The 49,312-nt window shown below is 52.5% G+C and carries 46 protein-coding genes, 1 rRNA gene, 1 riboswitch and 2 other annotated features (1 of these 50 only partly in view); of the genes, 5 read left to right on the top strand and 42 right to left on the bottom strand.

Annotated features, from left to right (window positions below; all coding sequences use genetic code 11):
* The 30 genes from AC0LWN_RS19650 to AC0LWN_RS19505 all read right to left on the bottom strand — a co-directional run.
* Positions 1-82: ribosomal RNA gene (locus AC0LWN_RS19650) — 16S ribosomal RNA — on the bottom strand; the annotation flags it as partial.
* Positions 83-580: 498 nt separating this feature from the next.
* Positions 581-2,233, bottom strand: a complete 1,653-nt coding sequence (locus AC0LWN_RS19645; RefSeq protein WP_474668233.1) for a LysM peptidoglycan-binding domain-containing protein — start codon at positions 2,231-2,233, stop codon at positions 581-583.
* A gap of 214 nt (positions 2,234-2,447) precedes the next feature.
* Positions 2,448-3,329, bottom strand: coding sequence for a branched-chain-amino-acid transaminase (gene ilvE, locus AC0LWN_RS19640; protein WP_474668231.1), 882 nt, complete (start codon positions 3,327-3,329; stop codon positions 2,448-2,450).
* A 4-nt stretch (positions 3,330-3,333) separates the two neighbouring features.
* Positions 3,334-4,221 (bottom strand): prephenate dehydratase, encoded by an 888-nt coding sequence (gene pheA / locus AC0LWN_RS19635; RefSeq protein ID WP_474668229.1) that lies wholly within the window; start codon positions 4,219-4,221, stop codon positions 3,334-3,336.
* Positions 4,218-5,198, bottom strand: coding sequence for a homoserine kinase (gene thrB / locus AC0LWN_RS19630; RefSeq protein WP_474668227.1), 981 nt, complete (start codon positions 5,196-5,198; stop codon positions 4,218-4,220). Before thrB ends, pheA begins: the two co-directional genes overlap by 4 nt.
* Positions 5,199-5,260: 62 nt before the next feature.
* Positions 5,261-6,547, bottom strand: a complete 1,287-nt coding sequence (locus AC0LWN_RS19625; RefSeq protein WP_474668225.1) for a homoserine dehydrogenase — start codon at positions 6,545-6,547, stop codon at positions 5,261-5,263.
* A 70-nt stretch (positions 6,548-6,617) separates the two neighbouring features.
* The gene (locus AC0LWN_RS19620; RefSeq protein ID WP_458966868.1) at positions 6,618-7,055 is read right to left on the bottom strand and encodes an ACT domain-containing protein; all 438 of its coding nucleotides are present in this window, start codon (positions 7,053-7,055) and stop codon (positions 6,618-6,620) included.
* Between the two features lie 189 nt (positions 7,056-7,244).
* Entirely contained in the window at positions 7,245-8,555 is a 1,311-nt protein-coding gene (gene obgE, locus AC0LWN_RS19615; RefSeq protein WP_474668223.1) for a GTPase ObgE, read from the bottom strand.
* Positions 8,556-8,570: 15 nt separating this feature from the next.
* The gene (locus AC0LWN_RS19610; protein ID WP_458966870.1) at positions 8,571-9,311 is read right to left on the bottom strand and encodes a Spo0B domain-containing protein; all 741 of its coding nucleotides are present in this window, start codon (positions 9,309-9,311) and stop codon (positions 8,571-8,573) included.
* A 204-nt stretch (positions 9,312-9,515) separates the two neighbouring features.
* Positions 9,516-9,827, bottom strand: a complete 312-nt coding sequence (rpmA, locus tag AC0LWN_RS19605) for a 50S ribosomal protein L27 (RefSeq protein ID WP_019908993.1) — start codon at positions 9,825-9,827, stop codon at positions 9,516-9,518.
* 18 nt (positions 9,828-9,845) lie between these two features.
* A complete protein-coding gene (locus tag AC0LWN_RS19600) occupies positions 9,846-10,181 on the bottom strand; it encodes a ribosomal-processing cysteine protease Prp (RefSeq protein WP_474668220.1) in 336 nt (111 codons plus the stop codon).
* Between the two features lie 12 nt (positions 10,182-10,193).
* Positions 10,194-10,505 carry a 50S ribosomal protein L21 gene (rplU, locus tag AC0LWN_RS19595; protein ID WP_019908991.1) on the bottom strand — a complete coding sequence of 104 codons (312 nt, stop codon included), beginning with the start codon at positions 10,503-10,505 and terminating at the stop codon, positions 10,194-10,196.
* A gap of 14 nt (positions 10,506-10,519) precedes the next feature.
* Positions 10,520-10,605: a sequence feature (ribosomal protein L21 leader region), on the bottom strand.
* Between the two features lie 101 nt (positions 10,606-10,706).
* The gene (locus AC0LWN_RS19590; protein ID WP_474668217.1) at positions 10,707-11,948 is read right to left on the bottom strand and encodes an Rne/Rng family ribonuclease; all 1,242 of its coding nucleotides are present in this window, start codon (positions 11,946-11,948) and stop codon (positions 10,707-10,709) included.
* A gap of 59 nt (positions 11,949-12,007) precedes the next feature.
* Positions 12,008-12,850, bottom strand: a complete 843-nt coding sequence (locus AC0LWN_RS19585; RefSeq protein WP_458966872.1) for a M50 family metallopeptidase — start codon at positions 12,848-12,850, stop codon at positions 12,008-12,010.
* Positions 12,843-13,706, bottom strand: coding sequence for a peptidoglycan DD-metalloendopeptidase family protein (locus AC0LWN_RS19580; protein ID WP_474668215.1), 864 nt, complete (start codon positions 13,704-13,706; stop codon positions 12,843-12,845). Before AC0LWN_RS19580 ends, AC0LWN_RS19585 begins: the two co-directional genes overlap by 8 nt.
* 227 nt (positions 13,707-13,933) lie before the next feature.
* On the bottom strand, positions 13,934-14,728 hold the full coding sequence (gene minD / locus AC0LWN_RS19575; protein WP_458966874.1) for a septum site-determining protein MinD: 795 nt from the start codon (positions 14,726-14,728) through the stop codon (positions 13,934-13,936).
* A gap of 5 nt (positions 14,729-14,733) precedes the next feature.
* Entirely contained in the window at positions 14,734-15,393 is a 660-nt protein-coding gene (gene minC / locus AC0LWN_RS19570; RefSeq protein ID WP_474668212.1) for a septum site-determining protein MinC, read from the bottom strand.
* Between the two features lie 80 nt (positions 15,394-15,473).
* Positions 15,474-16,004 (bottom strand): rod shape-determining protein MreD, encoded by a 531-nt coding sequence (gene mreD / locus AC0LWN_RS19565; RefSeq protein ID WP_474668210.1) that lies wholly within the window; start codon positions 16,002-16,004, stop codon positions 15,474-15,476.
* Complete coding sequence (gene mreC, locus AC0LWN_RS19560; RefSeq protein WP_474668208.1) at positions 16,004-16,882, bottom strand: rod shape-determining protein MreC; 879 nt, start codon at positions 16,880-16,882, stop codon at positions 16,004-16,006. The genes mreD and mreC overlap by 1 nt, the downstream gene beginning before the upstream one ends.
* 59 nt (positions 16,883-16,941) lie before the next feature.
* Entirely contained in the window at positions 16,942-17,976 is a 1,035-nt protein-coding gene (locus AC0LWN_RS19555; RefSeq protein ID WP_474668206.1) for a rod shape-determining protein, read from the bottom strand.
* Positions 17,977-18,016: 40 nt separating this feature from the next.
* Positions 18,017-18,706 (bottom strand): RadC family protein, encoded by a 690-nt coding sequence (gene radC / locus AC0LWN_RS19550; RefSeq protein ID WP_474668204.1) that lies wholly within the window; start codon positions 18,704-18,706, stop codon positions 18,017-18,019.
* 15 nt (positions 18,707-18,721) lie between these two features.
* The gene (locus tag AC0LWN_RS19545; protein ID WP_474668202.1) at positions 18,722-19,333 is read right to left on the bottom strand and encodes a Maf family protein; all 612 of its coding nucleotides are present in this window, start codon (positions 19,331-19,333) and stop codon (positions 18,722-18,724) included.
* 35 nt (positions 19,334-19,368) lie between these two features.
* Positions 19,369-19,614, bottom strand: coding sequence for a DUF4321 domain-containing protein (locus AC0LWN_RS19540; RefSeq protein ID WP_458966881.1), 246 nt, complete (start codon positions 19,612-19,614; stop codon positions 19,369-19,371).
* Positions 19,615-19,785: 171 nt separating this feature from the next.
* Positions 19,786-21,102 (bottom strand): SPOR domain-containing protein, encoded by a 1,317-nt coding sequence (locus AC0LWN_RS19535; protein ID WP_474668200.1) that lies wholly within the window; start codon positions 21,100-21,102, stop codon positions 19,786-19,788.
* Positions 21,103-21,179: 77 nt separating this feature from the next.
* The gene (locus AC0LWN_RS19530) at positions 21,180-22,361 is read right to left on the bottom strand and encodes a glycosyltransferase family 4 protein (protein ID WP_474668198.1); all 1,182 of its coding nucleotides are present in this window, start codon (positions 22,359-22,361) and stop codon (positions 21,180-21,182) included.
* A gap of 184 nt (positions 22,362-22,545) precedes the next feature.
* Positions 22,546-23,727 carry a glycosyltransferase family 4 protein gene (locus tag AC0LWN_RS19525; RefSeq protein WP_474668196.1) on the bottom strand — a complete coding sequence of 394 codons (1,182 nt, stop codon included), beginning with the start codon at positions 23,725-23,727 and terminating at the stop codon, positions 22,546-22,548.
* 203 nt (positions 23,728-23,930) lie between these two features.
* On the bottom strand, positions 23,931-25,307 hold the full coding sequence (gene murC, locus AC0LWN_RS19520) for a UDP-N-acetylmuramate--L-alanine ligase (protein ID WP_474668194.1): 1,377 nt from the start codon (positions 25,305-25,307) through the stop codon (positions 23,931-23,933).
* A 7-nt stretch (positions 25,308-25,314) separates the two neighbouring features.
* Positions 25,315-26,691: a bifunctional folylpolyglutamate synthase/dihydrofolate synthase gene (locus tag AC0LWN_RS19515; protein ID WP_474668192.1), complete on the bottom strand. Its 1,377-nt coding sequence runs from the start codon at positions 26,689-26,691 to the stop codon at positions 25,315-25,317.
* A 6-nt stretch (positions 26,692-26,697) separates the two neighbouring features.
* A complete protein-coding gene (locus AC0LWN_RS19510; RefSeq protein ID WP_474668256.1) occupies positions 26,698-29,334 on the bottom strand; it encodes a valine--tRNA ligase in 2,637 nt (878 codons plus the stop codon).
* Positions 29,335-29,473: 139 nt separating this feature from the next.
* Positions 29,474-29,751: a binding site (T-box leader), on the bottom strand.
* 265 nt (positions 29,752-30,016) lie between these two features.
* Complete coding sequence (locus tag AC0LWN_RS19505; RefSeq protein ID WP_474668190.1) at positions 30,017-31,351, bottom strand: LysM peptidoglycan-binding domain-containing protein; 1,335 nt, start codon at positions 31,349-31,351, stop codon at positions 30,017-30,019.
* Between the two features lie 206 nt (positions 31,352-31,557).
* Here AC0LWN_RS19505 and AC0LWN_RS19500 point away from each other — a divergent pair, with 206 nt between their 5' ends.
* A complete protein-coding gene (locus AC0LWN_RS19500) occupies positions 31,558-32,808 on the top strand; it encodes a GGDEF domain-containing protein (RefSeq protein WP_474668188.1) in 1,251 nt (416 codons plus the stop codon).
* An 89-nt stretch (positions 32,809-32,897) separates the two neighbouring features.
* The gene (locus tag AC0LWN_RS19495) at positions 32,898-33,098 is read left to right on the top strand and encodes a hypothetical protein (RefSeq protein ID WP_474668186.1); all 201 of its coding nucleotides are present in this window, start codon (positions 32,898-32,900) and stop codon (positions 33,096-33,098) included.
* Positions 33,099-33,184: 86 nt separating this feature from the next.
* On the opposite strand, the gene AC0LWN_RS19490 is transcribed toward AC0LWN_RS19495, so the two are convergent.
* The 10 genes from AC0LWN_RS19490 to AC0LWN_RS19445 all read right to left on the bottom strand — a co-directional run bounded on the left by AC0LWN_RS19490 (position 33,185) and on the right by AC0LWN_RS19445 (position 45,112).
* On the bottom strand, positions 33,185-34,144 hold the full coding sequence (locus AC0LWN_RS19490; protein ID WP_474668254.1) for an RluA family pseudouridine synthase: 960 nt from the start codon (positions 34,142-34,144) through the stop codon (positions 33,185-33,187).
* A gap of 29 nt (positions 34,145-34,173) precedes the next feature.
* Positions 34,174-35,475: a glutamate-1-semialdehyde 2,1-aminomutase gene (gene hemL, locus AC0LWN_RS19485; protein WP_474668184.1), complete on the bottom strand. Its 1,302-nt coding sequence runs from the start codon at positions 35,473-35,475 to the stop codon at positions 34,174-34,176.
* A 48-nt stretch (positions 35,476-35,523) separates the two neighbouring features.
* A complete protein-coding gene (hemB, locus tag AC0LWN_RS19480) occupies positions 35,524-36,522 on the bottom strand; it encodes a porphobilinogen synthase (protein ID WP_474668182.1) in 999 nt (332 codons plus the stop codon).
* Between the two features lie 304 nt (positions 36,523-36,826).
* Positions 36,827-38,374, bottom strand: coding sequence for a uroporphyrinogen-III C-methyltransferase (gene cobA, locus AC0LWN_RS19475; protein ID WP_474668180.1), 1,548 nt, complete (start codon positions 38,372-38,374; stop codon positions 36,827-36,829).
* Positions 38,375-38,379: 5 nt separating this feature from the next.
* Positions 38,380-39,552, bottom strand: a complete 1,173-nt coding sequence (hemC, locus tag AC0LWN_RS19470; RefSeq protein WP_474668252.1) for a hydroxymethylbilane synthase — start codon at positions 39,550-39,552, stop codon at positions 38,380-38,382.
* 1,080 nt (positions 39,553-40,632) lie between these two features.
* Positions 40,633-41,280 carry a precorrin-2 dehydrogenase/sirohydrochlorin ferrochelatase family protein gene (locus tag AC0LWN_RS19465; RefSeq protein WP_474668178.1) on the bottom strand — a complete coding sequence of 216 codons (648 nt, stop codon included), beginning with the start codon at positions 41,278-41,280 and terminating at the stop codon, positions 40,633-40,635.
* Between the two features lie 230 nt (positions 41,281-41,510).
* Entirely contained in the window at positions 41,511-41,636 is a 126-nt protein-coding gene (locus AC0LWN_RS19460; RefSeq protein WP_474668176.1) for a hypothetical protein, read from the bottom strand.
* 109 nt (positions 41,637-41,745) lie between these two features.
* A complete protein-coding gene (gene ccsA / locus AC0LWN_RS19455; RefSeq protein ID WP_474668250.1) occupies positions 41,746-42,570 on the bottom strand; it encodes a cytochrome c biogenesis protein CcsA in 825 nt (274 codons plus the stop codon).
* 5 nt (positions 42,571-42,575) lie between these two features.
* Positions 42,576-43,964, bottom strand: a complete 1,389-nt coding sequence (gene hemA, locus AC0LWN_RS19450) for a glutamyl-tRNA reductase (protein WP_474668174.1) — start codon at positions 43,962-43,964, stop codon at positions 42,576-42,578.
* Between the two features lie 296 nt (positions 43,965-44,260).
* Positions 44,261-45,112, bottom strand: a complete 852-nt coding sequence (locus AC0LWN_RS19445) for a protein phosphatase 2C domain-containing protein (protein WP_474668172.1) — start codon at positions 45,110-45,112, stop codon at positions 44,261-44,263.
* A gap of 217 nt (positions 45,113-45,329) precedes the next feature.
* Positions 45,330-45,432, top strand: a riboswitch (purine riboswitch).
* A gap of 128 nt (positions 45,433-45,560) precedes the next feature.
* On the opposite strand from AC0LWN_RS19445, the gene AC0LWN_RS19440 reads away from it, so the two are divergent.
* The 3 genes from AC0LWN_RS19440 to hpt are packed head-to-tail and all read left to right on the top strand — an operon-like array spanning position 45,561 to position 48,213.
* Positions 45,561-46,121 (top strand): phosphoribosyltransferase, encoded by a 561-nt coding sequence (locus AC0LWN_RS19440; RefSeq protein WP_474668170.1) that lies wholly within the window; start codon positions 45,561-45,563, stop codon positions 46,119-46,121.
* A gap of 33 nt (positions 46,122-46,154) precedes the next feature.
* Complete coding sequence (locus AC0LWN_RS19435) at positions 46,155-47,666, top strand: IMP dehydrogenase (protein WP_474668168.1); 1,512 nt, start codon at positions 46,155-46,157, stop codon at positions 47,664-47,666.
* 16 nt (positions 47,667-47,682) lie between these two features.
* Positions 47,683-48,213, top strand: a complete 531-nt coding sequence (hpt, locus tag AC0LWN_RS19430; protein ID WP_474668166.1) for a hypoxanthine phosphoribosyltransferase — start codon at positions 47,683-47,685, stop codon at positions 48,211-48,213.
* A 78-nt stretch (positions 48,214-48,291) separates the two neighbouring features.
* Here the strand turns inward: hpt and AC0LWN_RS19425 are convergent, their stop codons facing one another.
* Positions 48,292-48,831, bottom strand: coding sequence for a CueP family metal-binding protein (locus AC0LWN_RS19425; RefSeq protein WP_474668164.1), 540 nt, complete (start codon positions 48,829-48,831; stop codon positions 48,292-48,294).
* Positions 48,832-48,959: 128 nt separating this feature from the next.
* On the bottom strand, positions 48,960-49,312 hold the 3' end of the coding sequence (locus AC0LWN_RS19420) for an acyltransferase family protein (protein WP_474668162.1). Its footprint extends 691 nt past the window's final position; 353 of the gene's 1,044 nt are visible here — the last part of the coding sequence; its start codon lies beyond the right edge, outside the window — the gene reads right to left on this strand; it ends in the stop codon at positions 48,960-48,962.

Below are 49,312 nucleotides of genomic sequence, written 5' to 3'. Positions count from 1 at the left end.
CGAAGGATAAGCTCCGCTCGACTTGCATGTATTAGGCACGCCGCCAGCGTTCGTCCTGAGCCAGGATCAAACTCTCCAATAAGGTTATTGAAAAGAGCGATTCGCTCATTTTGAAACATCTGACGAGAATTTGCATTCTCTTAATGAGATTTCAAAAGCGTGAAACACGCTGTGAAATTCATCGATTTGGAATCACCGAAGTGATTTCCGATACTCACTCGTTGTTCAGTTTTCAAAGATCAAGCTCGTTGTTAGCGGCGATTATCTCGTCACCAGCAACTTTTATAATATATCATGTTTATCAATCGAATGCAACACTTTTTTTAAATATGTTAGCACTACCAATCAATTTACCATGATCCAGTACTTCAAACTCAACTTCCCGTTCGTGACTGGATTTATAATATACCATGCTGCATTCACTAAAGACAACCGCTAATATTTTCCAAATAGCTCGCAATATCCAAGCCTCTCTGTTTCATTATATAAATCCATGAATATTAAAGACTAAAAAGCGTGCCATGCGCGTGAAAACGCAGCATAGCACGCATAAGAAGAGCCAGTTCAGTTCATGTAACTATTAGCGCGAAATCCATGGATTTTTGTTTTTCTTTGCTGTGCTTTTACGTGAGCTTTGTTTGGAACGCTGCTTGGCAGATACATTATTGGAACTGATGGTAGCTTGAGCTGATGTTTTCACTTTAGCAGAGGAAGCTTTTGTTTCTCCGCTTTTGCTTTTTGCTGCCGGTTCGGATCTTTCCGCCTCAACAGCCTGCGGTACATCCTGTTGGATAAACTCAGGTTCTTGAATTTCAGGCACCCGGTTATGGGCATAGTTTTCCATTCCCGGGTACATCGGATAGGAGGGAATATTGGAAACCATCGGTCCGGAAAGCGTTCCTATTGGTGCTATATTGGACTTCGGCTCCATGCCTATTTCATAAGGTGAGATCATCCCCGGCTGAGGCTGCATATAGGCTGGATAGTTATTATAGATAGGCTGCTCATACGAATACGGCTGGATTGGTTGAACAGGCATTCCACCGCCACAGCCGCAAGAAGGCCATGGAAGATTCATTGACTGTCCGCCGTATTGAGGCATAGCATATGATAGATTTTCGCTGACCGGACTGATGTTACTGTATTCCGGCGCCATATTTGGATGCCATGCTTCCGGATAATCAGCGGATGGATAAATATTTTCTGGATAGGAATACGGAGTCACACAATCCGGCATATAGGCAGCTGGTTGAATATAATTCGGAGCCGAATTCATGCCCATGACACCCATCGGCTCATAATACGGATATGCTGGCGGACAATCCATAAAATATGGATTCTCATATAGACCTGGATAGCCAGCTGATTTCTCGCATGGCGATACTTTATTTTCATACCAGGAAGTGGGCTGAACCTCCGATTTGGACTTTTCTTTCGGCATCTCAAAGGTCTTTGCTTCCTGAGCAGGAACAGAGATTTGGACAAACAGGCTTTGTTTTTCATGAATCACTTCATGAATAGGAGCTACTTCAGGAGCTTTGTTCACAATCGGAGCCACCTCGGGAGCCTTGTTCACAATTGGTGCTACTTCAGGAGCCTTGTTCACAATCGGAGCTACTTCGGGAGCTTTGTTCACTATGGGAGCTACTTCAGGAGCCTTGTTCACTATAGGAGCTACTTCAGGAGCCTTGTTCACAATCGGAGCTACCTCGGGAGCTTTGTTCACAATCGGAGCTACCTCGGGAGCCTTGTTCACAATCGGAGCTACTTCAGGAGCCTTGTTCACATTAGGGGCAACCGCGGAGGGCTGCTCTTTAGGTCCCGTATATTCTTTTGCACCAAGATTTGGTTTGTTGATGGCTGTGGAGGCTATGGACTGGGGATTGGCGGCAGAATTATTTCCTTTCTTAGGAATATTGACGATTTCACCAACCATGAGAACATTCGGATTCTTCAACTGCGGATTGGCATCAATCATGTCCTTCAGTGTGATTCCCCAAGCTTTGGACAGCTTCCACAAAGTATCGCCTTGTTTGACGGTATGTTTGTAGAAGACCTCATTGTTGTCAGGGACCGGAGTTGCGCCCGCAGGGATTTTGACTTTGTCACCAATGACAAGCACGTCAGGATTGCTGATTTGCGGGTTTGCCTCGATAATTGTTTGCAGCGGCACCCCATACTTTTGCGATAATGCATACAGCGAATCGCCTTGTTTGACAATGTGTATTTTCACGCAGCATTAACCTCCTAAATGTTTTGTGGGCCTTCTGGCCCTGAGAGCGGTCCAAATTGAATGGCTTTACCCCCAGCTTCGTTATAAGCGGTACAGCCGCCTCCTTCGTTACTACATCTTATGCAGCCCATAGGCGATTGACATCTATCACAACAAAAAAAATCCTTCCATGGCTGGCATGAAAGGATTGTTCCTGATATTCGTACTCTTCGGTTTATTCCCAGACCTTGTAGCCGTCTTTGTCTACAACATTGCGGAATTCCTCAAGCAGTTTCAGTGTAATTGGACCCGCTTGGCCTGCGCCGATAACCCGGCCGTCGATTTCCCGGGCTGCGATAACCTCGGCTGCTGTTCCGGTGAAGAAAACCTCATCCGCAATATACACATCATGCATGGTGAACGGCTCTTCCTTGAGCGTCAGCCCCAGCTTCGCGCACAGCTCAATGATGGCTAGTCGAGTAATACCTTCAAGCGCCCCTAGATAGCAAGGCGGGGTATAGACGATTCCTCTTTTGACGATAAAAATGTTGTCGCCTGAGCCCTCGGTTACATACCCTTGGGCATTCATCATAATCGCTTCGTCCGCTTCCGCCAGATTGGACTGGATTTTGACGAGGATGTTATTAAGATAGTTCAGTGATTTGATCTTAGGATTCAGCGCATCCGGAATATTGCGGCGCTGCGATACCGAAACCGCACGAAGACCGTTCAGATATGCCTGCTCCGGATAAATGGCCAGTTGCTCCACGATGATGATTACGCTGGCTTTGGGACAACGGCGGGGATCAAGCCCCAAGTTGCCGACACCGCGGGACACAATCAGTCGGATGTAGCCGTTGCGCATTTCGTTAAGACGAATGGTTTCAGCCATGGCCTCCAGCATCTCATCATAAGTCAGCGGAATATCCAGCATAATGGATTTGGCTGAATCATATAGCCGGTCCAGATGCTCCTTGCATTTAAAAATATTTCCGTTGTATATACGAATACCTTCGAAAATGCCGTCACCATATAGAAATCCGTGATCAAAAACGGATACCTTTGCATTTTCCTTTGTTACGTGTTGTCCATCCAGATAGATCCATTGCTCAGCCATGAACTTACTGCACCTCCGCTTTCTCTTCTTCATAGGTGTATGTGGGATACGAGCCCAGAATCCGTACCTGGCAGCCCAGGGCCTCAATTTCCTCAATCGCCGCAGGCAGCAGGACCGATTCCATCGGTTCCAGCACATCAATATAGAAATAATAAGTACCTAACTTCTTCTTCGTTGGCCGTGACTCAATACGTGATAAATTCAGCCGCCTCCAGGCAAATGCGGACAGCACCTGATGCAGGGCTCCCGGAAAATCCTCCGGCAGGGTCACAAGGATACTTGTTTTGTCCCCGCTGCTTATCCGTGGCAGCTCAAGCTTCTGCTGGCCTACCAGCACAAACCGCGTGTAATTGTTATTATGGTCCGTAACCCGCCGCTCTACAACCTCAAGCCCGTGGGTTGCCGCACCAAGCGCCGTGCCGATTGCAGCCCAGCCCTTGCCGGGGTTGTTCGAAACGATCTCCACTGCCTCGGAAGTGCTTCCTACCGACTCCAGCTCAGCCCAAGGGATATGCTTGCGGATAAACTGCAGGCATTGCGCCATGGCGACAGGATGGGAAAGAATTTTAACCACTTTGGTGAAATCCTTGTTCCCCCCGCCATCCGTAAACTCCCCGGGGTTGCCAATCAGATTCTGCACGGACGGAAAAATCCATTCCGCTTGCATCGGCAGATTCACTTCATTGATGAGCCAATCAATATGCAGGCTGACCGAGCCTTCAATCGTATTCTCAATTGGAATCACGCTGTAATCAGTCACTCCGCCCGCCGTAGCGAGAAAAACATCGGAGATCAGCTTATGATGCTCAATCTTTAGAGGCTCACCACCAAACAAATACAACAGCGCTTCGTGCGATACCGAGCCCTGCGGCAAAACCGCTATTGATTTCATGACTGTTGTTCTCCTTTTATCATATCCAAAAATGATTCGCTTTGCATCCCGTTTCTTGCAAGCAGCTCTGTAGTAACACCCGCTGTGCAAGGAGACAGCCAGCAGGTACGTGCCGGAATACCGTGTTCCTGCATCGTTTCCACAAGGAAAAGCTCCAGCTCCTGCTTGCGGCGCTCCCGCCGGTCAACCATACAGAGTAGTGTAGGCCCTGCTCCGCTAAGCGCGATGCCAAGCGCCCCGTGCTTCGGTGCTTCAGCGAGCAGCTTCTCCATACCGGGCACAAGCGGTGCGCGATATGGCTGATGCAAGCGGTCCTGCATCGCCCGGCCGATCAGATCAAGCCTGCCCGCAGCCAGCGCCGCTGTCAAAAGGGAAGTGCGGCTAATGTTATGGACAGCATCGTTTACCGTAATCTTGTCTGGAAGCACACCACGCGCCTTGGTGGTCGACAACTCAAATTCGGGAATGACGACCAGCACTTCAAGCTCCTGCGGCGGCTCAATCCGTATGTAATCGGCATGCTTACCATCCCAAACGGCTGTAATAACGCCGCCAAACAGCGATGCTCCTACGTTATCGGGATGCTTCTCCAGAGCGGTCGCCATATCAAACAGCTTGGCATTATCCAGCGGTGAACCTATCATAGCATTAGCCGCAGCCATTCCGCCAACAATTGCCGATGCACTGCTGCCAAGGCCCCTTGTGAGCGGTATCTCGGAATACATTGTGATGGAGAGCTCAGGAATTGTAACACCAGCTTCTGCAAATACCATTTGGGCTACCCGGTAGAGCAAATTGCTTTTGTCCCGGGCAACACCTGCCATCTCATCCCCGTAAAGGTGAAATACCGTTTCCGCAGCCTCCTCCATTTCGATCCAGGCATACAGCGACAGGGCCATGCCCAGCGTATCAAATCCCGGACCCAGATTGGCGGTACTGGCGGGTACTTTTACTCTAGACCTTCCGTACATACTCATAGCTGGTAGAATCTCCTTCATTATTATTGCGCGAAGCTAAAATCAGGGATAGAATCCGGTGATCATCCTTCCACACGATAGTGGCTCTTGATGCGGTGAATGACCTTGAGCTGCTCCAAATGCCGCATTACTTTGTTCATGCTCGCTTTGCTGGCATTGTGCGTTACTATAATAATTTCAGCGTCAGGATTATCCGGGTTGGCTTGCTGCACCACGGAATCAAGGCTGACCTCATACTCAGCAAACACCTGCGTAATTTTGGCCAGTACGCCCGCTTTGTCATCCACATGCAGCAGCAGGAAATTTTTATAAAAAATGTCTTCGTCACTTCTCAGCTTCATCTGCTTGTAAGGAACGATCTGCTTCAGTCCATTCACGCCCAGCTTCAGGTTCTTAATGACGGCAACAAGATCGGCTACGATGGAGGTAGCTGTCGGCATTGCGCCTGCCCCGGCTCCATAGAACATTGTTTCTCCCACGGCTTGACCGTAAACATACACCGCGTTGTAAACGCCGTTCACGGAGGCGATAGGATGGCTGGCGCGGATCATTGTGGGCTGCACGCTGATGCTGAATTCGTCCTCCTGGCTCTCGGCGATGCCGATCAGCTTCATCTCATATCCAAGTCTTTTGGCAAAAGCGATATCCTCCTTGCTCACTCCGGAAATGCCCTTTACACTGACATCGCTCAGTTCGACATTCGTACGGAAGCCGAGGGTCCCGAGAATGGCCATTTTGCGCGCAGCGTCCAAGCCTTCCACGTCAGAGGTCGGATCAGATTCGGCATATCCCAGCTCCTGCGCTTCCTTCAGCACATCATGATAGGAGGCGCCTTCCCGGCTCATTTTGCTCAGTATGTAATTGGTGGTTCCGTTCACGATCCCCATAATCTTCATGATTTTATCTGAGGAGAAGCCTTCAATAAGTGTACGGATAATCGGAATCCCGCCAGCCACGCTCGCCTCGTAAAACACATCGCACTGCTTCTCCTGGGCCTTGGCCAGAATCTCCGAGCCGTGCAGCGCCATCAAATCCTTATTGGCTGTCACAATATGCTTGCCGCGCTCCAGCGCTTCCAGAATGTACTCTTTCGTTCCCGTGATTCCGCCCATCACCTCGACGATTACATCAATTTCAGGATCACGGATAACCGCCCAGGGATCATCGGTGATTATCGCAGCATCCACTTCAATATCGCGGGGCTTCTCGGTGTTCTTCACGGCAATACGTTCAATGAGAATCGGCGAGCCGACCTGACTGCTCAGATCCTCCTGATTCCCAACCAAGATACGGACAACTCCCGTACCCACTGTTCCCAGACCCAGCAACCCCACTTTAACCGGCTTCATTTGAATCCTCCTAAAAGTTATGTGCGTCTCAGCTTCACTGAATTACTTCTTCAATATACCGCATAAGTGTCTAGCCCTGCCCAATAATCAAAGCACGCTTCACCCCGGGGATCGCCTTCATGCTATCAAGCATATCACCCAATTCCTGATTCAAATGCGATATCTCTACAGAGATCACCACATTGGCCCGCCCCTGCAGCGGAATACTCTGATTAATCGTCAGCACGTTGGCGCCATGTACAGCAACACAGCCCAGAACCTTGGACAGCATGCCCGATTCATGCTCGAGATCAATGGAGATTGTAACAATCCGCTCGCGCTCCAGCTGATGAATCAGATGAATGCCATCCTTATATTTATAAAATGCGCTGCGGCTAAGCCCCACCTGTTCTACACCCTCATGTACGGTCTTGGCATCTCCCGCTTCAAGCAGCTGCTTGACCTGCATGGTCTTCAGCACGGCGTCAGGCAATATGTCCTCACGGACCAAATAATAGCGCTCTTTCACGAACGTCCTCACCCCAAAGACTTTTGTGTTTTTATAGTGGACATTATACGGGATTTTGCCTGTAAAATGCAACAACTTTTTGGGTACCCAGCCAGCTTGAATTAGGTTTCTTCATGAAAAAAAACGCCGACTGTGTCTCCCTCGTGGAAACACAACCGGCGATTATATGTGGCATAAGCAGCCAGTGACTTAATAGTAGCTGCTGTTCTCAACAAATTCGAATTCAAAATCACCTATACGGACAATCGTGCCTTCTACCGCGCCGCGTTTACGCAGCTCTGCATCCACACCCATATGGCGCAGTGTGCGGGCCAGCTTAAGAATGGCATCATGCGTGCTAAGCTGCATCCGCTTCAGCATCCGCTCGATACGAGGGCTGCTAACCACAAATGCATCATTGTCGCGGGTAATCGTGAAGGAGTTGTCCTCTTCCGCTTCAAGCTTATACACCTTGCGTTCCGAGGTTTCAGCTACCTCCTCAACAACAGGAGCAACCGGTATACTGTCCAGAATATCGGCTGCACGGTAGAGCAGCTCCTGCACCCCTTGACGGGTAAGCGAAGAAATCGGCATGATCTCCAGATCTGGACGGACCTCCGCGACACGTTCACGGAAGGAAACCAGGTTTGCCTCAGATTCGGGCATATCCATCTTATTCGCTGCCACAATTTGCGGGCGGTCAGTCAGATTTGCATTGTATTGTCTCAGCTCATCATTAATTTTGACCCAATCGTCAAAGGGATCACGCCCTTCAGAGCCGGACATATCCACCACATGGATGATAATACGGGTACGTTCAACGTGACGCAGGAATTCGTGGCCAAGGCCAACCCCTTCACTGGCGCCTTCAATTAATCCCGGCAGGTCAGCCATAACAAAGCTTCGGCTATCCCCGACATCGACCACACCCAGGTTCGGGGTTATCGTTGTAAAATGGTATGCGCCAATCTTGGGCTGAGCCGCAGAAACCACCGACAGCAGTGTGGATTTCCCTACGCTCGGGAAGCCCACAAGCCCCACATCGGCCATTACCTTCAGTTCCATGACGATATAACGTTCCTGACCTTCTTCACCGTTCTCCGCCAGCTCTGGCGCTGGATTGGCCGGTGTGGCAAAACGGGTATTTCCCCGTCCGCCCCGTCCGCCCCGCGCAACAACCACCTGTTGTCCATGACGGGTCATGTCGGCAATCACTTCTTGGGTATCATCGTCAATCAGTACGGTTCCCGGAGGGATACGCACGATCATATGCTCGGCGTTCGCTCCATGCTGGCTTTTGTTGCGCCCTTTTACTCCGCGTTCAGCTTTGAAGTGGCGCTGGTAACGGAAATCCATCAGTGTGCGCAGGCCTTCGTCCACACGAAAAATAACGTCGCCGCCACGCCCGCCGTCACCGCCGGCCGGTCCGCCTTCCGGCACATATTTCTCCCGGCGGAACGCCACGAGACCATCGCCGCCGTCGCCGCCCTTTACATAAATCTTGGCTTTATCTACGAACAATTATATTCACCTTCCTTACATCTCCAGCGGCAGCCGCAGCTTCACACAAGCTTCGCCTCGTTTTGCCTGGTCCGCTTTTATGATTTTTCCTTGTACTATATTATAAATTTGCCCCTGCAGCAGCTCAGGATTGCCATGATCATCCTCGCTTTCGAAAGAGATAAGAATGTCTCCTCCATCCTGTGAAAAACCAAGCCGCAGCTTCCGCGTATCGCCCTGTGGAGCAAGTCCGCTGTACTGATAAGCCCTTACCGTCTGCATAATCACCGAAGTCAGCTCATCGCCCGTCTCCGGGCTCAGCTTGTCCTCCAATTGCAACCCTTCCTCCACCTGCACTTCCAGCTCCAGACTGCTTCTGTAGGTGCGGAAAGATTGTAAATAGAACACCAGCGAAGGAATGCCGAGTTTGGAAATGCGGCTGTCCAGCGCGATCCGCTCCTTTATTCTTCCCACACACTCCAAGGATTTATCAGGCTTGCCCAGCTGGATATATCCGTAAAGCACTTGCAGATCGTTCATCCAATCATGACGATGATGATTCAGTGTCCGGTTCGCCGCCTGCTGCAGAGTTTTCTCCTGTAAACGCAGCTCCTCTTCAAAATGACGCCGGTTGTAAACAAAGCTGAAAGCAAGCACCGCTGCCACCCATACGCCGAGCAGCAGACATGTGAAAAGGGAGGTATGCCAATACACGAGACCTAAAGGAAGCAATACGGATAACATGACAGCCCAGACGATACTTTTCCAGGATTTCATTCTTTCTCCCCGTCCCTCAGTTCGCAAAATTCATGCCGATGTAACCGTTTCTTTTTGCTTGATATTTACCATTTTCCAGTATAACACAGGCTTTCTCCGCAGGTCACCAGCATTCAAAGCTTGAATTTTATAACTTCTTGTCTTTTGCAAAAAAGCCCCCGGCACTCATGCCGGAGGCTTCTACTTGCGATTAGTTCCGAAAGCTTACGCTTCCAGTGCCGCTGCTACCGGAGCGACATCAACCGGGTACACGCTCACTTTCTTGCGATCGCGGCCCCAACGTTCGAACTTCACTACACCGTCCACCAAAGCGAACAAGGTATCATCCTTACCGATGCCTACGTTCGTGCCTGGGTGAATTTTGGTTCCGCGTTGACGAACCAGAATGTTGCCGCCGGTTACTGCTTGACCGTCAGCACGCTTCACGCCAAGACGTTTCGAGTGGGAATCACGTCCGTTTTTTGTGGAACCTACACCTTTTTTCGATGCGAAAAACTGAAGATCCAATTTCAACATGTTGGTCAACCTCCTTCTTCAAATAATGACTTGCTGTATCTTAATATACTTCCCGTATGATTCTGCGATATCGCTGAGCATTACGACCATAGACTCCAGCAGCAGCTGAACCTTGGCGGAAACTTCAGGATTGTCCACCGGAACCAGGGTTCCGCTTAGAAATCCATCATCGGTTGAAGTGTCCAGAATCACACCAGTCAGCTTCTCAATCGCGTTCACCGTTCCAAATGTAGCAGTGGAAACACCGGCACACACGATATCCCAGCCCTTCTTAGCGAACTCCGCATGCCCTTTTACAGTAAAACCGACAATCGCACCCTGATCAGACACCCGTGTAATCCGCACGTTAATCATTAACGCACCTTCTTACGCCTGGATCTTCTCGATAGTTACTTTAGTGTACGGTTGACGATGACCTTGCTTCTTGTGGTAGTTCTTCTTAGGTTTGTATTTGTAAACTACAACCTTCTGACCCTTACCATGTTTCTCGACTTTGGCTGTTACAGACGCGCCACTTACCAGCGGAGTTCCTGCAGTCAGACCACCCTCGTTAGAAACAGCCAAGACACGGTCAAACGTTACGCTTGCGCCGTCTTCAGCTTCCAGCTTCTCAATGAACAACACATCGCCTTCTTGGACTCTGTATTGCTTACCGCCAGTTTCGATAATTGCATACATTGTACTTGCACCTCCTCATGTCTCAGACTCGCCTAGTCTAGGTGGCAAATTCCCGTGGGAACCGCGCTTATGTACCCGATCGGAGCGGTTACAGCATGTGCAGGATTAGAATAACCAGACACATACTTAACGATACTATCATACTAATTATAGACAGTCAATAACATACCACGATAAAAACTGATTTTGTGCAGATTCACACTATTCCAGCCATGCGCCAACCTTGCCGGTTCCCCCGCAGCATTGACAGTTTACCGGGGCAAAACCAGCCGAATCATGCCTAGCCTTCTTGCGGGTCATCTCCAGAAGACCAAGATGGGTCCAGCCGAGAATATGCGTCTGAGTGCGGTCACGGCTGATCACACCCTCCAGCCGTTCAGTAACCATCTTCCGGTGCTCTTCCTGTTCCATATCAATAAAGTCGATGATAATGATGCCCCCTGTATCCCGCAGCCGGATAAGCCGGCCGATCTCCTCCGCCGCCAGGAGATTCGTACGCGTCACAGTCTCCTCGAGTGTAGCTCCGCCGGTATATTGAGCCGTATTGACATCAATCACGGTAAGCGCCTCTGTCTCATCCCATATCAGCGTTGCTCCGCCCTCCATCGTGATTTTGCGGGCAAAGCTTCTGTGCAGTTGCTCCTGCACGCCATAGGCGGTGAAGATGGACTCCTGTCCACGGTAGAATCCAATATGCTTGTACCTCCCGGGAGCCATATCATTCAGAAAAGCTTCCGCCTCGCGGACCGCTCTGGCCGAATCAATCATCAGCTCATCCTTCTGCGGATTGAACGCATCCCTGATGAACCGCTGGACAATGCTGAGGTCGCTATGCAGATGAGCCGGAGCCACGGCTTCTTGCGCCCGGCTGCTAATCATCTCCCACTGCGCGCGTAAAAAAGTTAAATCCCCCTCAACGGCCTCCACCGGCTCATCCTCCGAGACAGTTCGCATGATAAGCCCCTCTTCCCGCCGCCGCAGCCGTTCACCGATTCCCTTCAGGCGGGTCCGTTCGGATTCACGGCTGATTTTTTTGGATACACCGACATACTCGGCAAAAGGCATGTATACCACCCAGCGTCCCGGAAGAGTATAGTGCGTCGTTACTCGCGCGCCCTTGCCGCCACGCGGCTCTTTTCTCACCTGAACAACAATTTCCTGTCCGGGCTTAAGCAGCATCTCAATGGAGGGCTTAACCTCCGGCTGCTTCTCCAAGTGGGGAGGAAGAACATCATCTACATATAAAAAGGCGTTCTTCTTCTGTCCGATATCAACAAAAGCAGCCTGCATGCCTGGTAATACATTTACAACCCTGCCCTTATAATAGCTGCCGACCAGTCCTTGCTGCTGATCGCGTTCAGCCGCATATTCCACAAGACTCCCATTCTCCAGAAGAGCCATTCGGGTAATAGACTGCGTGCAGTGAACGATCATTTGTTTCATGGCTTCACCTCTGGTTCAAATCAAGGATATCCGCCTCCGCCCAGCGGGTACGGTCTAACCTACATTCCAAAATAAGAGGAAATCAATTTCTGCTCCGGCACAACGGCCACCACATTCTTCTCCTCATTCATTACATAGATAAAATGGTATTGGTTACGTTTAAATAGACGCAATATATCATCCAAAGGTTTCGCGGAAAAGGCAACTATCGGATGCGCGGCACTTCCCGACTGCTGATATCGCTCGTACGCGGACTCTCTATTCATCAAAAAAGCCACGAAACGGTATGGCAGATTACGCTGGTCTGTAAGATTCGAATACAGCAGGAACAAGCCGATCATCAGCAGGTTCAGCCGGAGTCCGCCGCCGCTGCCCAGCGGCAGCAGCGCATAGACCAGAGCAAACGCACTGGCCACGATGCTTACTCTGCCGCTCCATAGCAACGTGAAGTAATACGGCAGCAGCAGGCTGAGGGCCGCTTGAAAGATTTTGCCCCCATCGAGGGGCAGGACCGGCAGAAGATTAAAAAGTGCGATAATGGCATTCGCCTGTATAAAATAAGCAAGAAACGCACTGCTGCCATACCCGATATGCTGGAGCCCAAGCGCCATAAGGATCATTACACCGTTCTGCAGCGGGCCGGCAAGCGCGATGCCGATCTCCCGGGCCGCAGTAAGGCGGCCGTGATCCTCCATAACAGCCACTCCCCCGAAAGGAAGCAATTGTACAGATTTCACCGTCACCCCGCTAAGCAAGGCAGCGCAGACATGTCCCATTTCATGGATCAATACAATCGTGAATAAAGTGAGCAGCTCCAGGAACTGCCCGGTGAGGACCGAAAAGAACATAATCAATACGAACAGGGGGTGCAGTGACAGCTCAATGCCCCGGATCCTAATCAAACGATACCACTTCGGAGGGATCAATATAAGTCTTGTCTTTCATAACCGCAAAAAAAAGCAGCGGAGCTGAAGCATTCTCCGTTTCCTGCAGCCATCCGATGCTGTCCCCGCTTTGCACCCAGTCATCAACCGCCAGCCTTGTCCCGCTCAAATGGCCGTATTCCGCCGTTATGTCTCCTGTATGGCGGACAGTTATCCGAATTCCGCCCTGCGCCTCTTTAGATACGGACAACACGCGTCCGGTATCTACACTTTTCACTGTGAGCGCGCCGCTTGAATTTTCTTTGGGCATGATCTCCACACCTTTTAGTGCTGCCTCAAAAGGAAGTACGATGCTTCCCTCAATCGGGGCATTAAGCTCCGATTTGGCCGTTACCTTCTCAGCCGGCTCCTCTTTATCGCCAAACATCGGGATAAATGCCGGTGCTCCGCTAAAATGCTCCTCATACCAGACCTGGGCGGCGGCAAAATCCATATCTCTGCTGAGCGCGTCGGTGATAAAGGCCTGCGCTTTCAGCGCCCAAGGCTCTTTAATGGCAAAAATACCCCACACGGCGCCAAACACAATGATGCTTGCAATGAATCTCCGCATAAAACCGGAAACAAACCTCGGCTTGTCCCCGCCTCCCTCATCCATCCAGCCCCCGCGCCGCTGCTTCCATAGGGCCTCGGGGTCAGGTTCAGAGGGAGCCGAAGTATTATGCCTGGCTCCCGCTCCCCACTCCTTGAAGGTAGATGTCTGATCAGGCAGGGCAAACATCGGCGGCACTGCCGATGCTTGCGGGACATCCTCAAGCTCGAGCAGGCTGCGAATGCGATCCTTGCGGCGGCCTTTAATATCGGATTTTTGTTCCATATTCATCCCTCCGGCGGGCTTGTTTTACTATCATTTTATGAAGTATCCAAGCTGCTTTAGAACAAGCCCCGGCCAGGGAGGATTACAGAAATGCGGCAAATTGGGCGTACCCGAAAGTAAAGCGGACAGAAGAAAGCCATACGTTGTCACAAAAAAATCCCGCCGCAGAGTTTACTGCTGGCGGGATCATGCGATAGATTGATCTTCTAATCGTGCAGTATATACTTTCAGCCCATGCCAAAGAACTTTTTAAATTTCTTGAATGCCCCCGGCTTGCGGTCAAGCTGCATAAGCGGTACGGCATCCCCGAGAATACGCCGGGCAATGTTGCGGTAGGCGATTGCCGCAGCTGAATCGGGATTCATCACCGTTGGCTCACCGCTGTTCGCCGCTTTGATCACCAGCTCATCATCGGGAACAATTCCGATCAGATCAATGTTCAGCACCTGCAGAATATCCTCAATATCGAGCATATCCCCTGATTTTATAAGCCCCGGCCGTATCCGGTTAACCACCAGCTTCGGCGACTCAACATGCGACTGCTCCAAAAGGCCAATAATCCGGTCTGCATCCCGCACCGCAGCATGCTCCGGCGTGGTAACGACAATAGCCTTATCTGCACCGGCAATGGCATTGCGGAACCCATGCTCGATTCCCGCCGGACAGTCAATCAGGATATATTCATATTCCTTCTTGAGCTCAAGCACAATATCCTTCACCTGCTCTGGTGTAACGGAGGTCTTGTCCTTCGTCTGTGCCGCCGGCAGCATGTACAGATCATCAAAGCGCTTGTCCTTGACCAGCGCCTGGTTAAGGCGGCAGCGGCCTTCTGCTACATCGACAAGATCATAAATGATGCGGTTCTCCAGCCCCATGACTACATCCAGATTCCGCAGTCCAATGTCGGTATCGACCAGACATACTTTTTTGCCCTGCAATGCAAGCGCGGTGCCAATATTGGCCGTTGTGGTTGTTTTACCCACTCCGCCTTTGCCCGAGGTTACGACAATCGCTTCTCCCATGGAGGCTACACCCCTTTAAACACATTTAAACCCTGACGTAATTTGACTATATTATGAATTTTGTCGATCTGCATAGCACCGTTCGTTAAATAGGCAAATTCCATGCTGCTCTCCCGGGTTCCCCATTCATCCGGAGGGCGGCTGATTACATCGGCTATCCTCAGTTGTGTCGGTGACAGCAAAGAAGCGGCGATGATCGCCTCCTGATTGCCGTCCACACCGGCATGAGCCATTCCCCGGAGTGCTCCGAGAATATAAATATCACCGGTACAGGATATCGTCCCGCCCGGGTTCACATCGCCCAGAAACAGAAGATTCCCTTCATGGTGCAGCACCTGGCCGGAACGAAGCATTCCGCTCATCAAAAACAGAGCATCCTCGTCCTTATCGGAAGGCTCCTCTACAGCATCTATGGACCGGATCAGCAGGTTACCCTGGCTTTTCAGAATGTCCAGCACGGCTTCCTTATCTTCCTCAGTTACAGAACGGCTGCCCAGCTTGATATCCACATGCATAATGGGTCCGGTCAAAATATTTTGATGACTGTGCTCCAGTTTATAGCGTAGCTCGCTTAAGAGATCTTCAAAGGGGCACTTGTCGTCGAGCAGGAAAACCAGGCCATCTTTGATGCCCTTTATCCTTACATGCTTGGATTGTACTGTCATATGCCTGTCCCCCCATTCTCATTCATTCGTGCCGGGCCAGGCAAATTCCTTCTTTCCCATGTAAGAAAATGTAGTCCGGCTCACGCAGCCTCCTCCTTGCGGGTCTCTTTCTTCAGCAGCTCCAGCTGACGCCGAAGCGGAACATAGAGGAGCAGGGCAATAACAAAATGAAATAACATAGTAGGCAGCATGTGATGCAGCAGTGCCCAATTATAAGGAACCTGGTCTAAATTGAAGACGCTGTAAATCGCAAACAGCATGCTGTCCTCAAGAAGGCTGCCCAGCAGGACAACAGACATCATCAGCGGCAGCGGCGCACGCGGAAGCTGGAACACCAGGCCGATCAAATAAGCGGACAACCCCATTGCAAAGGAATGGGCGCCAAGAATCCGGCCATAAAATACTACATCATGCAGCATTCCGAAGGATAAGCCAAGTATAAGTGCCGTATGCCGGTGATGATATACCGTAACAAATAGAATCACGACAAACACGAGATTGGGAATGATCCGCATCTCCCAGGCATCCGGGAGCAGCCAGGGCATAATCGTGCCCTCAATGATAAATAATAGAAACAACAACAGAACTAAGACGGACCTGCGCATCTTCACTATTCTGCACGCTCCTGCGTAAACACGACGATAAGTTCCTTCCAGTCCTGAAAACCCGCCGCCGGTTTGATAATTGCCGTTGAAGTTAATCCGTATTCTCCGATCTTAACGCTTTTGACTGTTCCAATCGTCATCCCACGGGGATACAGTCCGCCAATGCCGGAAGAGATGATTGTATCTCCCTCAGCAACGGGATTGCCTGCAGGAATCTTGTTCATCATCAGCATACCGGTCTGTTGGTCGTAGGATTCAATCATTCCGAAGGTGTTGCCTTCTTTGTTTAAGACCGTTGCCGCAATCGGAGGCTGGGAATTGGGATCATTGATATCCATCATCGTCATCAGCTTCACCGTGGAAGTGAAATTGCTTACCTGGCTGACTACACCTACCAGTCCTTCAACGGAAATCACGGACATATTCAACTTCACGCCGTCTTTGGAACCGAGATTAATGACCAGTGTGCTGTTGCTCGGCTCCGTGGACAAACTGAGCACCTGGGCAATATGGTATTCATAGTTATATATTTGCTTCTGTGCCTCAGTGAAATGATTGAGCTTCTGCAGGCGCTTATTCTCCGCCTCGATAAAATTGTATTGCGCCTTATCCCGCGCATACTGGGCAGCCAGGATTCTGAGCCGCTCATTCTCCTCGGCTAAATCATGCAAATTCCCGATATCTTGGAACAAGCCCGCTACATATCCAGCGGGCTTGTAGAACAGATTTTGCACGAAACCGGTCGTGTCTCTGAGGAAATTCTCCGGCCAGGACAAGGATTTCCTTGTCGCCAGACTGAACCCCATAACAACGATAAACATAACCAGTGTAATCAATAGTATGAATAGACGTTTATTATTGAACAGCTTAAACAGTTTCAACACCCTCTAACAAACGTATTTCTCCCATATCAGGGGTTGACGTTCACATGCAGAACCGATTCTTATCGCTTGGAGCGAATATTGGAGCCACTGCGGCTCTTGAAGAGATGAATATTCTCAAGGGCTTTGCCTGTTCCGATAACCACACAATCCAGCGGATTCTCGGCTACAATGACCGGCATTCCTGTCTCGCGGGCCAGCAGCTTATCCAGATTGCGCAGCAGCGCTCCCCCGCCCGTAAGAACAATACCGCGGTCCATAATGTCGGCTGCCAGCTCCGGCGGACATTTCTCCAGCGTTACCTTAACAGCTTCCATAATCGAATTAACGGTATCCGACAATGCTTCGCAAATTTCATCGGAAGTAATGGTCAGCGTCTTCGGCAGTCCGGTCACGAGATCACGGCCCCGGATTTCCATCGTCTCAGCCTTCTCAAGCGGAAGGGCAGAGCCTATATCCATCTTAAGCTGCTCAGAAGTGCGTTCCCCAATCATCAGGTTGTACTGGCGTTTGATATATTGAATGATGGACTCATCCGCCTCATCTCCGGCCACTCTTACAGAACGGCTGGTTACGATACCACCCAAGGAGATTACGGCCACTTCGGTGGTGCCTCCGCCGATATCCACAACCATGCTGCCTGTTGGCTCCCACACCGGGAGATCCGCACCGATAGCAGCGGCAAAAGGCTCCTCGATAATGTAAGCCTCACGCGCTCCCGCCTGCTTTGTAGCATCTTCAACTGCACGCTGCTCAACAGCGGTAATACCGGATGGAACACAGACCATCACATTCGGATGGCGCTGGAACATAGAGCGCTGCTTCTGCGCCTGGCGGATAAAATATTTAATCATTGTAGCCGTGGTATCAAAATCGGCAATTACTCCATCCTTCATTGGACGAATGGCCCGGATATTTCCCGGCGTACGGCCGATCATTTTTTTCGCAGATTCGCCTACGGCTTCTATCGACTTGGTATCTGTATTAATGGCCACAACGGAAGGCTCTCTGACCACGATCCCCTTGCCGCGTACATAGACTAGCGTATTCGCTGTCCCCAGATCAATTCCTAAATCTTTCGTAAAACCACCTAGCATGCTTGTATTCTCCTTTTCCTTGTGTATCTGGACAATTATATTACATAAAGCCTTTTTCCTTCAAACTTACAAAGCTGCCGTCACCAATGATCAGGTGGTCCAGCACGTCGATTCCGACAATTTCACCAGCCTGGAGCAATCTTGAGGTGAGAGAAATGTCCTCCGGGCTTGGCGTAGGATCGCCGCTCGGATGATTGTGTGCGCATATAATAGCTGCGCTGCTGCATTTCATAGCTGCCCGAAACACCTCGCGGGGATGCACAATGGAGGCGTTGAGACTGCCCATGGATAATGTCTCCTGCGCAATAACATGATTCTTCGTATTCAGAAAGAGACAGACAAAATGCTCCTTCTGCAAATAACGCAGTTGCTCGGTCAGAATCTCCGCCGCGTCCTTCGGACTGCGGATAATGACCGGCTCGGTAAGCCGGGAGTTCGCCATACGTCTTCCCAGCTCTATGCCAGCTTTCAGTTGCACGGCCTTGGCAAGACCGATGCCTTTGATATTCGTCAGTTCTTCAATGCTCAGGTCCGCCAGCCCGCGGAGACCTCCTGCCTGTCCCAGCATCCGCTGGGCAATATGAATAGCCGATTCCGACCGCGTACCTGTACGCAGCAGAATGGCCAGCAGCTCCGCCTGGCTAAGTGATTCCGCCCCATAGTTCATCATGCGCTCTCGTGGTCGTTCTTCATGGGGGAGGTCCCGCAGCATAAGTAATTGCGTCTCCATCCCTATCCCTCTTTCCTAATGCGCTCCTTGACGGCCCAGCACGGAGATGCCAAAGCTGGACAGCATGCTCCCCAGCAGCGAAAGCGGCAATCCGACCACGTTAAAATAGCAGCCGTCAATCCGTTCCACCAGTGTGGCGCCCAGTCCTTGAATCCCATAAGAGCCGGCCTTGTCGGCTGGCTCCCCGGTAGCAATGTAGGCGGTAATTTCCTCTTCGCTCATCTCTCTCATGGTTACAGAGGTTACACGGTGCTCAACTACAGTTCTGCCTTCCGTCCCGATGCAAGCGACTCCGGTGTATACCTGATGGGTCTTGCCCTGAAGCATCCGCAGCATGTTTCTGCTGTCTTGCCGGTCTACAGGCTTGCCAAGCACCTTGTCATCGAGCACGACAATCGTGTCGCTGCCAATGATAAGAGCACTCTGCTCTCCCACGGCATGCAGGGTGGCTTCCGCTTTGCGCAAAGCAAGCGTGCGCACAATTTCCTCCGGCGTCAAGCCCGGTGGCGTGCTTTCATCAGCATCGCTGACCATTACCTCGAAGGGCAAGCCCAGAAGAGATAACAGCTCCCGGCGGCGCGGCGAGCCCGAAGCAAGAATAATAAGACGTGAGTTGTCATGCTCCACTGTATAAACGTCCCTTCTGAATTCAGCAGCGAATGCTATAGTCTCCGGTAGAGCCACAGGGCTATGATAATACCGGCTAGGCTGAGCAAGCACAATTTCAAATGAATAGTGATGTCATAGGATATGATGTCCAAATCGGCTTGCGGCGACCATTTAAGTACAGTCGAGGTTGTAAGAAAAGACAGAGCTCTCACGGGCTCCAGCAGCTTGGCGATCCACGCTCCCGCCAGCCAGCCCAGAATAAGAAATAACAGCAGAATTCCTACATTTTTCTTCTTCATCTAAGTCTTCCCTCGCCATTTTTTGACACCCTAATTATTATACGGTGAAACGGAGTTCAATACAAACGTAAAATCCGGTACGGAAATGATTACCACTCGGGCAGCAAAAAAATCCCCCGCCCGGCGGAAAACCGTAAGCGGAGGATCTCCATAACATATTCATTTGCACACTCATTCAGCAAGCAGGGACAGCAGGCGCTTCTGTCCGGTGAGGAAGCTCATCATGGATTCCTGCACCTCCCACAGATGGCCTTGGGCTTTGTTCTTCTTATACTCGTTCAGTGCGGAAATCCCCTGGCTCATGGATTTCTCAAGCTCTGCGCAGAGATTCCGGGCTTCTGCCGGCAATCCGGGCTCCAGCGCTTTAACCGCTTCGGTCCACTGCATGTGAAGATCGCTGACCGCCGAGCTGTCAGCCGCCTGGCCCTGTCCGCTTAACAGCGAAGCCGACAGTCCGCTCATTTCATTCAGCAGCTTCCCGCTGGCAGCGAAATAGCTGTTCACCGTTTCAGCCGTTCCTGCATAGGCAGCTTGTTCTACAGCCGGGAGTGTCACCCCTCTTACATAAAGCTCGATTCCTTGATTCTTCAGACCGCTGCTGAGCAGCTTGGCCTGCTCGCGGTCAGGCGACATGCCGGCATACACCCGGTTGCCGTCCGCAGGGTCGAGAGCCGCGGCAAGACCGGTATCCAGCAGCTCCTTCCTTGCCTGCTCCGCACCCGCCGGTGTGCTGAAGACACCGTATTGCAGGAGATAATAGCTTTGTGCCGCTACTTGTACGGGAATCCGGCTTACTCCGTCTTTTGCGGTACCGGAAGGCTCGGAGTCCGTATTTCCTGCCAAGGTCTGTCCATCTGCCGCGGCCGTACCGTTCTGCACAACAGCCGAGTCCACTTTGGTATTGCCGCCTCCCCCCGCCAGGCTTCCTCCACCTATAAAAGACAAAGCGGCATATCCGAGCAGCACGCCGGTTCCTAATGCACCCGTGATGGCAAGGGCAAGCTTCCACCAATAGGAGGGACGGCGGGTATGATAGCTGCCGCTGTAGCCACCCCCGGACAGCGGAATATCGCCGAAAGACTCAGCCTCTGTTTTCCATTCACCGGACCGGTACCGCTCCCCGTATCCATCCTCAGGGTCACCTTGAGGAACAAGTGGATAACGCGGCTCCCGCTCCCATAAATCAGGCGCATGATCAGAGCGAAAGAACGACTGCCTTGTATCATCAAGCTCTCTGAACCCTTCCCCCCGTTCCTGCCTGCGGAGGTCAATAAGATCATACTCGCCAAGTTCTACTATATGTCCTCCCTGCTCAGCCTCGAGATCGGTATCAATTGTCCGCTGCCGCAACTCGGCCTCCCGCCGCAGCTCTATTTCCGCGTACTCCTTGGCTGTACCCAGCCCTGCTGTTGACCTGCGCTCCAGCGGCTCAGGTCTGCTCTTCTCCCTATCCACATCAAACCGGAATGTCATTCTTCCGTTACTCAAGCGCTCACACCTCACTGTCGTCTATTCTATAAAGAAATATATGATAGACGAGAGGAAGATATGCTATTTTGCTATAATTACACCAGACTTAGCACTTTAGCCTTAACTTTCTTCAGCTCATAGTGCTTGAGCAGCGTCCGGTAAGCCCGCTCCGCGATGATGGAACCGAGCTCGGGCGTCTGCAGCAGCTTTACCACATGTTCGGCAATCTCCTCGGCAGTGTCTGCCAGCAAAATATTCCGCCCATTTTCACAGATTAATTGCTCCGTGCCCTTCGGACTTGTCACTACTGGAGTCCGAAGCGCCCAGGCTTCAAGAATCTGCATCAGTTCTCCGTATCCCTCACGCAAAGAGGCAATAACCGCTTTCGACCGGCGTATATAATCCTCAGCAAGCCCGCCTTCTTGGGCGATCACAACAGAGGAATCCGCTTTGGCCAGCTCCAGAAGCTCCGGGTGCACATCCGCCCCGACTATGTAACACTTGCAATCCGGTATTTCGGCCTGAATTAAAGGATATATCTTCCTGTAAAATAATAGGCCGGCATTCTTCCCCTTAACGGTATGCATGTTCCAATGGAGCACAATCCCGTTCTCTTTGCGGGCAGGCTCAGAATACTGATATTCCTGCAGATCAACAAAAGGCGGAATGACATGCACCTTCCCGGCGTCGGCAAAGGATAAAGCCTTGAAGGACAAAGCATCCCACTCGGAAGCCGTCAGCAAGAGGCCTGTCTTATTCATTAGCTTGAGCTCATCCCGGCGGACCCGTGCCGCATTTATCTTATGGTAATGTTGCTTAATCCCCCGCTTGCCTATCCCTTCCCTACCCGCAGGTCTCCTCAAGGTCCGTTGAGCATCCGTAATAATGACCGCTCCAGGAAGCAAAGAAGAAACCATATCAATACAGTTCGCCAGCAGTCTGTGTGATATGAACACATGGCTGTAGGTATGGAGGCCGCACAGCTCCTTGATCCTGGTCCGCAGATGTTTGCCGGCGTCTGCCGGATCAGCACCGGAACGCAGCCTGTTCAGCGTACGCAGCAGCGGCCCTCCGGGCGTGGAGATCCGATTGACCCGGTGGATGGTAAGTGCAGGTGCGGAACCGGTAAGCAACTCCTGCTCGCAATGGCAATACTCCAGGAGATCAATATCGAATTTCTCCAAGAGGATATTAAGAAAATTTTCTGTTCTGATTTCATCTCCAAGGTTCTCGCCGCATTGATTCCGGGCTGACAGGAAGAGCATTCTCTTTCTCATGGCTTTAGCTCCTTATTTCTATGAAAACTATCTATGCAAACAAATATGCAGAAAAAAAGCAGACTAGGGACCATCCCGCCGCTTTTTATGAAACTTTAGATGTAGATCAATAGTAGCGCATTTTCGCCCAAATGTTTGTCGATTTATAGGGTAAAAAATAATTTTTTGCGAAAAATACATAAATTCAAACGAAACGGAGCAGTTTTTCCCTGACACTACCCGCTTCGTAATAGGCAAGCAGCGTTTCGTATGCATGGTCCGCCAGCACTATTCCCCGTTCATGATCCTGTAGGAGCTGAACCACACTGTCTGCAAAGGCTGCCGGATCATCGGCAATCATTATGTTCCTGGAATGCTCATAGCGCAGGCCCTCCGCTCCCTTTGAGCTTGATACTACAGGTGTTTTAAGCGCCCAGGCCTCCAGAATTTTCAGACGTGTTCCGCTTCCTTCCCGCAGGGGGGCAATGACAACCTGAGCTTTGCGCACATAGTCGGCCACACTGTCAACATAACCGGTGATTACGATGGAGGAGTCTTTTTCAGCCAGAGCCGCGACCTCCGGGTGCACATCCCGGCCAACAATATACCACTTGATCTCCGGCACCTTGGCCTTAACGAGCGGATAGATATCGCGGTAGAAATAAGAGGCTGCGTTAACGTTTGGAAAATAGTTCATGTTTCCCGGTAAAATAATCCACTTTTCTTTGGGGATGCTCTTCTTTGCAGGATAATCCTCCAAACGAATAAAGTTGGGAATGACGTGAACTTTATCTGAATTTGCGGGCGATAGCGCCTTGAAGGCCAAAGCGTCCTGCTCCGAGGTGGTCAGCAGCAGAGTTGTTTTATTCATCAGCTTCAATTCATCCCGCCGTGTCCATAAAGCGTTAAGCGAATAAAACAGCTTGGCAAGCCCCCGCTTTTTCTCTGCAAGCTGTGCGGACAAGCCGCTCTCAAAATTGTGGGCATCGGTAACAATGACGGCCCCGGGCAACGTTTGCCTGACAATATCAATACAACTCCCCAGCAGGCTATGTGAAATAAACACATGACCGTAGTTATTCTGGCGGCTGAGTTCATTAATCCGGCTGCGCATATCTACGTCCGCATGACTCATATAAGAGCTGTTGCGCCATTTATATAACGAACGGAGCATGGCCTTACGGTAATTCATTGTGCGTTCGACCTCATGCACAGTAAGGGCTGGTATTCCTTTTTTCTCTGCTGCGGGCCTTTGATTACGGTAGGTTAACAGGTCCACATCATATTTAGCCAGTAAAATATTCAGGATATTGCCCGTTCTCAGCTTGCCGCCGCTGTCTTGCGGAAATGGGTTCTCTGCAGAAATAAACAACATTTTCTCCCTCATGTCTTCGTCTCCTACTCTCATAGTTTCTGTATCTCTGTCCCCGCCGCTAAGCGTCTAGCATATATTACCCCAAAGTTCAGCCTGTTTTTGTCGTTTTGTGGATTTCCCAAAAATATTTTCCCAAAAAAAAGAAACGGCATATCCACCCTTATCTAAAAGGGCAGCAGCCGTTCCCGTAAATTACCTATATGGTGATACAAGTTTTAGTGCTTCTTCAATCCATCGGCAAGTGCATATCCGACCTTCCAAATGTCTCCTGCGCCCATTGTGAGAACGAGATCGCCTGGAGCGAGACGGCCCTGCAAATCGGCCAGCACAGCTTCCTTAGTCGGCAGATGCCTTGCACCGGCATTGCTGTTCTGCACGATCAATTCTACCAGCTTGGCGGAACTAACGCCCTCTATCTGCTTCTCTCCAGCCGGCGAATAGATGTCGGTAATAATGACTTCATCGGCCTCACTAAAGGCACGGCTGAAGGCATCCAGCAGGAAGAAGGTACGTGTGTAGCGCTGTGGCTGGAAAACGGCGATAATCCGCTTGCCGGTTGCCTTGGCTGCACTGATCGTTGCCTGAATCTCCGTTGGATGATGCGCATAATCATCAATGACCAGAATATCATTGACTTCTCCAAGCACCTGGAACCGCCGCTTCGCGCCGTGGAACTTCACAATGGAGGCGGCAATCGCATCGAACGAAATTCCTGCTTTCAGACAAGCGATCACTGCTGCCATGGAATTATAGAGATTGTACTTTCCGGGAATAGACAGCTCAATCCGGCCCAGCACCTCGCTGCCGTAGTTCATTGTATACGACACCTGGCGGTCGCCAAGAACAATATCAGTCGCAGTGTAATCTGCAGCCTTTGAATGAATGCCATAGGTGATGACATTCGTTGTCACTTCCGGCAGAAGGGAGGCGGCTGTCTCATCATCCGCACAGACAATCGCAGTGCCGTCCTCACGCATCTGGTTCATGAACTGCACATAGGCTGCCTTCAGCCGTCCAAAATCACCGCCGTAGTTCTCCAGATGATCCGCTTCAATATTCGTAACAATGCCCAGCCAAGGATGGTACTGCAGGAAGGAGCCGTCGCTTTCATCCGCTTCAGCTACAACATACTCCCCTTGTCCTGCTTTCGCATTCGTGCCGACATTCATAATTTCTCCGCCGATAATATAAGTCGGGTCTACCCCGCAGTCCTCCATGATAAGAGCGATCATAGAAGAGGTGGTAGTTTTGCCATGCGCACCGGCAATAGCCACACCCTTGCGCTCATTCAGCAGCCGGGCCAGCATTTGCGAGCGGTGCAGAACCGGAATCTTAAGCCGTTCCGCTTCTACCCATTCTACATTATCACTCGCCAAAGCCGTGGAATACACGACCAGGTCCGCGCCTTTCACCTGCTCCGCCGTATGTCCGATATAGACCTTGGCGCCTTTGGCAATCAATTTCTCGGTCAATTCCTGAGCCGCCACGTCAGAGCCCGTAACCGTATATCCCATTTCCAGCATGACCCGGGCAATCGCGCTCATACCGTAGCCGCCGATCCCTATAAAATGCACACGTTCAGTAGTATCCAACAGTTCGTCACCAGCCTTTTTCAGAATCGGGTTGCCGTAAAAGCGTACTGCGCACATCAGAGATCAAATACAGCGTTCCGGAGACAACCGCAAGGTCCTTCTCCGCTGTGATCGACTGCAGCAGCTGCAGCGCCTGGCCCCAATTATGTTCTACAATGATTTCCAAATTTTCTTTGGCATATTTCTCGCGCAGACGTTCTGCGATGGCCTGCAGGTCTCCCGCGTCCATTTTTTTCCGGAAATCCGGTTCGGTCAGGATGAGCGTATCCACTATAGGCAGTATATGCTTGAAGTATGACTCATGATGCTTATTAGCCAGCATTCCCATGAGCAAATTTAATTTATTGTACTTATAAAACTGCGGCAGACTTCTAGCCAGGCTCTCCGCACCTTCAGGATTATGTGCCCCGTCCAGTACAATTCGCGGAGAAGTGCTCACTTCCTCCAGCCTTCCCGCCCAAAAAGTGCGGCGGAAGCCTTCCGCCACATCGTCATCCTCCAGCATGAACGCCATATATTGACGCAGAACCTCCAGCACCATCATGGCTCCAGCACTATTACTGAGCTGGTGCTCACCCTTCATGGCGATTCCAAGCTCAAGCGTACGGAAAGGACCTTTGAAGGTAAAGGTCTGCAAGCCGTCCTCGATCCGGACATTCTCATAGGCGAAATCCTCTCCGGCAAGATAGAGCGTGGATTTGCTGGCCTCAGCTTTGGCCTTCAGAACCGCTATTGCCTCCGGCTGGCTTACGCAGCTTACAGCAGGAACACCGGGCTTGATAATCCCTGCTTTCTCAAAGGCGATCTTCTCAAGCGTATCTCCCAGGACATCGGTATGATCATGGCCGACATTCGTAATTACAGACACAATCGGGGTTACGATATTCGTTACATCCAGCCTTCCCCCAAGACCTGTCTCCCATACGACTACATCGGGATGGCAGACTTCCGCATAATAGAGAATTGCCAGAGCTGTGGAGACCTCGAACATAGTGGGCGATCCAAGCTCACTGTCCGCGATTCTCTCAACCAGCGGATGCAGCCTGTTCGCAAGCTCCGTCAGCTCTGCTTCGGAAATATCCGTGCCGTTATACTGAAAACGGTTCGTGAATTTAGTGATGTAGGGAGACGTAAAGGTTCCGACGCTATATCCGCTTTGAATCAGCACCTGGGTCAGAAAAGCACAAGTCGAACCCTTGCCGTTCGTTCCCGCCACATGAATGAACTTCAGCCGGCGGTGCGGATGGCCAAGCAGCTCCATAAGCCGTTCGATCCGCTCAAGCCCCGGGCGGATGCCAAAAGGAATCAGGCCGTTAATCCAATTCACCGCTTCTGTATAAGAACTTAAGGGAGCGGTTCCGCCGCTCCCGATCAACTCTTCCATGGTCCCTTATCCTTTCAGCTCTGCGATACGGGCCAGCACTTTCTCACGCTTGGCGGAATAGTCCGCCTGCTTCGCCCGTTCCTCTTCGATGACTTTAGCCGGCGCTTTGGCGACAAAGCCCTGATTGCCAAGCTTCTTCTCCACGCGCTCTACTTCGCTGTTCAGCGTCTGCACTTCTTTTTCAAGGCGGATAATTTCCTGCCCGATATCAATCAGTCCTGCGAGCGGCAGAAGCAGCTCTGCTCCCGTAACCACAGCGGACATTACCTTGTCCGGTGTTTGCGGATTGAGGTCCGCCTCAAAGGAAGAGGTGTTGCAGAAACGCCCGATATAGTTGTCGTTGCGGGAAATAATGCTGAGCGTCTCTTCGTCGGCGGCTTTGATGATCAGCTCTACCTTCTTGCTCATCGGAACGTTTACTTCGGCACGGATATTGCGGACTGCACGGATTACGTCCATCAGCAGGTTCATTTCCGCCACAGCCCCGGCGTTCTCCAGAGCGGAGTCGTATTTCGGCCATTCCGCCAAGGTGATCGTGTCACCCTCATGCGGCAGATGCTGCCAGATTTCCTCCGTAATGAACGGCATGAACGGATGAATCAGGCGCAGCGTACGGTCCAGCACATAAGCGAGCACCGATTGCGTCTTGGCTTTGGCGGCAGCGTCCGCACCGTAAAGCGACAGCTTCGCGAATTCAATATACCAGTCGCACAGATCATCCCAGATGAAATTGTACAGGAGACGGCCGGTTTCGCCATATTCGTACGCGTCCATTAGACGCGTAATATCGCGAGAAGTTTCGTTCAGGCGGTGAAGAATCCAGCGATCTGCTGTCGAAAGCTCACCTGTAATGTCAATATTTGCAAAGCTTACACCCTCCAGATTCATCAGCGCAAAGCGTGAAGCATTCCAGATCTTGTTGGCAAAATTACGCGCCTGCTCTACCTTCTCCATGCGGAAGCGCAAATCCTGACCGGCCGTGATGCCTGTCGAAATCATAAAGCGCATCGCATCCGCGCCGTACTGCTCGATAACATCCAGCGGATCAATCCCGTTGCCCAGAGATTTGGACATCTTGCGTCCTTCGGCATCGCGTACCAAGCCGTGCATAAAGACGTCGGAGAACGGCTTCTTGCCGGTGAATTCAAGTGCACTGAAGATCATCCGGGCTACCCAGAAGTAAATGATGTCATAGCCGGTAACCAGGACATTGTTCGGATAAAAACGCTGGTAGTCGCTGCTGCTCTCATCCGGCCAGCCCATTGTCGCAAACGGCCACAGATTGGAGCTGAACCAGGTATCCAGAACGTCCTCGTCCTGCTTCAAATCATCGAGGCCGCTAATTTGGCGGGCTTCCTCTTCACTGCCCGCAACAAACACTTCACCCGTAGATTCGGAGTACCAGGCCGGGATGCGGTGTCCCCACCATAGCTGACGGGAAATACACCAGTCGCGGATATTTTCGATCCAGTTCAGATACGTCCGTTCGAAGCGCTCCGGCACAAAGTTAACACCAGTGCCATCCTTTTGAGCGGCAATGGCCGCTTCCGCCAGAGGCTGCATCTTGACGAACCACTGGGTGGACAGATAAGGCTCAACAACTGCACCCGAGCGCTCGCTGTGCCCTACCTGATGCACATGGTCTTCAATAGCAACCAGCACGCCCTGCTCCTTCAGATCCGCAACGATAGCCTTGCGGCATTCACTGCGATCCTGGCCTTGATAAGGGCCGGCTTCCTCGTTCATCGTCCCGCTCTCATCCATTACATTAATTTGCGGAAGATTGTGGCGAAGACCTACTTCAAAGTCATTCGGATCATGGGCCGGTGTAATCTTAACCGCGCCGCTGCCGAAATCCTTCTCTACATATTCATCGGCAATAATTGGAATTTCGCGACCGATAATCGGAAGAATTAAGGTTTTGCCAACCAGGTCCTTATAACGCTCATCCTCCGGATGCACCGCTACAGCCGTATCGCCCAGCATCGTTTCGGGACGCGTCGTGGCTACCGTAAGGAAGCCGCTGCCGTCCTTCAGCGGGTAACGCAGATGATACAGATGGCCGTTAACCTCTTTATATTCAACCTCGATATCAGACAGAGCCGTACGTGCGGCCGGGTCCCAGTTGATGATGCGTTTGCCGCGGTAGATCAGGCCTTTTTGGTACAGCTCTACAAAAACCTTGCGTACACCGCTCGACATTCCTTCATCCAGGGTGAACCGTTCCCGTGAATAGTCTAGGGACAAGCCCATCTTCGCCCATTGCTCATGAATGGTTTCCGCATATTGGTCTTTCCAGGCCCATACCTGCTCCAGGAACTTCTCGCGTCCGAGGTCATGGCGGGAGATGCCCTGCTGACGCAGCTTCTGCTCCACCTTCGTCTGGGTTGCAATACCGGCATGGTCTGTTCCCGGCAGCCAGAGGGTATCGTAGCCTTGCATCCGCTTGGTGCGGATCAGAATATCCTGCAGCGTGAAATCGAGCGCATGCCCGATATGCAGCATGCCCGTAACATTCGGCGGGGGAATTACTATGCTGTAGGGTTCTGCTTCAGGACGTTTGCCTGCTTCGAAGAAGCCGTGCTCCATCCAGTAAGCGTACCATTTCTGCTCCGCCGACTTCGGATCATATGTAGTCGGCATATCGTTTTGTTTGCCGTTTGTTGCGCCAGCCTCTGCTGTATCCTGCAGTTCCGGCAGCTCAGGCGTTGTGATGTTGTGATCAGCCATTGTTGGAACCCTCCATTTAAGTAGCATATTATGCACAAAAAGGCCCTTCGTCTCAAAGGACGAAAGGCCATTCTTTCGCGGTACCACCTTTGTTTCGCGCTATACAAAAATAACCCTCAGCCTTTAGTCCCTTACGGTTCTAAAAGCCCAGCGCGACACTCATGCAGATAACGGCTGCATCCGGCCACATCCTACCCTGATCTTCATATCAGGCTTAGAAGGGCGACTCCGGGGCGACTTCGGGGGCTGCATCCTGCGGAAGTTCACAGCAACAACAAATTCCGCTCTCTGAAGGGCTGACCGCCTACTCTTCCCGTTCCCAGTCTTTCACTTTACTTATTTCCATAATACATTTAGTACTATTCCTAGTCAACCAGCATACGCACAAACTGCGGAACTTATACCATCAAGTAGAAACGGCTGCGCCGTCCATAGAAGGAGCCAATGCTTCCGAAGCAGCGATACTCTGTATCGCTTTCAGGTATCCGTTTCAGCGAGAAATATAAGGATAAAGTATAGCGTGAAACTTATACTTTCTTATATTTGCACAAAGATCCCGCACCGCTTCCGGCCGGGATCTTCTAATAATTAACAGTCAGGGAATGTACAGAACCTGCCCTTCCTCCACGTTCTGCCCGGAGAGGCGATTGTACATCACCAGTTCCCGTGCGCTAAGCTGATACTTCTCCGCGATGGTATCCAGCGTGTCTTCGCGCTGGACAATGCAGAGCCTGACCTTGCGGAAAATATCCGCGCCGCCCAGACTACCGATAAACCGGCTTTTCCATTCCGTGTCATTGCCGGCCTCCGGGGGTGGCGACGCAGACACCGGCTGCTCGGAGTGCTGGACCTCCTGCTCCTTGCGGACCCGGCTGGAGCCAAGCAGGGAGGAGAAGGAGAGATGCTCCTGCGCCGCAGGCTTCTCCTCTTTTTTACTGCCGAGGCCGATCTTCAGATCAGCCTTCTCCTTCTCCTTCTCCTTCTCCTTCTCTTTCTCTTTCTCCTCAGGCATCTGCTGAACCTCAGGTGACACTTGGGGCACGTTCTCGTTCTCCTGAGCGGATTCTGCTGCAGGCTCGTTAGGCAAGGATGCCGCATTATCCGAAGCTTCGGAAAAGAGTGCAGGCTCTTCTTGATGGACCGCATGAATCTCTGCAGCAGGAGCCTCAGAGCCGTTCTCCACAGTGTCCGCAATGCCTGATACACCCGCGGTGTTGGCATCATCTGAGGCACTGGTTCCCGAATTCAGATTGTGAGTACGCAATTTCGCTTCCTTGTCCTTTTGCTGCTCGGGGGCAAGGTCCGCAGGCTGTGTAGACACCACCACCTCTGGAAGCGGCGGATTCACAGCTGATTCCACAGTTCCCCAAGGATTGCCATTGCTATTGGCATTCACAGTCTCATGGGCGGAAATATCCGTCGCTCCTTCGTTATAGGTCCAGAGCGAATTCTCATAGAGTGCATCATTCTCATGCTCACGATCGCCAGCCGAAGCTTCCGGGACCAGCCCTTCTTCCTCGGGAGAATACGCTACGGTGTACTCCTCCTGCTGCCAGGCAGGCTGTGAGTCACCGGTTCCAATTCCATGCAGCGAAAGTACGCCGGTTATGTTGACAGTGCGCATTGTAAGCAGGTCAATATCGAAATTTTCGATCTCCACCCCTATGTCGTCAAGCGAGCTGACCCGTGTCAGCGGAACAGTAATTTCAACGGGAATCGCATGCTCCAGACGCTGTGTCCGGTCATCTTCTCCCCGGTAGAGCCCGGTGAGGAGCAGTTGGCCGTACAGCTCAGCCCGGTCCTCCCGCTGAATCACCTGGATGTCCGGGATCAGTTCAACCTCTTCCAGCTCAGCTATTCCCGGAAGTTCTGCCGGCAGATGAATGCGTTCATAAATATCAAACCGCAAACCGTGGGACTGGTCAAACACGGAAAGTGTCCTCCTTCTTGGCATAATCTAACCCTGAGACAAGCCCAGAGCATAAGCCCAAAATGTTACTCCACTCATGTATATGCTTCAATCAGGAAGGCATGACAACTTTGGGCTGGGCTCTTGCGGACAGGATCAACTTTCTTCTCCGGGTGAAACCTTTTTCGGTTATAATCGGTATAACTCCTGAAAGGAAGATCATAGTTATGTCTAGAGCAAGGGTATTTGACCTTTTTCTGTTTTTTGCCTCCCTGGCCATAGCCTTCGGCGCGAATCGCGCTGTAGTCCTGGACCATACATATATCCTGGCTTTGATTTTATACTGGGCGTTCTCCAGCTTTTATTTTCAGCTGCGCATAGTGACCCGCAGCGGCAACTCCAACATTGATTATGCAATCAGCTATACTTCTTCTTTTGGCATATTCGCCGGCCCTCTTGGCACATTCCTGTTCGAGGTATTTTACCGGTTCACCGTATTTTTCTACAAAAAGAAAACGAAAACCGCAGATCCAGGGGAGTTTCTGGATACCTTTTATAATATCGGCTCATTCGCGCTTGGCGGCTCGGCCAGTTATTACCTCTATACGCTGCTCTATCCCTTTGCCGAAAATATCCCGCTGGGCTACTGGCTGCTCTTTCTGCTGGTGGTCTGTGTAACTACACTTCTGTCCTCAGGCTTTATTGTGATTACCTTTGCGCTGTCAGGAGATATTACAACCCGCGAGGAAGCCTACAACATCATGTTCAAGAACAGAAATCTGCTGGACTTCAGCAAAGTAACCCTGACCAATGCTTTATTGCTGCGGCTGCTGCAAATGGAGAAATGGGAGATGCTGATCGCGCTTTTCCTGCTGAATTACATCGTCAGCCTGTCCTTCTACTCCAAATCACAAAGCGCCCAGCATAAATTTGAACGGGATAAATTCGAGCAGATGGCCTACCAGGATTTTTTGACAGGAACCTTCAACCGGGCCCACATGGACAAAATGATGAAAGAGCTGGGCCAGAGCGGAGAAAACATCGGTGTTGTTGTCGCTGACATTGACCGCTTCAAAAAAATCAACGACAACTACAACCACGCCGTCGGCGACCGGGTGATTATCCACTTTGCCGAAACCTTGAAGGCGCACATGCAAGAGGAGGATATTCTGTTCCGCAGCGGAGGGGAAGAGTTCACGATATTTTTAAGAAACAAGACCTTTGAGCAGTGCCGCACGCAAATCCAGGAAATTCTGGACGATATTCACGAGCACAGCGTTACTGCGGAATTTGAGGAGGAGAACATTACCGTGGTGTATTCGGCTTCTTTTGGACTGTACTATTACAAGGCAGCTCCGGGCCAGACAACTTCCATGGAAAAAGGCTACGTTTACGCCGACCAATTGCTGCTGGAATCCAAGAAGCTTGGCCGAAACCGTCTCTCTTGGAAAAATGAGCTGGAGCTGCCGGAGTCATAGTGTGCAGCTAGAGTGTCACCAACAGACTCTACCGGGAATACACTGTCGCAATAACAGCAGAGTCCCCGGCAGGAAGGAGGTTGAAGGCATTGACTAGCGTTGACCCCGTATATCAAAGCTTGAAGATGATCGAACAAGAACTGACACCTGAGTTCCAGCATATTGGTGTGGAGCAAAGGGATTTCAATACCGTGCTAAGACATATTCACGAAGCCGGCTATGCCCGCGCAGGCAGGCTCACTCAAGCAGGCCGCGACTACATCAGGGATTATGAAAAGAGGTTCAAGTAAAAAGGAGACGTAAGGATACGCCACGGCGTAACTTTACGTCTCCTTTTAAGTTTGCACTGCCCAGCAACAAACCCGTTGCGGGAATCTTAATCTTGTGGGCCGCCCCCGAGCAGCTCCCGCAGCCGGAGCATGTCCTCCGGCCAAGGGTCAGCTATCTCGAGCTTCTCCCGGCTCCACGGATGATTGAACACAAGCGACTCGCCGTGCAGTGCCTGGCGGCCCTTGGCTTGCGGACGCTGGCGCTGGCCGGCGTTCACTTCCGTAATGCCGGAGGCCCAAGGAGGACCGCCGTACAGCTCATCCCCGTATAGCGGATGGCCCATGTGACTGAGGTGAACGCGGATCTGATGCGTGCGTCCGGTCTCAAGCTGCACCTTGACCGCAGTCCCGCTTTGCAGCACCTCGCGGCCTATGATCCGCGTAACCGCAACTTGTCCGCCCGGTGAGACCCGCCGGCGGGCCGCATGATGGCGGTCCCGCCCGATCGGGGCGTCGATCACCTTAAGCGCCGGAGGCAAGATGCCCTCCACAATCGCGGCGTACAGCCGTGAGACCTCTTTGATGCGCATAGCCTCATTGAGAACAAGCTGCGCGTATTCATTCTTCGCATACAGCACCGGCCCTGTCGTGTCTTTGTCCAGCCGATGGATGTGACGAACAGCGACGCCTCCGCCGGAAGCGGCATAATGCGCAGCAACGACATGGTCCAGCGTGACATCATCACTGCTGCCATCCGGGTGAACCGCCATCCCCGCTGGCTTATGGACAACGAGGCAAAAATCATCCTCGAAAAGCACCCCGGCCTCCTGCCATACCGATTCAATACCCGCTTCCCGGTAGGGGAACAGCAAGAGCCGTAGCCGGTCTCCCCGCCACTGGATGCCGCCCTCACGGCGCAATCGCGCGTGAAGCTTCGCAGGCATCCCGGCTGTGGCCAGCAGCCACCGGTCTACCGCCGCCTCCGCATCTGCGGCAGCGGTAATGGCCCGCCCGGGCATGGCCTCCAGCCATTCCCCCCGGCGGGTCCAGGACCCGCCGCCTGCAATGCCGCCGGAGACATGTTCCTTCTCCGCCGTCACAGAGACTTCAGGGCACGATAATGGCCCTCAATGGTATCATCAATATCCTGCTCGCTATGCGCGGCAGAGACGAACATTCCCTCAAACTGCGAAGGCGGAACGCTGATCCCCTGATCTACCATTTTGCCGAAATAGCGGCGGAATAGATCCAGATTACTTCCTTTTGCCGTATCATAATTGGTTACCGGCCCTTCGGTAAAGAACGGGCAGACCATCGAGCCAACACGGTTAATCGTCAGTGGAATGCCAATCTCTTCAGCATTCCGCTTAAGCCCTGCTTCCAGCCGCGCGCCAAGAGTCTCCAGACGGTCATACACCTCAGGTGTCAGCAGCTTGAGCGTAGTCAAGCCCGCCGCCATTGCCAGCGGATTACCGCTTAGCGTACCCGCCTGGTAGATCGGGCCTGTTGGAGCAATCTGCTCCATAATCTCCCGTCTGCCGCCATAAGCGCCGACTGGAAGTCCGCCGCCGATAACCTTGCCGAAGCAGGTCAGATCCGGCTCGATGCCGAATAGCCCCTGTGCACAGCCCCGGTTCACCCGGAACCCGGTCATCACCTCGTCAAAAATCAGCAGCGCGCCATATTCCGTTGTCAGCTTGCGAAGGCCTTCTAAGAAGCCTTGCAGCGGCGGCACCACGCCCATATTTCCGGCAATCGGCTCTACAATCACTGCAGCAAGCTCATTGCCATAACGTTCAAAAGCGACCTTAACCCCTTCAAGATCGTTATATGGCACGGTAATCGTATTCACCGCTACACCTTCAGGCACACCAGGGCTGTCCGGCAATCCGAGCGTAGCCACACCCGATCCGGCTTTGATCAGGAGGCTGTCCCCATGACCGTGGTAGGAGCCTTCGAACTTGAGGATTTTGCTGCGTCCGGTGTAGCCCCGGGCAAGACGGATCGCGCTCATGGTAGCTTCGGTTCCCGAATTGACCATACGCACGATGTCAACGGAATGTACGCGCCCGACCACAGTTTTGGCCATTTCTGTCTCCAGAAGTGTCGGTGCGCCGAAGCTTGTCCCTTTGGCCGCCGTCTCTTGCAGCGCCTTAACTACCTCAGGGTGGGCATGGCCCATAATGAGCGGACCCCATGAGCAGACGTAGTCGATAAAGCTGTTGCCGTCGATATCGTAAATGCGCGAGCCCGCGCCATGATCTACATAAATCGGTGTCAATCCAACAGATTTGAACGCCCGGACCGGGCTGTTCACCCCACCGGGGATATACTGCTTAGCTTCTTCAAAAGCCTTGCGGGAAGCCTCTTCCCGCCGCGCCAAAGGCGTGTTCTCCATGATCTCCACTCCAGTCCTGTTCGTATTGTTGGCTAATCGCCGATGCAACTAGCCGCGCAGCCAGCGGGCCGCATCTTTTGCGAAGTAAGTAATAATAATATCCGCTCCGGCGCGTTTCATCCCGGTCAGCATTTCCAGTACCACAGCCTGCTCATCAATCCAGCCCTGCAGTGCAGCCGCTTTGACCATAGAGTATTCTCCGCTCACATTATAAGCGACCAGCGGCAGATCAAATTGGTCACGGATGGTACGGATCACATCCAGATAAGCCAGAGCAGGTTTTACCATCAGCATATCTGCGCCTTCCAGCACATCGGAATCCGCTTCGCGGATCGCCTCACGCAGATTGGCCGGGTCCATCTGGTAGGTTTTGCGGTTGCCGAACTGCGGTGCGGAATCGGCGGCTTCACGGAAAGGACCGTAGAAGGCTGAAGCATATTTTACTGAATAAGACATAATCGGTACATGCTCGAACCCGTTCTCGTCGAGTCCGGCACGAATCGCCTGCACGAAGCCGTCCATCATATTGGAAGGGGCGATAATATCCGCACCCGCCTGAGCCTGGGATACCGCCGTACGGGTCAGCAGCTCCAGCGACGCATCGTTAATCACATCGCCGTGAACCACACCGTTCACCGTATGGGTATGAACCATGCCGCAATGCCCGTGGTCCGTGAATTCGCACAGACAGGTATCCGCCACCACCAGCAGCTCTGGGTACCATTGCTTAATCAACCGTGTAGCCTCTTGAACGATGCCATCCTCCGCAAACGCAGAAGAGCCCACAGCATCCTTCGTTTCGGGAATCCCGAACAACAGCACAGCCGGGATGCCCAGCCCTGCAATCTCGTCAACCTCTTCCTTCAGCGTATCCAGCGAAAAATGGTACACGCCCGGCATCGAGCCGATCTCATTTTTGATACCCGTTCCATGTGTCACAAAAATCGGCTGGATGAAATCCAGCGTATTCAGTACCGTCTCCCGCACCATCCCGCGGATTCCAGCTGTCCCGCGCAAACGGCGGTGACGTGTGATTGGAAAACCCATTTTTTCATCCTCCTGTATATGTAGATATCTAAACCCCTGCATCCAAAATTGCCAGGAATCATGATTTCGTAAGCGATTGCCTGTTTGCCAGGTAACTGAAGTGGAATTTCTCCACTCCCTTCCGCAGAGTGACCTCCCCCAAGGATGGTCAATTGGAAAAAATCCACTTATTTCCTATCAAACTCACTGAATGGTTGAAAATAGAGAGAATTAAGTCTACTTTTTCCATCTATTCACCAATAAGTCGGTAAAATTCATAAATTAGGTTTCCTTTCTCCACTTCATGCAGATTATCATCCCTAATCTATCTTAACCTGGTTGTCTCATTCCAGCGGCAGAGCTCCTGCACCAAAGCTTCCATCGTCGCTTCCTCAGGGAGCAATCCCGGCGTAAGCCCGGCCTCAACGGCAGTTCTCTCAGTTACAGGTCCAATGCAGGCTATCTTGATGTCCGCAAGCAGCGGAAGCGGGTCTTCAAGCCCCATCCGCTTCAGGATGCTGATGAAATTGCGCACGGTTGAAGAGCTGGTGAAGGTAATCGCATGAATACGCTTCTCTTCCAGCAGCTTAAGCAGCTCAAGATCATCCTCCCCGGTCACCACTGTCTCGTAGGTGTCCACTTCGGTCACCTGCAGGCCAAGCTCACGCAGCTTGTCCGGCAGCCACTCCCGCGCCAGATCACCGCGCGGAAGCAGCACCTTCTGCCCCGGCTGCAGCCTTGAGCCGAAGGCTTCGAGCAGCCCCTCTGCCTGGAAGCGTCCAGGCAGCTCTTCGGCCATCAGCCCGCGCTGCGCCAGCGCAGCGGCTGTGGCCGGACCCACCGCGCCGATAGCCGCGCGATGCAGCCCCCGGACGTCCACCTTCAGCTCCGCCAGGTGGCGCCAAAAAAACTCCACGCCGTTCGCGCTAGTGAAGAATACGTAATCGTATTCTTCCAGCGCCGCCAGCGCGGCGGCAATGCTTGCTTTCTTCTCCTCGCCTTCGGGCAGGATCGTCTCAATTACAGGGAACTCGTAGGGCTCGCCCCCGAGCTCCTCAATCCGGTCCACCAGCTCGCTGGACTGGCTGCGGGCGCGTGTAACCACAATACGCTTGCCGAACAACGGCAGCGCCTCTACCCACATGAGCTGCTCGCGCTGCAGCACCACCTCGCCGACGACAATGACCGCCGGCGGCTGAAAATCCGCTGCCTTCACCTTCGCCTCGATGTCGGCGAGCGTGCCCGTCAGCGTCTCCTGATCCGCCCGCGTGCCCCAGCGCACCAGCGCCACCGGCGTCTCCGGCGGCCGCCCGTGCTTGATCAGTTGGGCGCTGATATACCCGATTTTGGCAACACCCATGAGGAAAACCAGCGTTCCCGTAGCATTCGTCACCTTATCCCAATGAATGGAATGATCCAGCTTATCCGGGCTCTCATGCCCCGTAATAATGGACAGGGAGGAGGCCAGGTCCCGGTGGGTTACCGGAATACCGGCATACGCCGGGACACTGATCGCCGAGGTAATCCCCGGCACAATCTCATAGTAAATGCCATGCCTGCGAAGCAGCTCCGCCTCTTCACCCACACGGCCAAAAATCGTCGGGTCCCCGCCCTTCAGCCGCACCACCGTCTTGCCCTCAAGCGCCAAATCGACAAGCAGCTGATTAATATCCTCCTGCTTCATCGTGTGGCGGTCAGGCAGCTTGCCTACGTATATTTTTTGCCCGCCGGGCTTCATCCATTGAAGCAGTCTCGGACTAGCCAGCCTGTCGTACACCAGCACATCCGCCTTCTGAATGCACTCCCGGCCTTTGATCGTAATCAGCTTCGCATCCCCCGGACCCGCACCAACCAAATAGACCTTCCCTGCCATTTCCATCATCCCCTTGTGTCCGCCAAAATCTGTTCCGCTCCCCTGACGATTAGCTTTCTCGCAACCTCTTCACCAAGCTGCACGGGATCTTCTCCAGTGCAGGTCTCCTTCAAAATCAATGATCCGTCCGGCGTTCCCACCATTCCTGTCAAGGTGATCAGCGGAGCGGATGCATGTGATGCTGAGACTGCGCTGGACTCACCCTGAGCGATCATGCTGCCAGCATCGTTCTTCTCCACCAAAATAGCAGCTTCTCGCGCAGTTGTGCCAGTCTCTGCAGATGCTACTCTGGCAGTTGCACCAGACTCTGCAAAAGCAGATGATATTCCAGCAGTCTCACCAGACTCTGCCTGGGCACCGGGTTCAGCATTTCTACCCGCCATCTCTGAACCCGTAGATGCTCCAGCCTCTGCTCCCAGCACCGCGTAAGCACCAATCGGCACCTGGCAGCCGCCATTCAGCGCCCCGAGAAAAGTCCGCTCCGCCGCCACCGTCAGCGCCGTCTGCTCATCATTGTACAACGCCAGCAGCTCCCGCAGCCCGGCGTCCTCCGTCCGGCACTCGATTCCGAGTGCGCCCTGACCCACAGCGGGCAGACAGACCTCCGGCGGCAAAAAAGCCGTTATCCGTTCCTGCCAGCCCATCCGCGTCAGACCCGCCGCAGCCAGCAGGATTGCGTCATATTCACCGCTCTCCAGCTTCCGCAGCCGCGAGTCGATATTACCGCGCACCGGCTCAATCTTCAGATCGGGCCGCAATGCGGCAAGCTGGCTGGAGCGGCGCAAGCTGCTTGTGCCCACGCGTGCGCCCTGAGGCAAATCAGCCAGCGCCAGGCCGCCGTTCGAGATCAGGCAGTCGCGCGGATCAACACGCCGCGGCACCGCGCCGTTCATTAAGCCTTCGGGCAATTCAGAAGGCATATCCTTCATGCTATGTACAGCCATGTCAATCTCTTTAGCGAGCAACGCCTGCTCGATTTCCTTCACAAACAGCCCCTTGCCGCCTACCTTGGACAAAGTAACGTCGAGAATGCGGTCCCCTTTGGTGACGATTTTATGCACCTCAAAGGTAAACCCAAAGCCATGCTCCCCGCTCAGCCGCTCCAGATCCGCAATCACCTGCCCCGTCTGCGTGAGCGCCAGCGCACTTTGTCTGCTGCCTACAATAATCTTCCGCATACTCCACCCCTCCTGGTAACCTGCCTCCGCCATTATTCCGCATGCGCTGGCCGCTTCCGGCACAATTAACGGCATTTCTGCCGTTATTCCGCACACGTTGGCCGCTTCCGGCACAATTAACGGCATTTCTGCCGTTATTCCGCACGCGCTGGCCAATTCCGGCTCATTTAACGGCATTTCTGCCGTTATTCCGCACTCGTCAGCCGATTCCGGCTCATTTAACGGCATTTCTGCCGTTATTATGCACGCGCCGGCCGGTTCTGGCTCATTTAACGGCATTTCTGCCGTTATTTCGAATACGCTGGCCGGTTTCGGCTCATTTAACGGCATTTCTGCCGTTATTCCGCACGCGCTGGCCGATTCCGGCTCATTTAACGGCATTTCTGCCGTTATTTCGAATACGCTGGCCGGTTTCGGCTCATTTAACGGCATTTCTACCGTTATTTCGAATACGCTGGCCGGTTTCGGCTCAATTAACGGCATTTCTGCCGTTATTCCGTACGCGTTGGCCGGTTTCGGCTCATTTAACGGCATTTCTGCCGTTATTTCACACAATCTGACCGTTGGCTTTCCTCCTAACTCCCCGGTTAGAAGCTTTCCACTTACACCCCCGGTTGTCCGCTGCCTCCGACCCTCCGATGTTTCGGCCAAGTTGTCAGTAAGACAGTACTCCAGTAGATCATCAGACTCTAAATATTGGAGTTCAAACGATACTCCGCCGAACGGATTAGGGCGTGGAGATCACGCTGCAGACGTATCAGCCCCCACGAACAGAATCATCTCCTGATCGGAAGAGTCTGCCCATTTATAACGGACCGAACAGCTCTTATTTCTACTGGAAGTCAATTTTCCTCAAGTGTACGGACTCCAGAGCCTTTATGCGCGGACATTCACCTCAAATATACCTGCCGTAGAGGCGATAAGCGCCATACTGTCCGTTAGCTCGGCTAAATGTATCACTTTCGGGAAAATAACGGCTTTACGGTCCGTTTAGAATCAGGAGGAAGGATACGACGAATCCCACTCTCCGCGAACCCCAAAGGCTGCGTCCTAAGCCACAGATTTAGAACTGATTCTGCACTAACCCTCCCGGTTGTTGGCAATCCAGTCGGCGATCTTCTCCGCGCTCCACTCTATAAAGGTGCCCTGTCTCATCTCATTCAACACGTCGAGATTTCCGAGCCTGCGCAGAAGCCGTCCGCGCACCTCTGGGGACTGCTCCCTGTGCTTGATCTCGGTACGCAGATCATGCAAAAAATCCAAATACGGCTCATATTCTTCGCCGAACACCTCGGCCAGCTGCTCAGTAATCTTCGCAGCGGCTGACGGTCCCGCGCCGGAGGTCGACACGGCGACCGTCAGCCGCCCCCGGCGGAGCACGCCGGGGGTAATGAAGCTGCCAGCCTCTGCCCGGCTGGCTACATTCACCGGAAGGCCCAGGCTTCGCGCTTCCCGGGCCACCGCTTCATTAACCGCCGCCTCATCCGTGGCGGCGTATACCAGGAACGCCCCCGTCACATCTCCGGGGGCATAGCGGCGGCTGATCCAGCTCAGCCGCCCCGCCTCAGCCAGTGCGGCTAACGTCCCGGTCAGCGTAGGGCTGACCAGAACCACTGCCGCTCCGGCCTCCACAAGCGCGCCTACCTTGCGCTCCGCCACCGCGCCGCCGCCGATGACCACCACACGCTGGTCTTTCAGATCCAGCATGACGGGGAAATACTTCACCATGAAGCCCCACTCCCACTCCAGCTATAGTAACGCCTCCACCGGTCTGGACTGCGTAATCCGACAGCTTCAACTCAAGCTCCCTGCACTTGCTCTAACCGAAAGCACCGTCAACTCAGTCTCTCTGCACCCGCTCCAACCGGAATCACCGTCATCCCAAGCTCTCTGCACTCGCTCCAGCCGGAATCACCGTCATCCCAAGCGCTCTGCACTCGCTCCAGCCGGAATCACCGTCATCCCAAGCGCTCTACTCTCGCTCCAGCCGGAATCACCGTCATCCCAAGCGCTCTGCACCCGCTCCAACCGGAATCACCGTCATCCCAAGCGCTCTGCACCCACCCCAGCCGGAAGTAAGTCATCTCAAGCTCTTTGCACCTGTCGTCATTCTAATCTCAATTTTACTACTCTAAGGCCCGAAGTGAACCCTTTCAAGTATCACTCTTTCTTATACCTTACTCGTCTCCCCCTTCACCCGCCCCAGCCATGAAACTCGGACCAGGAATTCAGCAGGAAGTTCAGGATAATAAATCCGTAGCCGGCAATGGCCCAGCGGGCCATGGAGGTCCCGCTGCGGCGGGCGGAGCGCTTGAGGAAGAGATAGGTGATGTACACGGCAAGCCCAATAAGCGTCGTCAGCACCTTCGAATCCTTGAACAGCGGAGTCCGCCCCTCGGCGACAATTGACATGCCGGCCAGCACAAGCGAGGCCAGCAGCAGCGGGACACCAGCCAGAATGGCTGTATGCGAATATTTGTCCATCGTCTCCAGGCTGGGCAGGCGGCGGATGCGGTCATCCCATTTTTTATGCTTCAGCCGCGTATGCAGGAATAGATACATTATGGCAAATACCGTCCCCAGTGTCAGTGCGCCAAAGCTCAAATTGGCCAAAATAATATGCAGCGCCAGCCAGCCGTGCACCGCACTCCAGCTCTGAAGTGTATGATCCACAGCGGTCAGCCAGACCCGGTTCAGCAGAAAAACACTGAAGCCCGCCATGCTAAGCAGCAGAATTGTAAATTCGCCGCCGCGCGTGTACGCCACCGCAAGCGAAGTCAGCACAATAATGAAAGAAAACCAGAAGAGGAAGTCGTAAGGCGTAAAAATCGGCAAGCCCTTCTCCTGGGTGAACCGGATCGCCAGACCTGCGGCCTGCAAAATCCCCACAACAACAAGAAGCCCTGTGCCCAGCCGCTTTCCACCCGGATTACGCCGAAGGCAATCCGAGAAAACAAACAGCAGGCTCAGGGCATATAGCAGCAGAGCGGCGTCATATATTCCGTTCAGCAGTTGCATCTTGTTCACCCGCCCAGCAGGCCTGCCGGAGCGAGCACTGTCTTTGGCAGCGTGAACTCGCTGGCGGAGGAGCGTTCAGCTTCCTTCCGCTGCGGCTGCGCAGGACTGTCACCGTCCGGTTCGCCAAGCTGCTCCTGAAGCGCAAATATTTGCGTGAAGTACTCCAGCGCTTCATTGCCCTTCTTGCCGCCGGACAGCTCTTTGATCACATTGATCGGATCATGCATCATCTGATTCACAATGCTCTTCGTAAGCCGGCGGATCACCTTGCGCTGGTGCTCGTCCAGCTCCGGCAGCTTATTGAAGAGGCTGTCCATCGTATCTTCATAAATTCCGTTCGATTTATCCTGAAGGGCGCGGATCACCGGTCTGACGCCAAGCGTCTTCAGCCACACCTGGAACTCCTCTAGCTCCTCTTCGATCATTATTTCAATCTTGGCCGCTTCAGTACGGCGCATTTCCAGATTGGTCTCCACAATGCCTTCCAGATCGTCAATATCGTACAGGAAGACATCTGGAACATTTGCCGCCGCCGGATCAATGTCGCGCGGAACGGCGATGTCAATCATGAACAGCGGCCGCGAAGGACGGCGCTTCATGCCTTCGGACACCTGATCCGCCGTCAGCACATAACCCTCTGCTCCCGTTGAGCTGATCACAATATCAACCTCATCCAGATGCTTCAGCGCTTCTTCAATCGTGCTTGGCTTGCCCGAGAATTTCTCAGCGAGCTGGACAGCCCGCTCCAGCGTGCGGTTGGCAACAATAACCTCTGCCGCTCCGCTGCTATACAGATGCTTCACCGTCAGCTCGCTCATTTTGCCGGCGCCGAGGATCAGCACTTTTTTACCGGTGAACATGCCAAATATCCGTTTCCCCAGCTCCACAGCCGCATAGCTGACCGAAACCGCGCTCTCGCCAATCGAAGTCTCGCTGTGCGCACGTTTGCCTAGCGTTACTGCCTGCTTGAACAGCCGGTTGAACCAGGTTCCCGTTACGCCTTCAGCTTGGGCAGTCAAAAAAGCATTACGCACCTGTCCCAGAATCTGAGTCTCGCCGATCACCATCGAATCCAGGCCGCAGGTCACGCGGAACAGGTGGGCAATCGCCTGCTCATCTTCATATATATACATATGCTGTGTAAATACATCGCTTTTCACACCGAACCATTGCTCCATATAGCTGCGGATGAAATAACCGCACATATGAAGACGGTCCACAACTACATAAATTTCCGTCCGGTTGCAGGTGGCGACAATGACCCCTTCCAGAACGCTTTTGGTCTCCATCAATAGATGGAGCGCTGCAGGCAGATCCTGTTCCGCAAAAGCGAACTGTTCCCTGACCTCTATAGGCGCTGTACGGTAATTCAGGCCAACGACGACAATATGCATCGTGTGTTCACCATCCTAATCTCTATTCATTGGTGCAGGCACTGTTGCCGCTCATTCGTTCGTTTATTCATGTCACTTTCACAAGTTCCTCAATCGCTGTGTTAAGTATATCACATCAAATTGCGGCTTTTTACAAAACCTTTGAACTATTTATGAAATCCAGATAATAATTATTATAAACAAGAAGAAACGGCTCTGTCGTCCTCTGAATGAGTCGGCGTCCGTTTCTCCAGCAAGATAGCACCATGATTAGCATCGGTTATTCTACGGAATTTTATTACTATACATGCTCGCGTTCACTCATTCTTATCCAAATGAAGCACCACACACGTCTTGTCGTCAGAGACCTTCAGCCGCGGCATCTCCACCAGCAGCTGATCCTCTTGTTCCTTATTATATAAAGCCCGGGCGTAGCCCTCTGCCCCCAGGCGGTCCAGACCGTCCACCAGCTCATTCCAGTCCGTTCCTTCGGTGTACAGGCCGTCGCTCACCATGTACAGGCTTTCCAGATTCGCCCGGTTGAACGTTCCTTTCTCCAGGAACAGCGGGAAATCAGGACTGCCGTTCAGCACCCCGTAGCCTGCGAGCGTGTTGGCTTTGGTACGGTTGTCAAGCAGGAGCGGCGTGAGCCTTTTACGCAATTCAATCGGATCGCTCACCCCTTCGGCACGCAGCTCCGCCATTGCGCCAAGCGTCTTCTGATCTATATGTGCGAGCTGGGAATGTGTAAGCACTCTGACCGTCCCATCCTTGTACCTCGCGAGCAGCATGCAATCCCCTGCCTGTACATAATCTACACTGTATTCATGGACCCGAACCGCTACAAAAGCCGCGGACCACAGACTGGAGGAATCGCTGATGTCCACACCCTCTGCTGCCATTTTCTCCTGCAATGCCCGGTTCGCCTCGGCTGCGGTCTGCTCCAGCGTCTGCTGCTGATCCATATTCATAAAATGTGCGGCGGCCGTCTGCGAGGCAATATAGCCCCCTGTCCACCCGTTCTGATTCCGGTAAGCCGAAAGCGAGGTTGCTCCGTCCACAACGCCATACACAGACGCTGCCTCATTAATAACCAGCGAATCCTCATTCCATTCCCCATGCCCTTTAAGCGAATAAGCATCCATTCTCCATTGCGAAATATCCGGCATCTCTTTTGTCCTCCCCAATCTGCGGTTGTTGTCATTAAATCTAACACAAAAATCAAGGATTGACACACAATATTGCGAATGATAGCATATAACAAATGATCGAAGTCACCATTCCTGACATACAATTCGAATAGTAACGGCTGTAACGTCATTTGCAGAGGACCGTATCCATTTCGGTGTGAAATAGCAGGTCCCAAGGTCATTTTAACATGTAAACAGCATCTAATCTCATACCTCTTGTATAAGCTCATTAATTTGGTTTGAGCGTTTCTACAGGCAACCGTAAATTGCCCCAGGCTACAGGAGGCACCGCAAGGCTTAAGGATATTCATAGCGCGAACCCGCATAGCTTTTTTGCGCTTCCCGCGTGATGTCCTTTGTCTTCATCGTGCCTCTTGTGCCTGGGTTTTTTATATATAAAAAATAAAAACTTTAAGGAGTGAAGACCATGAGCGCATCCTATGCCCGGTTAAGCGAATCCATCAGCAAGGCCAAGAATGTGAGAATTTATAAAAATAAGGATACAGCCTATGATTTCAAGCTATATCCCTTCGGCGAACGCGGCACGTATATCAGCCCCGAGCTGATCAGTGAAATTACAGACAGCCTTGCGGAGAACATCACCGCGCAGTTTCCTGCCTTCGATTATATCGTCTCGCCCGAGCCGGGCGGTCATACGTGGGGCATGCTGGCTGCCTACAAGCTGATGAAGCCGATGAACATTCTGCGTCTCAGCACCGAATTATATGATAACTACGAAATCAGCATCAAACGCGAAACGGCGTATAATGAGAACTATATTTATTTTGACGGATTTACTGCCGGAGACCGGGTGCTCCTTCTGGATGATGTGATCAGCTCTGGCGCCACCATCCGCTGCATCGCACAGCAAATGGCTGACATGGGCATTGAGCTTGTTGGCGTGCAGGCCATCCTGGCTAAAGGCGAGCATTACAAAAAGCTGGAGACGGACATTGGCGTGCCGGTACGATTCTTATCCAAAGTATAGAACATACAAAACTAACAGGGGAGTGACAACCAAATGGCCTACTATTATGATCAGCCGTCCAGAACGTTCAGCGAATTCCTGCTGGTTCCGAATCTGACAACCAAAGAGTGCATCCCGGGGAATGTAGATCTCAGAACCCCCGTTACCAAATTCCGCAAGGGCGAGACACCTGCACTTACCATGAACCTCCCCGTCACCTCTGCCGTGATGCAGGCCGTATCCGACCACAACATGGCGATTGCCTTGGCCAAAAGCGGCGGGATTTCCTTCATCTATGGCTCGCAATCCGTCGAACAGCAGGTTGAGATGGTCCGCAGAGTCAAGAAGTTCAAAGCCGGCTTCGTACTCAGCGACTCCAATCTGCGCCCTGAGGATACGCTGAAAGACGTGCTCGACCTGAAGGAGCGCAGCGGGCACTCCACCATCGCCATCACGGACAACGGCGGGCCTACAGGCAAGCTGATGGGCATCGTTACGAGCCGCGATTACCGCGAAAACCGTCTTTCCCCGGATTGCGCGATTACCGAGTTCATGACTCCCCTCTCCTCACTGATCTACGCCCAGGAAGGCGTTACCTTAACCGAAGCCAACGATATGATCTGGGATCACAAGCTCAACTGTCTGCCAATCGTCAGCAGCAGCGGCCATCTGGTGTATCTTGTCTTCCGCAAGGATTATGACAGCCATCAGGAATACCCGCTGGAGCTGCATGACAGCAACAAGCAGCTCATCGTCGGCGCAGGCATCAACTCCAGAGATTACAAGGAGCGTGTTCCGGCGCTTGTTGAGGCTGGCGCAGATGTGCTCTGTATCGACTCCTCGGACGGATATTCCGAATGGCAGGCGGAGACCATCCACTATATTAAGGAGACTTTTGGCGAGAAGGTGAAGGTTGGCGCGGGCAATGTCGTGGACAAGGAGGGCTTCCTCTATCTGGTTAATGCGGGAGCGGATTTCATCAAGGTCGGCATCGGCGGCGGCTCCATCTGCATCACCCGTGAGCAAAAGGGTATCGGACGCGGCCAGGCCTCCTCCGTCATCGAAGTGGCTGCAGCACGGCAGGAATATTACGAGCAGACCGGCATTTACGTCCCCATCTGCTCCGACGGCGGGATTGTGCACGACTACCATATCGTCCTCGCCTTGGCGATGGGAGCCGACTTTGTGATGCTGGGCCGCTATTTTGCCAGATTCGACGAAAGCCCGGGCCGCAAGCTGCTGGTAGGGGGGAATTTCGTCAAAGAATATTGGGGCGAAGGCTCCAGCCGGGCCCGCAACTGGCAGCGGTACGACTTCGGCAATGCCGACAAAGAGAGCAAGCTGGAATTCGAGGAAGGCGTCGATTCCTTCATTCCTTATGCAGGGCGGCTCAAAGACAACCTGGACCTCAGCATCAACAAAATCAAATCAACCATGTGCAACTGCGGCGCACTTACGATCCCGCAACTGCAGCAGCAGGCCAGAATCACCGTTGTCTCCTCGACAACGATCTTTGAAGGCGGCGCCCATGATGTTATGCTGAAGGAAAAGGATAGATCATCCTGATCCATAAGGAGTCGACATGATGAAAGGAATCAAGGAAATTCTGGTAAGCAGAGCCGAGCTGCAGGATAAAGTCAAGGAGCTTGGCGCAACTATATCGCAGGACTATGAGGGGCAGGAATTGGTGCTTATCGGCATCCTCAAAGGCGGAGCCGTGTTCATGGCCGACCTGATGCGCGAAATCACCCTTCCCATCGGGATTGATTATATGGCGGTGTCCAGCTACGGGGCCAGCGCTACCTCATCAGGAGTCATCACGATCAAAAAAGACATCGACACCGACATCCGCGGCAAGCATGTCCTGCTCGTCGAGGACCTGATCGACACCGGCCTGACCCTGCAGCATCTACGTGAGCTGTTCCTCATGCGCGAGGCCGCCAGCGTCCGCATCTGCACCATCCTGAGCAAGCCTTCGCGCCGCCTCGTCGATGTCCCCATCGACTACTGCGGCATCGAAATCCCCGACGAGTTCGTCGTTGGCTACGGCCTGGACTATGCCGAGCAGTTCCGCAACCTGCCGGAGGTGTGGATTGTAGAGACAGGGGAATAATGAGGGAAACGCAACAAAACCGGGCCGTCTCCATCCTATCGGCCTGGTTTTGTTATTTCTGTGTTTCCCCTAAACCTATCATCCCAACTGCATCGTCGTAACACAAGTATCATTCTTCTCAAACGTGGAAAGCTCGGATTCCGCCTTTTTCCCGTCCTGCTCGATAGTCACGTGGTATGTTTTATCACGCGGGAGCCATAAATCAATGAACCCGTTAGGCTGGGATTTCATAGTCTTTTTGTCCAATACCGAATTGCCTTCCGAGTCTTCGATAGTTACGCTGAACTCTTGCCCTACCATTTCTCCCTGGCAGCCAACCAGGTTGTGGGTCGCACAAGGATGGGTCTTATCAAGGTATGGAGCAATGGAAACAAAAAATTCGTCTGCGGGCAGGTCGTAGGTCAATGAATTCCCCGAATTCTCCACAATGAGCTGTGTTGATGAAATGGAAGCAGACTCCGCTGTGGTGCTGCGGCTGCTGAAATCAGATACCAGTTGTTTGATGCTTTGCGTGTCTAATTCAGCTGTTCCTTTCTTGCCGGTGTCTCCCGTAAACAAATATGTCCCTGCAACAGCGATAACAACCACTCCGGCCGTTACCCATAGTTTTTTTGACATCTTCTTCATCCTCCTGTTCCTTTCACCATTATAATTGAGCCGTCACACTTGTGGACAAGGCGAAAGCGTGACAAATGGATTGAGCAAGAAACAGTCCAGGCACGGATGGCCAAGCCGTCCCCATTAGTTCAGGCCTGCTCCTGTCCAGTCAAATGCCTGCCGGGCTTGATCCGGGCGCTGACGCCGTTAACTGCTTGTTTCAATACCGCTGCCAATCCCAAGGTAAGCAGGACACAAATGAGATTCAGCACAGGATCATTCATAGAAAGGTCCAAGCTCTGCCGGATATCCTCCACAATGATAAGCATCCGCTCATGGATCAGATAGATCTCCAGACTGTGCGTGCCACAGAAAGTAATGAACTTAAATTTAGACCACCCACGCGCTGCGATCCATTGCAACAGGCCGGCAACAAAGATACATAAAGGCAGAGTAATCAGAATAAAGGGATACCACCAAAGCCCATAGCTCCATATATATT

This window comes from Paenibacillus sp. sgz302115 (assembly GCF_056120445.1).
This window is presented reverse-complemented; position numbering and strand designations above follow the sequence as displayed.

What these genes read in the sequence shown, in the direction of transcription:
- ilvE (WP_474668231.1), bottom strand. Translation starts at nt 3,329, where the DNA reads ATGGCTGAGCAATGGATCTATCTGGATGGACAACACGTAACAAAGGAA.
- pheA (WP_474668229.1), bottom strand. Translation starts at nt 4,221, where the DNA reads ATGAAATCAATAGCGGTTTTGCCGCAGGGCTCGGTATCGCACGAAGCG.
- thrB (WP_474668227.1), bottom strand. Translation starts at nt 5,198, where the DNA reads ATGAGTATGTACGGAAGGTCTAGAGTAAAAGTACCCGCCAGTACCGCC.
- AC0LWN_RS19625 (WP_474668225.1), bottom strand. Translation starts at nt 6,547, where the DNA reads ATGAAGCCGGTTAAAGTGGGGTTGCTGGGTCTGGGAACAGTGGGTACG.
- AC0LWN_RS19610 (WP_458966870.1), bottom strand. Translation starts at nt 9,311, where the DNA reads ATGAAATCCTGGAAAAGTATCGTCTGGGCTGTCATGTTATCCGTATTG.
- rpmA (WP_019908993.1), bottom strand. Translation starts at nt 9,827, where the DNA reads ATGTTGAAATTGGATCTTCAGTTTTTCGCATCGAAAAAAGGTGTAGGT.
- AC0LWN_RS19600 (WP_474668220.1), bottom strand. Translation starts at nt 10,181, where the DNA reads ATGATTAACGTGCGGATTACACGGGTGTCTGATCAGGGTGCGATTGTC.
- rplU (WP_019908991.1), bottom strand. Translation starts at nt 10,505, where the DNA reads ATGTATGCAATTATCGAAACTGGCGGTAAGCAATACAGAGTCCAAGAA.
- AC0LWN_RS19590 (WP_474668217.1), bottom strand. Translation starts at nt 11,948, where the DNA reads ATGAAACAAATGATCGTTCACTGCACGCAGTCTATTACCCGAATGGCT.
- AC0LWN_RS19580 (WP_474668215.1), bottom strand. Translation starts at nt 13,706, where the DNA reads ATGGAACAAAAATCCGATATTAAAGGCCGCCGCAAGGATCGCATTCGC.
- minD (WP_458966874.1), bottom strand. Translation starts at nt 14,728, where the DNA reads ATGGGAGAAGCGATTGTCGTAACCTCGGGCAAAGGCGGAGTGGGTAAA.
- minC (WP_474668212.1), bottom strand. Translation starts at nt 15,393, where the DNA reads ATGACAGTACAATCCAAGCATGTAAGGATAAAGGGCATCAAAGATGGC.
- AC0LWN_RS19555 (WP_474668206.1), bottom strand. Translation starts at nt 17,976, where the DNA reads ATGCTAGGTGGTTTTACGAAAGATTTAGGAATTGATCTGGGGACAGCG.
- radC (WP_474668204.1), bottom strand. Translation starts at nt 18,706, where the DNA reads ATGGAGACGCAATTACTTATGCTGCGGGACCTCCCCCATGAAGAACGA.
- AC0LWN_RS19540 (WP_458966881.1), bottom strand. Translation starts at nt 19,614, where the DNA reads ATGAAGAAGAAAAATGTAGGAATTCTGCTGTTATTTCTTATTCTGGGC.
- AC0LWN_RS19530 (WP_474668198.1), bottom strand. Translation starts at nt 22,361, where the DNA reads ATGAGAAAGAGAATGCTCTTCCTGTCAGCCCGGAATCAATGCGGCGAG.
- AC0LWN_RS19525 (WP_474668196.1), bottom strand. Translation starts at nt 23,727, where the DNA reads ATGAGGGAGAAAATGTTGTTTATTTCTGCAGAGAACCCATTTCCGCAA.
- AC0LWN_RS19515 (WP_474668192.1), bottom strand. Translation starts at nt 26,691, where the DNA reads ATGGAAGAGTTGATCGGGAGCGGCGGAACCGCTCCCTTAAGTTCTTAT.
- AC0LWN_RS19510 (WP_474668256.1), bottom strand. Translation starts at nt 29,334, where the DNA reads ATGCCGACTACATATGATCCGAAGTCGGCGGAGCAGAAATGGTACGCT.
- AC0LWN_RS19500 (WP_474668188.1), top strand. Translation starts at nt 31,558, where the DNA reads ATGTCTAGAGCAAGGGTATTTGACCTTTTTCTGTTTTTTGCCTCCCTG.
- hemL (WP_474668184.1), bottom strand. Translation starts at nt 35,475, where the DNA reads ATGGAGAACACGCCTTTGGCGCGGCGGGAAGAGGCTTCCCGCAAGGCT.
- hemB (WP_474668182.1), bottom strand. Translation starts at nt 36,522, where the DNA reads ATGGGTTTTCCAATCACACGTCACCGCCGTTTGCGCGGGACAGCTGGA.
- cobA (WP_474668180.1), bottom strand. Translation starts at nt 38,374, where the DNA reads ATGGCAGGGAAGGTCTATTTGGTTGGTGCGGGTCCGGGGGATGCGAAG.
- hemC (WP_474668252.1), bottom strand. Translation starts at nt 39,552, where the DNA reads ATGCGGAAGATTATTGTAGGCAGCAGACAAAGTGCGCTGGCGCTCACG.
- AC0LWN_RS19465 (WP_474668178.1), bottom strand. Translation starts at nt 41,280, where the DNA reads ATGGTGAAGTATTTCCCCGTCATGCTGGATCTGAAAGACCAGCGTGTG.
- AC0LWN_RS19460 (WP_474668176.1), bottom strand. Translation starts at nt 41,636, where the DNA reads ATGACTTACTTCCGGCTGGGGTGGGTGCAGAGCGCTTGGGATGACGGT.
- ccsA (WP_474668250.1), bottom strand. Translation starts at nt 42,570, where the DNA reads ATGCAACTGCTGAACGGAATATATGACGCCGCTCTGCTGCTATATGCC.
- hemA (WP_474668174.1), bottom strand. Translation starts at nt 43,964, where the DNA reads ATGCATATTGTCGTCGTTGGCCTGAATTACCGTACAGCGCCTATAGAG.
- AC0LWN_RS19445 (WP_474668172.1), bottom strand. Translation starts at nt 45,112, where the DNA reads ATGCCGGATATTTCGCAATGGAGAATGGATGCTTATTCGCTTAAAGGG.
- AC0LWN_RS19440 (WP_474668170.1), top strand. Translation starts at nt 45,561, where the DNA reads ATGAGCGCATCCTATGCCCGGTTAAGCGAATCCATCAGCAAGGCCAAG.
- AC0LWN_RS19435 (WP_474668168.1), top strand. Translation starts at nt 46,155, where the DNA reads ATGGCCTACTATTATGATCAGCCGTCCAGAACGTTCAGCGAATTCCTG.
- hpt (WP_474668166.1), top strand. Translation starts at nt 47,683, where the DNA reads ATGATGAAAGGAATCAAGGAAATTCTGGTAAGCAGAGCCGAGCTGCAG.
- AC0LWN_RS19425 (WP_474668164.1), bottom strand. Translation starts at nt 48,831, where the DNA reads ATGTCAAAAAAACTATGGGTAACGGCCGGAGTGGTTGTTATCGCTGTT.